This window comes from Curtobacterium sp. MEB011 (assembly GCF_030209655.1).
Taxonomy (GTDB): Bacteria; Actinomycetota; Actinomycetes; order Actinomycetales; family Microbacteriaceae; genus Curtobacterium; species Curtobacterium poinsettiae.
This window is the reverse complement of record NZ_JARVRN010000012.1, coordinates 115,344-163,241: the sequence shown is the minus strand read 5'-3', so window position 1 is coordinate 163,241 and position 47,898 is coordinate 115,344. Positions and strand designations below refer to the sequence as shown.

General features: G+C 72.4%; 47 protein-coding genes and 5 tRNA genes. 22 read left to right on the top strand and 30 right to left on the bottom strand.

The window, feature by feature from the left end; all coding sequences use genetic code 11:
* Positions 1-344: 344 nt before the first annotated feature.
* From QRN30_RS15615 to QRN30_RS15600, 4 genes are all read right to left on the bottom strand, one after another.
* A complete protein-coding gene (locus tag QRN30_RS15615; RefSeq protein ID WP_262117539.1) occupies positions 345-3,713 on the bottom strand; it encodes an ATP-binding protein in 3,369 nt (1,122 codons plus the stop codon).
* Positions 3,710-4,498 (bottom strand): DUF4194 domain-containing protein, encoded by a 789-nt coding sequence (locus QRN30_RS15610; protein ID WP_284761341.1) that lies wholly within the window; start codon positions 4,496-4,498, stop codon positions 3,710-3,712. The genes QRN30_RS15615 and QRN30_RS15610 overlap by 4 nt, the downstream gene beginning before the upstream one ends.
* Positions 4,495-6,060: a DUF3375 family protein gene (locus QRN30_RS15605; protein ID WP_284761340.1), complete on the bottom strand. Its 1,566-nt coding sequence runs from the start codon at positions 6,058-6,060 to the stop codon at positions 4,495-4,497. The genes QRN30_RS15610 and QRN30_RS15605 overlap by 4 nt, the downstream gene beginning before the upstream one ends.
* Positions 6,061-6,175: 115 nt before the next feature.
* Positions 6,176-6,248, bottom strand: a tRNA-Val gene (locus QRN30_RS15600).
* A gap of 215 nt (positions 6,249-6,463) precedes the next feature.
* On the opposite strand from QRN30_RS15600, the gene QRN30_RS15595 reads away from it, so the two are divergent.
* From QRN30_RS15595 to QRN30_RS15575, 5 genes are all read left to right on the top strand, one after another.
* Positions 6,464-6,535 (top strand) — tRNA-Gly (locus tag QRN30_RS15595).
* An 82-nt stretch (positions 6,536-6,617) separates the two neighbouring features.
* A tRNA-Cys gene (locus QRN30_RS15590) sits at positions 6,618-6,691 on the top strand.
* Between the two features lie 47 nt (positions 6,692-6,738).
* Positions 6,739-6,813 (top strand) — tRNA-Val (locus QRN30_RS15585).
* Between the two features lie 407 nt (positions 6,814-7,220).
* A complete protein-coding gene (locus QRN30_RS15580; RefSeq protein ID WP_140448040.1) occupies positions 7,221-8,366 on the top strand; it encodes a DUF1963 domain-containing protein in 1,146 nt (381 codons plus the stop codon).
* Between the two features lie 146 nt (positions 8,367-8,512).
* Entirely contained in the window at positions 8,513-9,487 is a 975-nt protein-coding gene (locus QRN30_RS15575) for a DUF6891 domain-containing protein (protein WP_284761338.1), read from the top strand.
* On the opposite strand, the gene QRN30_RS15570 is transcribed toward QRN30_RS15575, so the two are convergent.
* Both QRN30_RS15570 and QRN30_RS15565 read right to left on the bottom strand, forming a co-directional pair.
* Positions 9,484-10,407: a hypothetical protein gene (locus QRN30_RS15570; protein ID WP_284761336.1), complete on the bottom strand. Its 924-nt coding sequence runs from the start codon at positions 10,405-10,407 to the stop codon at positions 9,484-9,486. The genes QRN30_RS15575 and QRN30_RS15570 overlap by 4 nt on opposite strands.
* A gap of 129 nt (positions 10,408-10,536) precedes the next feature.
* Positions 10,537-10,998, bottom strand: coding sequence for a hypothetical protein (locus tag QRN30_RS15565; RefSeq protein WP_152427273.1), 462 nt, complete (start codon positions 10,996-10,998; stop codon positions 10,537-10,539).
* Positions 10,999-11,224: 226 nt separating this feature from the next.
* Here QRN30_RS15565 and QRN30_RS15560 point away from each other — a divergent pair, with 226 nt between their 5' ends.
* Positions 11,225-12,409 (top strand): MFS transporter, encoded by a 1,185-nt coding sequence (locus QRN30_RS15560; protein WP_284761335.1) that lies wholly within the window; start codon positions 11,225-11,227, stop codon positions 12,407-12,409.
* 23 nt (positions 12,410-12,432) lie between these two features.
* Here QRN30_RS15560 and QRN30_RS15555 read toward each other — a convergent pair whose 3' ends face one another.
* The gene (locus tag QRN30_RS15555) at positions 12,433-12,828 is read right to left on the bottom strand and encodes a hypothetical protein (protein ID WP_056068582.1); all 396 of its coding nucleotides are present in this window, start codon (positions 12,826-12,828) and stop codon (positions 12,433-12,435) included.
* A 224-nt stretch (positions 12,829-13,052) separates the two neighbouring features.
* Here QRN30_RS15555 and QRN30_RS15550 point away from each other — a divergent pair, with 224 nt between their 5' ends.
* The 4 genes from QRN30_RS15550 to QRN30_RS15535 all read left to right on the top strand — a co-directional run bounded on the left by QRN30_RS15550 (position 13,053) and on the right by QRN30_RS15535 (position 15,338).
* Positions 13,053-13,199, top strand: coding sequence for a hypothetical protein (locus tag QRN30_RS15550; protein WP_284761334.1), 147 nt, complete (start codon positions 13,053-13,055; stop codon positions 13,197-13,199).
* A 33-nt stretch (positions 13,200-13,232) separates the two neighbouring features.
* Positions 13,233-13,496, top strand: coding sequence for a hypothetical protein (locus QRN30_RS15545; RefSeq protein ID WP_056068584.1), 264 nt, complete (start codon positions 13,233-13,235; stop codon positions 13,494-13,496).
* A gap of 39 nt (positions 13,497-13,535) precedes the next feature.
* The gene (locus QRN30_RS15540; RefSeq protein ID WP_259552510.1) at positions 13,536-14,030 is read left to right on the top strand and encodes a hypothetical protein; all 495 of its coding nucleotides are present in this window, start codon (positions 13,536-13,538) and stop codon (positions 14,028-14,030) included.
* 255 nt (positions 14,031-14,285) lie between these two features.
* A complete protein-coding gene (locus tag QRN30_RS15535; RefSeq protein WP_259552511.1) occupies positions 14,286-15,338 on the top strand; it encodes a BLUF domain-containing protein in 1,053 nt (350 codons plus the stop codon).
* Positions 15,339-15,341: 3 nt separating this feature from the next.
* On the opposite strand, the gene QRN30_RS15530 is transcribed toward QRN30_RS15535, so the two are convergent.
* The 5 genes from QRN30_RS15530 to QRN30_RS15510 are packed head-to-tail and all read right to left on the bottom strand — an operon-like array spanning position 15,342 to position 18,508.
* The gene (locus QRN30_RS15530) at positions 15,342-15,839 is read right to left on the bottom strand and encodes a GNAT family N-acetyltransferase (protein ID WP_284761332.1); all 498 of its coding nucleotides are present in this window, start codon (positions 15,837-15,839) and stop codon (positions 15,342-15,344) included.
* 16 nt (positions 15,840-15,855) lie between these two features.
* On the bottom strand, positions 15,856-16,158 hold the full coding sequence (locus QRN30_RS15525) for a DUF4190 domain-containing protein (RefSeq protein ID WP_017887409.1): 303 nt from the start codon (positions 16,156-16,158) through the stop codon (positions 15,856-15,858).
* 35 nt (positions 16,159-16,193) lie between these two features.
* Complete coding sequence (locus QRN30_RS15520) at positions 16,194-16,832, bottom strand: DUF1345 domain-containing protein (RefSeq protein ID WP_284761329.1); 639 nt, start codon at positions 16,830-16,832, stop codon at positions 16,194-16,196.
* Between the two features lie 51 nt (positions 16,833-16,883).
* A complete protein-coding gene (locus tag QRN30_RS15515; protein WP_284761328.1) occupies positions 16,884-18,059 on the bottom strand; it encodes a zinc-dependent alcohol dehydrogenase in 1,176 nt (391 codons plus the stop codon).
* Positions 18,056-18,508 carry a hypothetical protein gene (locus QRN30_RS15510; protein ID WP_156463747.1) on the bottom strand — a complete coding sequence of 151 codons (453 nt, stop codon included), beginning with the start codon at positions 18,506-18,508 and terminating at the stop codon, positions 18,056-18,058. Before QRN30_RS15510 ends, QRN30_RS15515 begins: the two co-directional genes overlap by 4 nt.
* A gap of 272 nt (positions 18,509-18,780) precedes the next feature.
* Here QRN30_RS15510 and QRN30_RS15505 point away from each other — a divergent pair, with 272 nt between their 5' ends.
* Positions 18,781-18,906 carry a hypothetical protein gene (locus tag QRN30_RS15505; RefSeq protein ID WP_017887405.1) on the top strand — a complete coding sequence of 42 codons (126 nt, stop codon included), beginning with the start codon at positions 18,781-18,783 and terminating at the stop codon, positions 18,904-18,906.
* A gap of 166 nt (positions 18,907-19,072) precedes the next feature.
* Here QRN30_RS15505 and QRN30_RS15500 read toward each other — a convergent pair whose 3' ends face one another.
* Positions 19,073-19,258: a hypothetical protein gene (locus QRN30_RS15500; protein ID WP_139179664.1), complete on the bottom strand. Its 186-nt coding sequence runs from the start codon at positions 19,256-19,258 to the stop codon at positions 19,073-19,075.
* A gap of 97 nt (positions 19,259-19,355) precedes the next feature.
* Here QRN30_RS15500 and QRN30_RS15495 point away from each other — a divergent pair, with 97 nt between their 5' ends.
* Positions 19,356-20,735, top strand: coding sequence for a hypothetical protein (locus tag QRN30_RS15495; RefSeq protein WP_259552514.1), 1,380 nt, complete (start codon positions 19,356-19,358; stop codon positions 20,733-20,735).
* A 45-nt stretch (positions 20,736-20,780) separates the two neighbouring features.
* Here the strand turns inward: QRN30_RS15495 and QRN30_RS15490 are convergent, their stop codons facing one another.
* Entirely contained in the window at positions 20,781-20,987 is a 207-nt protein-coding gene (locus QRN30_RS15490; RefSeq protein ID WP_017887403.1) for a hypothetical protein, read from the bottom strand.
* A gap of 132 nt (positions 20,988-21,119) precedes the next feature.
* Here QRN30_RS15490 and QRN30_RS15485 point away from each other — a divergent pair.
* Positions 21,120-21,191 (top strand) — tRNA-Gly (locus QRN30_RS15485).
* 283 nt (positions 21,192-21,474) lie between these two features.
* Here the strand turns inward: QRN30_RS15485 and QRN30_RS15480 are convergent.
* From QRN30_RS15480 to QRN30_RS15470, 3 genes are read right to left on the bottom strand one after another with little or no spacing between them, the layout of a single operon-like run.
* Entirely contained in the window at positions 21,475-21,744 is a 270-nt protein-coding gene (locus tag QRN30_RS15480; protein WP_259552515.1) for a DUF6510 family protein, read from the bottom strand.
* Positions 21,744-22,535, bottom strand: a complete 792-nt coding sequence (locus QRN30_RS15475) for a ferredoxin reductase (RefSeq protein WP_259552516.1) — start codon at positions 22,533-22,535, stop codon at positions 21,744-21,746. The genes QRN30_RS15480 and QRN30_RS15475 overlap by 1 nt, the downstream gene beginning before the upstream one ends.
* On the bottom strand, positions 22,532-23,125 hold the full coding sequence (locus QRN30_RS15470) for a molybdopterin-dependent oxidoreductase (protein ID WP_042537144.1): 594 nt from the start codon (positions 23,123-23,125) through the stop codon (positions 22,532-22,534). Before QRN30_RS15470 ends, QRN30_RS15475 begins: the two co-directional genes overlap by 4 nt.
* Positions 23,126-23,360: 235 nt before the next feature.
* On the opposite strand from QRN30_RS15470, the gene QRN30_RS15465 reads away from it, so the two are divergent.
* The 8 genes from QRN30_RS15465 to QRN30_RS15430 are packed head-to-tail and all read left to right on the top strand — an operon-like array spanning position 23,361 to position 32,424.
* Entirely contained in the window at positions 23,361-24,962 is a 1,602-nt protein-coding gene (locus tag QRN30_RS15465; protein WP_042537146.1) for an ABC transporter substrate-binding protein, read from the top strand.
* A complete protein-coding gene (locus QRN30_RS15460; protein WP_159556298.1) occupies positions 24,959-25,987 on the top strand; it encodes an ABC transporter permease in 1,029 nt (342 codons plus the stop codon). Before QRN30_RS15465 ends, QRN30_RS15460 begins: the two co-directional genes overlap by 4 nt.
* Positions 25,984-26,871 carry an ABC transporter permease gene (locus QRN30_RS15455; RefSeq protein WP_042537148.1) on the top strand — a complete coding sequence of 296 codons (888 nt, stop codon included), beginning with the start codon at positions 25,984-25,986 and terminating at the stop codon, positions 26,869-26,871. The genes QRN30_RS15460 and QRN30_RS15455 overlap by 4 nt, the downstream gene beginning before the upstream one ends.
* Positions 26,868-28,661 (top strand): dipeptide ABC transporter ATP-binding protein, encoded by a 1,794-nt coding sequence (locus tag QRN30_RS15450; RefSeq protein WP_259552519.1) that lies wholly within the window; start codon positions 26,868-26,870, stop codon positions 28,659-28,661. The genes QRN30_RS15455 and QRN30_RS15450 overlap by 4 nt, the downstream gene beginning before the upstream one ends.
* On the top strand, positions 28,658-30,748 hold the full coding sequence (locus tag QRN30_RS15445; RefSeq protein WP_284761327.1) for a CocE/NonD family hydrolase: 2,091 nt from the start codon (positions 28,658-28,660) through the stop codon (positions 30,746-30,748). Before QRN30_RS15450 ends, QRN30_RS15445 begins: the two co-directional genes overlap by 4 nt.
* On the top strand, positions 30,745-31,419 hold the full coding sequence (locus QRN30_RS15440; RefSeq protein ID WP_159556290.1) for a TetR/AcrR family transcriptional regulator: 675 nt from the start codon (positions 30,745-30,747) through the stop codon (positions 31,417-31,419). Before QRN30_RS15445 ends, QRN30_RS15440 begins: the two co-directional genes overlap by 4 nt.
* Before the next feature lie 29 nt (positions 31,420-31,448).
* On the top strand, positions 31,449-31,871 hold the full coding sequence (locus QRN30_RS15435) for an SIP domain-containing protein (protein WP_017887393.1): 423 nt from the start codon (positions 31,449-31,451) through the stop codon (positions 31,869-31,871).
* A 52-nt stretch (positions 31,872-31,923) separates the two neighbouring features.
* Positions 31,924-32,424, top strand: coding sequence for a Dps family protein (locus QRN30_RS15430; protein ID WP_056068605.1), 501 nt, complete (start codon positions 31,924-31,926; stop codon positions 32,422-32,424).
* Between the two features lie 86 nt (positions 32,425-32,510).
* On the opposite strand, the gene QRN30_RS15425 is transcribed toward QRN30_RS15430, so the two are convergent.
* The 6 genes from QRN30_RS15425 to QRN30_RS15400 all read right to left on the bottom strand — a co-directional run bounded on the left by QRN30_RS15425 (position 32,511) and on the right by QRN30_RS15400 (position 39,220).
* The gene (locus QRN30_RS15425; RefSeq protein WP_284761325.1) at positions 32,511-33,173 is read right to left on the bottom strand and encodes a response regulator; all 663 of its coding nucleotides are present in this window, start codon (positions 33,171-33,173) and stop codon (positions 32,511-32,513) included.
* Complete coding sequence (locus tag QRN30_RS15420) at positions 33,170-34,441, bottom strand: sensor histidine kinase (RefSeq protein ID WP_284761324.1); 1,272 nt, start codon at positions 34,439-34,441, stop codon at positions 33,170-33,172. The genes QRN30_RS15425 and QRN30_RS15420 overlap by 4 nt, the downstream gene beginning before the upstream one ends.
* Positions 34,438-35,199, bottom strand: a complete 762-nt coding sequence (locus QRN30_RS15415) for a DedA family protein (RefSeq protein WP_194590909.1) — start codon at positions 35,197-35,199, stop codon at positions 34,438-34,440. Before QRN30_RS15415 ends, QRN30_RS15420 begins: the two co-directional genes overlap by 4 nt.
* Before the next feature lie 93 nt (positions 35,200-35,292).
* Entirely contained in the window at positions 35,293-36,177 is an 885-nt protein-coding gene (locus QRN30_RS15410; protein ID WP_284761323.1) for a glycosyltransferase family 2 protein, read from the bottom strand.
* Positions 36,174-37,667 (bottom strand): D-glycero-beta-D-manno-heptose 1-phosphate adenylyltransferase, encoded by a 1,494-nt coding sequence (gene rfaE2, locus QRN30_RS15405; RefSeq protein WP_284761322.1) that lies wholly within the window; start codon positions 37,665-37,667, stop codon positions 36,174-36,176. The genes QRN30_RS15410 and rfaE2 overlap by 4 nt, the downstream gene beginning before the upstream one ends.
* Positions 37,664-39,220, bottom strand: coding sequence for an aldehyde dehydrogenase family protein (locus QRN30_RS15400; RefSeq protein ID WP_284761321.1), 1,557 nt, complete (start codon positions 39,218-39,220; stop codon positions 37,664-37,666). The genes rfaE2 and QRN30_RS15400 overlap by 4 nt, the downstream gene beginning before the upstream one ends.
* Positions 39,221-39,353: 133 nt before the next feature.
* Between QRN30_RS15400 and QRN30_RS15395 the strand changes: the two genes are divergently transcribed.
* Positions 39,354-40,448 (top strand): glycosyltransferase family 9 protein, encoded by a 1,095-nt coding sequence (locus QRN30_RS15395; protein WP_284761320.1) that lies wholly within the window; start codon positions 39,354-39,356, stop codon positions 40,446-40,448.
* 557 nt (positions 40,449-41,005) lie between these two features.
* Here the strand turns inward: QRN30_RS15395 and QRN30_RS15390 are convergent.
* The 7 genes from QRN30_RS15390 to QRN30_RS15360 form a co-directional block, all read right to left on the bottom strand.
* On the bottom strand, positions 41,006-41,710 hold the full coding sequence (locus QRN30_RS15390; RefSeq protein WP_263136327.1) for an SDR family oxidoreductase: 705 nt from the start codon (positions 41,708-41,710) through the stop codon (positions 41,006-41,008).
* A 62-nt stretch (positions 41,711-41,772) separates the two neighbouring features.
* On the bottom strand, positions 41,773-43,212 hold the full coding sequence (locus QRN30_RS15385) for a PfkB family carbohydrate kinase (RefSeq protein WP_284761319.1): 1,440 nt from the start codon (positions 43,210-43,212) through the stop codon (positions 41,773-41,775).
* The gene (locus QRN30_RS15380; RefSeq protein ID WP_259552536.1) at positions 43,209-43,832 is read right to left on the bottom strand and encodes a D-sedoheptulose-7-phosphate isomerase; all 624 of its coding nucleotides are present in this window, start codon (positions 43,830-43,832) and stop codon (positions 43,209-43,211) included. The genes QRN30_RS15385 and QRN30_RS15380 overlap by 4 nt, the downstream gene beginning before the upstream one ends.
* Positions 43,829-45,157, bottom strand: coding sequence for a glycosyltransferase (locus tag QRN30_RS15375; RefSeq protein WP_284761318.1), 1,329 nt, complete (start codon positions 45,155-45,157; stop codon positions 43,829-43,831). The genes QRN30_RS15380 and QRN30_RS15375 overlap by 4 nt, the downstream gene beginning before the upstream one ends.
* The gene (locus QRN30_RS15370) at positions 45,154-46,155 is read right to left on the bottom strand and encodes a glycosyltransferase (RefSeq protein WP_284761317.1); all 1,002 of its coding nucleotides are present in this window, start codon (positions 46,153-46,155) and stop codon (positions 45,154-45,156) included. The genes QRN30_RS15375 and QRN30_RS15370 overlap by 4 nt, the downstream gene beginning before the upstream one ends.
* 86 nt (positions 46,156-46,241) lie before the next feature.
* On the bottom strand, positions 46,242-47,321 hold the full coding sequence (locus QRN30_RS15365) for a glycosyltransferase family 9 protein (protein ID WP_020381112.1): 1,080 nt from the start codon (positions 47,319-47,321) through the stop codon (positions 46,242-46,244).
* Positions 47,318-47,875 carry a D-glycero-alpha-D-manno-heptose-1,7-bisphosphate 7-phosphatase gene (locus tag QRN30_RS15360; RefSeq protein ID WP_017887379.1) on the bottom strand — a complete coding sequence of 186 codons (558 nt, stop codon included), beginning with the start codon at positions 47,873-47,875 and terminating at the stop codon, positions 47,318-47,320. The genes QRN30_RS15365 and QRN30_RS15360 overlap by 4 nt, the downstream gene beginning before the upstream one ends.
* Positions 47,876-47,898 lie beyond the last annotated feature (23 nt).

Here is a 47,898-nt window from a genome sequence, read left to right as displayed (position 1 = left end):
CGGGTGGTCAGGACACCCCGTCGGCATCGCGGCGATTGGTCACCAACTGTCGGCGACGCGGCCTCCATCCGACGGTTTGTGACCAGCGCGCGAAGGTGAGCGGGGTGTTGTGACCTGCCCACCAGCGGCCGGGAGGTGCGTGGCGGGCCCGCGCCGCGCCTCCAGACCGTCATCGTGACCCCAGGACACCCCGCCGGGTGGTCAGGACACCCCGTCGGCATCGCGGCGATTGGTCACCAACTGTCGGCGGCGGCGCCGCCAGGCGTCACTTCGTGACCACTCGGCCAACCTGAGCGGGGTGTTGCGACCAGCCCGCGACCACCCCGCGACCACCCCCGCCCGCGTCAGACGGCTGCCGGCTCCACCCGGGCGATCTCGGTGACGGAGGAGTGGCCCGTCTCGGGGTGCTTCCGCATCGACAGCAGCCGCTCCATCGACGGTTCGAGCGCCGTGACCTTGTCGAGCGGCGCGCTCACGACGAGCTGGAACCCGAGCCGGAGCCACGCGGTGACGGCACGGCCGGCGAACTCCGAGTCCGCCTTGATGAACGCCTCGTCGAGGAACACCGGCGCGAACCGGGGCCGGGGACGGGTCTCGTCACCGAGCTGGTAGCGCAGCGCGGCGCCGACGATGAACGCCACGAGCTCCTGCGTCTCACCACCGGACTTGTCACCGAGCGACGAGTACACGCCGAGGTCGTTGCCGTCGGTGTCGTACCGGACCGCCGTGATCTCCATGTGCCGCCGGACGTCGAGCACCGCGTCGCGCTGGGTGGTGCGGCCACGGGCGGCGTCCGGGTCGGGCCGGATGACGGCCATGAAGCGCCGGAGCCGTCGGAACCGGGTCTCGAGCACGTCGTCGGTCAGCTCGGTGTCGACCGAGGCGGACAGGGCGCGGAGCTCGCGGCGGAACGCGGTGACGTCCTCGCGGGTGACCCGGCGGATCTGGATCTTCAGACGGTCCCGGTTCGCGCCGAACGGCAGCTCGCGCAGGATCTCGTTGACCGGTTCGAGACGTTCCTCGATCTCGACGACGGCGCGGTCGAAGGCGCCGGCGAGCGGGACGAGGTCCTCGCCGCTCCACTGCGACAGGCGTCGACGCCACTCGCTCCGACGGGCGTGCAGGCCGGTCGCCACGATCTGGTCGAGGATCGCGTGGTAATCGGGGTACGACGCGACGCCGGTGCCGAGGTTCGGGTCGGGCCAGGCATCCTGGTACCGCTGGAACGTCAGCGTCAACGAGGTCGAGGCCGCCGCGGCACCGTCGAGCGCCTGCGTGAGCCGCTCCTCGAGCCGGCGCTTCAGCCGTCGGGTGGCGTCGTCGAACCCGTCGACGCCGTCCGGCGCACCGATCTCCTCGAAGGTCTCCTCGAGCAGACGGGACTGCTGGTCGTCCGGCAGCGAACCGGGCGAGGACTCGAAGCGCTCCAGGATCTCGGCGGCGGCGTCCTGGCCGTCGACGAGCACCGCGTGGCGCTCCTCGAGCCGCTGCACGGACAGCCGTGCGGCGGAGCGGCGGTCGGCAGCCTCGTCCAGCGACTTGCGCAGCCGCGCGACCGAGGCCCGGAGCGTCCGGAGGCCGTCGTCGGCGGCGAGCAGTGCCTGCCGTTCCTCGTCGAGCCGGGCGAGGGAGGCGCCCAACCCGTCGACGTCGATCGCGGCCCACGTGGCGTCGACCACGTGCTGGTGGGCGGCGCGGAGCACGTCGAGCGCGGTGAGGTCCTGTGCGACGTCGGTGCGGCGTGCCTCGAGCGTCGCGAGGTCCTCGGCGATCGAGGCGAGCTCCTGCTCGACCGCGGCGACACGGGCCTCGTTCGTGAACCCGATGACGTTCGACTGCCGGCGGTCACCGTGCGCGCCACGACGGCCGTCGCGCAGCTGCCCGGACTCGGTGACCCGGCGGCCACCGCCGCCCAGGTCCGATGCCGAGGCCACACAGCGTGCATCGGTGCGGTCGGACTCGATCCGCTCGCGCACCCAGGTACTGAACGGCGACGGCTTGATGGCGAGCTTGCCGGACACCATGGCCGGGTCGCCGTCGAGGTCGAGGTGCGGGCCGGTCGGCACACCCTCGAACTGCACGCGAACGGGCAGGCGAAGTGCGTCGATCGCCTCGCTGAAGTCGCCGAGGCGGTCCTGGTCGACGAGCAGCGTGCGGGCGACGGGCGCCAGGACGGACTCGATGGCCGTGCGCCAGCGCTCCTCGCCGGGCAGCACGTCGAGCAGCTCCGCCACGAAGGGCAGCTCGGCCGGGTCGATGCCGGCGGCACGCGCCATCGCGAGCCGGGCCTCGTGCATCGGCAGCGGCATGGCGCCTTGCCGGTGCTCGAGCGACTGGCGCTCCTGCCGCAGGGACCGTTCGCGGTCGAGGAGCGGGTACTCCTCGCGGGTCAGGGCGTCGCGCCGCTCATCGAGCGCGGTGCGGGCGTCGGCGTACGACCCGAGGAACTCGTGCGAGCTGCGCTGCGCGGCAGTGAAGTCGGCCTCGGTCGCGACGGACGTGCCCAGCACGGCGGTCCGTTCGTCGAACGTCGCCCGGGTCCGGACGACCCCGTCGCGCTCCCGGGTGAGCCGCTCGATGCGGTCCTCGAGCTGGGCGAGCGCGTTGCCGCCCTGGTCGCGGAGTCGGGCCTCGGCGTCGCGCAGCTCGATCTCGACGGCGGCGTGCCGGGCTTCAGCCGCGGCCACCTCGGCGCGCGATGCCGTGCGCTCGCGGGCGTTGCGCGACACCTCGGCGTCGAGCAGGTCACGCTTCCGCGAGGCCGTCCAGTGCGCGAACGGCGACACCTCGGCACCGGTGGCGATGCCGTCCAGGGCCGCTGCGGCCTCGGTCGCGCGCGAGATCTCGTCGTGCAGGTCGGTGATGGGGGAGAGGATGCGGACCTTGCGCTCCTCGGTGTCCATCGCCTCGTACGCCTCGTCGAGGGCGGAGAAGTGCGCGAGCGCCCGGTCGGCCGCCTCGTACGTGCCGGGGGTCTCGAGCACGAGCGACTTGTACAGCGCGTCGACCGTCGGCAGGTGCTGGCCGGCCTGGATCCGCGCGAGCAGGCGCATCGCCCGGTTGCCGCCACCGGAGTCACCGATGCCGAGCCGCGTCTGCAGCGTGTACGCGAGCTCCTGGTAGGTGTCGCGGATGACGAGCCCCGGCACGCGGCCGGTCAGCTCGAGGTGGTGGAACCGCGACGGCACGAACTCCTCGAGCCGGCGCAGGTCGAAGGTGTCGTCGACCGTCGCCATGGTCATCTGGATGTCGCCGACCCCGCGGGCGCGCTTCGGCACGATGTACGCACGCAGCACCGTGAAGCGTCGCTCGTCGTCGTTCCGGAACGTGACCGCCGCCGCACCCCACGTGGTCTGGTCGTCGCCGCGCAGGTTCACGTCGCGCAGGCTGCCGGTCTCCGGGTCGCGCCGGGTGTCGACCTTGCCGCGCAGGTACGTGAGCAGGTTGCGCTGGTCAGCGCTGCGGGCGCGGCCGGTGGTGGCGTCGTTCGAGGCGCCGTTGAACGGCACGTCGGACGGCATCATCACGGCCAGGTAGGCGTCCATCAGCGTGGACTTGCCGGTGCCCGAGGCACCGGAGATGAGCGTCGCCGTGCCGGACAGTTCGACCTGCCGGTGGCCGTGGAACCCACCCCAGTTGACGACCTGCATCGACTCGGCGCGCCACTGCGCGACCGTGTCGAAGAGCGCCGGGATCTCGAACGTGTCGGTCACGCTTCCGTCTCGCCTTCGTCGTCGGTGTCGGTCTCGGCTTCGCCGTCTGCCGGGAGGCCCGGGTCGTCCCCGTCGGTCGGCTCGCCGCCCGGGGCGGTCGCCTCGTCCTGTGTGGTGGTGGTCCGCAACCAGGCGTCCAGTTCGAGCAAGCGCTCCAGGGGGAGCAGCACCTCGACGACGCTCGCCACCCGGAAGCGGTCCGGGTCTGACGTGCGGATCAGGATGCGCGCCGTCACGAGGCGCTCGATCGCCTTCGCGACCCGGCCCTCGTCGCGGGTGCGGTCCGTCGCGGTCGCCGGACGGAAGCCCGCCACGTGCCCGAGGATCTCGGAGCGGTCGACGACGACCTGGTCCGGGCCCGGTCGGGCGTCGGCGCGCAGACGCATCCGCAGGTAGACGAGGACGATCGTCTCCTCGCGGGTGTACGGCAGGTCGCGGAGCAGGGTCGGGAACGTACGGCGCTGGCTCTCCGACCGGGCCTGGCGCTTCCAGGCGACCTCGCGGTCACGGTCGACGTGCAGCTCGAGGAACAGGTCGTTCAGGCGCGACCGCAGCTGGTACTCGGCGTCGAGCACGGCACGCCACTCGTCGGGGTGCGTGCGGGAGCTGACGTACGAGTGCCGGAGCAGCGCCACCAGGGCGCGCCGCTGGTGCTCGTCGAGCCGGCCCTCGTCGCCCTCGAAGAGGGCGAAGCTGGACTCGTCACGCTCGTCGTCCTGCATCACGGATGCGGGGTCGTCGTAGGGGACCGTGTCGTCGACCGGTGCCGGCGTCGTGTCGCTCACCGTGCCTCCTGTGCGTTCTCGTCGTGTGCGTCGCCGACCGGAGTGCGCTCGTCGTCGAGCGCAGCGGTGGGCATCTGGAAGGTGATCGCGGTGCCGTCGGGACGCACCGTCCGGTGCTCGGCGACGTGGGCGGCCGACTCGAAGTCCTCGTGCCCCGTCAGCAGGTGCGCGAGGCCGAACAGCTCGACCGGCCGGCGCTGCTCGGGTGGCAGCCCGTGGAACGCATCGACGCTGGAGTCGGCCTCGGCGAAGCGCAGCGCCGCGCGCAGCTCGGTCAGCAGCGGCCCGCCGTGCTTGCGGAGCATCTCGACGTCGAGGTCCTCGAAGACGTCGTCGTCGGGCTCCTCGATGGGCGGCGGTACGGACTCGGCGTCCGGATCGTAGAAGCGCTCGCGCAGCGTGCCGACCTCGGCGGCAGCCGGCAGGAGCGGCAGCGGGATCCGGTCACGCGCGCCGCCCTGGTCCATCAGGGCGGCGAGGCCGCGGTTGATCGAGCGGAGCACGGCGTCGAGCTCGCGGTCGCGCACCACGTCGTGGGCGACGATCTGGTCGCGGAGCGTGGCGGTGAGCTGACGGCGCTGGGCGAGCACGTCCTCGATGCCCTGGCGCAGGATCGTCACGGTGTTGCGGAAGGCTCGACGCTCGCCGGCGCCGAGGCCCTGCGCGAACGGGTGCGCCAGGATCGTCGCGATGTCATCGCGGAGCCGCAGGAGCAGTGCGTCGTCGCGCAGCAGTTCGAAGGCGCCCTCGAAGGCACGGCCCTCGGGCGTCGCTTCCATCAGGTTGTCGGTGCGCGCCAGGTAGTCGTCGAGGATCTCGCCGATGGGGCGGACCTCTTGCCGGAAGTCCTCGACGATCGAGCGGTGCATCGTCGCGACCGCCTCTTCCACGCGCTTGAAGTCGCTCGGGAGCTGCCGGATCAGGTCGGAGATGTTGGTGTACCCGTCGCGCATCCGGTCGTCGTCCACCGCCACGACGTCGTCACCGTGCTCCAGGCGTGCACGCTCGGACTGCAGCTCGGCGATCTGGGCGTCGATCCGGCGGATCTGCACGTCGGGGTCGGGTTCGGCCCGGGCCGCCCACCGGTGCACCGCGTCGACGATCATCGCCAGCCGGCTCTCGCTGATCAGGGCGCGGTCGGCCGACAGGGCGTCGACGAGGCTCAGCGCTTCGAGCGCGTGGCTCGTCAGGGAGTACTGCTCGTCGCCGTCGGGGGAGTTCGAGCGGACGAGCCACTGGGCGCCGACCCACTCGCGGCACAGGGCGCGGCCGTTCGGGCGGGCCTCCTGCTCACCGTCGGACTGTTCGGTGTCGGCTTGTCTACTGGCCGTCGGCACCGCCTGGTCGCTGGCGGGCACGCGGGCACCCGCTGCCTGCAGGCGCGCGACGTGCTCCTCGACCTGCAGGTGCATGCGGTCGGCGGGGACGTACTGCACGTCGCGGTCGAAGACCGTGCGGAACACGGCGAGGACCGTGGCGCTGGTCGGCCGGGACATGAGCCGCAGGGTCGGACGGTCGAGGACCGCTCGGACCCGGGCGAACTCGAGGTCGACGTCGGTCATGCGCCCCTTCGTCCGATCGTGCTGGTGGTCTGGCCCGCGTGCTGCGGCCTGATGAGATGACAAGAGCCCGACGCTGCTGCGTCGGGCTCTTGTCAGTGGTGTTCGTGTTGCTGTGTGGGCGATACCAGACTCGAACTGATGACCTCTTCGGTGTGAACGAAGCGCGCTACCAACTGCGCCAATCGCCCCCTGCACTGTTCGTGCGGATCGATACTAGCGGAAGTCCGGCGACGCATCGAACACATCGCGCGGCCCGGGTGTGGCGCGCTGTCCGCAGGGGGTGCCGAACCGCCCCGATCCGCATGAACTCGGGGGACACGCCCGGTGAACGGGAAGGATTTTGGTGGAAGTGCCCCGGTGCGTATAGAGTTTACGTCGTCGCCGCGACAGCGGAACGACAAGTGCGGATGTGGCGCAGTGGTAGCGCATCACCTTGCCAAGGTGAGGGTCGCGAGTTCGAATCTCGTCATCCGCTCGAGTGTGGGTCTTCTCGAAGGCCCGCGACTCACCAGAGGGTATCCCACCGTTCGGGTACTCACGGAGACGTGAACCTCGATGGTGGGGTGGCCGAGAGGCTAGGCAGCGGCCTGCAAAGCCGTCCACGCGGGTTCGAATCCCGTCCCCACCTCCAGATCCACCCTCCAAGACCTTGATGGACTCCGGTCCACGCAGGGACTTGGGCGATTGGCGCAGCGGTAGCGCGCTTCCCTGACACGGAAGAGGTCACTGGTTCGATCCCAGTATCGCCCACCACCACGAAGCCCCCGGCAGGACCACCAGGTCCGGTCGGGGGCTTTCTTCGTTCCGGAGGTGGCCGGACGGACCGGTCCGCGGACCCGGCACGGATCCGGCGACGGCGACCCCGTCGGCGGTCTTCGCTGCATCGGTCCGACTCGAGCCGTTGTGCTCGTGTCGGCCCGTTCCTCCCCGACATCTGACCAGCGACTGCGTGGGTGAACCGCTCGAGTGGGGTGGGCAGGCGACCACCGGCATGGCGGTAGCGTGGAGGGACAGCACTCTCGGGGGAGCAGCATGAGCACGTACCGTCCACACCGACACCGTCCGTCCGCGGGTGTCCTCACCGGTGCACACGCCGCCGCATCGTTCGTCGGCGTGGCAGTCTCCGCCGTCGTCTCGCGTCACACGCTCGGTCCCCGCCGTTGACAGCGGATCTGCCGCCGGACGTCATCATCGACACCAGCGCTGCTGCTGCGGTGCGCACCCCGCCGGGCCTGCGGGTGTTCGGCGCCGTGTACACACTCGTGTACACCTTCGGCGTCATCGCCTACATCGCCCTCTCCGTGTACTACGACGCGTTCGACTACCGCAGTCAGAGCGAGTCGTCCCTCCTCGCGGCCGTGTGGGTGCTCCCGTTCCCCATCGTCGCGCACCTGCTCCATTTCGTCCTGTACCGGAGCGGCCGCCAGCGCCGGCAGGCGATCGCTCGGCGAACCGCAACCCGGATCGTCTCCGAGGCAACTGGCGCCGGGTACCCACTCCTGGACGCCTGGCAGGTCGAGCGGATGCTCCTGGCGGAGGACAACGGCCCTGCCCCGTACACCGGGACAGGGAAGGAGCCCTACCAGTCCCTCCTGCGATGGGACCTCCCCACCGACGACCCGTCCTTCGTCGTCGCCGCCATCCGCAGCGGCACGCCGGAGAGCATCCGCCTCAGCGCCGCGTCGTCGTCGACCCGGAGTCACGACGCTGTCGCAGTACGTCGAACCCGAGCCGGTGTTCGGCTCCTCGGCGCGTACCGGTCGGACCTCACCGCACCGTTGGTGTCCTCACGACTCGGCGGGCAGCCCAGCGTTCCCGACGGCTTCGACTGGCCGACGTGCGCTGAACACCACGAGCCGATGCAGTTCACCGCGCAGCTCGAGCACGACGGCAGCCTCATCCTCGTCTTCATCTGCCAGGCAGACCCGGGCTCCTGCCCGTCCTGGGACCCGGACGCCGGGTGCAACGCTGCCATCGTCGTCGGTGGACGCGACCTGCACCCGGCCGGACGGCCGGCATCATCGTCCGGCACCGCCGTGATGGCCGGTGCACCGTGGCTCCTCGGCGTGCACCAGGCAGCCGCGGACGACTACTCCGACGCGTTGGCCGAGGCGCGCGCCGACGGTGTCACCGTCGCCGGCCAGTGGGGCGGGAGACCGGCGTGGATCCAGAACGACGAGACTCCGGACGGATACCGGTTCGTCGCGATGCTCGACGAGGACCCCCTCGGCGTGAACTTCGGCGGCGGATCCGCGTACGTCTTCGCCGACGGCCACGGTCACGCGAAGGTCCTCACGCAGACGTAGACCGCGAACCGCAAGATTCCGCTCCGGTCGACCGTCTCGAGCCAGCGTCACCGGCCTGCCGGTGCAGGACCTCGAGCTGCTGCACCAGACTCCCGGACCGGTCCGCGTCCCGGCGGCGCGACACCGGCGCCGCATAGGATCCGTCCGTGGGGATCTTCGACAAGTGGCGGCGGCGGAAGCCGGACGACAGCATCGACCAGACCGACTACGACATCCTCGACGAGGTCGAACCCGACGAGCAGATGATCGACGAAACGGTCACCGAGCAGATGCTGCCCGGGTTCCGCCGCTTCGACGACGTCGTCGAGACAGTCGTCGAATGGTACGAGGACGACGTACCGGACGTTGACGAGTTCCGCCGCACCGTCCTCGCGCGCACCCGGCTCATCTGGGATGCACGCCGGCAGGAGGAGGCAACCTGGGACTGGCGCAGCAGCCAGTACGACCGTCTCCAGTTCGCCTTCGCGGAGCTCGCCCGTGACGGCTTCGTCACCGGGATGAACCTCGGCGTCGACCAGAGCGACGGGTTCCTGGAAGCGCGTGACCGGCGAACACCGGACCAGACAGCGCCCGACGGACAGCGAGAGTGGGCGTACGTGTTCTTCCATGAGCAGGACACGGACGGGCTCGCCCTGGAACGGTGCGTTCTGCGCCTCGCGTACGGGTCGTTCCACCCAGCGCCTGACATCGACCCCGACCTGGTCGCGAAGTCGATGCTCTCCACCCGCGGTGAAGCAGCCGTCAACGAACGCTCCCAGCTCACCGCAGGGGAACGGGTCGCCAGCGTCCTCTCCGACCGAGGACTCGACATCGACTGGGACGGCACCCCCAGCAAGCGCATCGGCGTCGTCATCGACCATTGGCGGAAACCGCTGCCGTTCACCGACCTGGACGAAGCCCGCGCGGTGGTCGCCGACGAACGCCTGCGGGTCCTCTGGCCCGGCGAGCGGGGAACCGCCGACGCGACAGCGCTTGACGAAGAGGGTGACCGCTGGCACGTCTGGGCAACCGACGAGAAAGCCGGCGCCTGGTCCGACGGCTCCTGGCACGACGACGTCGGCGACGCACTCGACCGGTTCATCAGCACCGCCCGGTCGACCCAGCGACGTCCGCTGCGCTAGCTTCGGCGAGCTCGACCAGCAGCACGCCCCCACATCGCAGCAACGCTGACGAGGACGACTGCGAACGTCACCGCGATCGCCACCATCCAGTGCCACGGCCACACGTTCGCCTGCGCTCGGGCCTTCCGAGCTGCGGCCGAGGCCGCGACCTGCCAGAGGTCCTCACCATGGATCCCGTAGCGGCCGGCCCACTGCCGCTCGTTGATCCACGAAGGTCTCGGCACCCGAGGCGTCTCCGCCTGACGGTCGACGCGTGCATCGTGCGGCGCGGATGGTGCCGCCCGGCTCGGAGCCGGCAACGGCACCGGTTCGTCACGCGGCAACGAAGACCCGCCGTACATCCATTCACCACCGAGCAGGAACGACCGGCCTGGCTCGTCTGCTGTCGCTGCCCGGTGGAAGTCGGACACCCGACCCTCAGCGGTCCGTCGAGGGTCGTCCCATTGGTCCGCGTCAGCGAGGACGTCGGCGACGTACCGGCTGAGTTCCGTTTCATCGCCCCACGACGCCGTGACCAGCTCGTCGAGTTGCAGTCGGATGACGGGGTTCGTTGTCCGCTCCGCCACCGAGGTGACATCCGAGAGGAACCGGTTCGCGGGCTCAGCGAACTCCGGCCACACGGCGACCACCGCTGGCAGCCGCGTTCGGAACGCCTCAGCAGCGGTGGGCCAGGGCACGACGACATCGGTGAGGCCCGGGCTCTCGTCTTCACCAGCTGCAAGCGCTGCGAGGAGCCGGTCAGCGTGCGCTGCAAACCAGGGTTCGGGAACGAGCCCCATCCACAGGAACGGCAGGAGCCACTGCACTTCCCACTCACCGGTGACCGCGTCCAGGTCGACCTCGCCGGCGCGGACAGCCGGGTCGTCTCCCGCCGTCGTCGACGGAGCGGCCAGCACGTTCAGCGTCACGGAGTTCCCCACGAACCGACCCTATCGACCGGTCGGACGTGGCCGTCGCCACCTCAGACGAACTCGAGTACATCCCCCGGCACCGGCGCCGACACCCCTCTTTCCCGTTGACAGTCCCGACGGGCGCTGGTCGTGGTCCGGCTAGGCCCCGGCGTCGTCGACGACGTCCGCTGCTGTCGGCTCTGCCGTCGTCCTGGTGCGGTCGAGCCGCCACCGTGCGATCGCCGCGGCGATGCCGGCGGCTACGGACGCGATGAGCGGCCACGTCGAGAGGTCGTCCCCATCGTTCATGACGAGGAAGAGCGCGAGGCAGGCTGCCGCGAGCGCGCCGGCGAGCAGGGAGTGTGCGATGGCATGGACGAGGCGGCTCCGGACTCGCATCAGGGCTCGGCCGAGTCCGTGGGAGAAGGGGATGGAGGCGATGCCGCCGATGGCTGCTCCGATGCCGGTGAAGATGAGCGAGGCCGGCACGAAGAGGGAGAGGGCGATGGGGTTCCACCACGCGACGGCGATGACGGTGGCGACCGGCGCGGTGAGGAGCGTCATCCACAACCAGCTCTTGACGATGAGCTCGGTGGTCTCTGCGGAAGTCCACTGTTTCATGCCACCCATCATGCGTCGCGGTCGCTGACGATTCGTCAACGTCATGTCGATCGAGGCCGAACAGTGAGGGTTTCGACACGCTTGATCCGAGGCTGCGCCACCCCGTGGACACCGCAGACACACCGGCGAAGGGATGGCCGATCGTGGACGAGGCAGAGCGTCACGCAGTCACGAGGAATGATCGTGAGCGTTGGCGGTCCGGCCCGTGGTCGGCCAAGGTGAGCACGTGACCGCCCCGTCGACGACCACTGCCCCTCGGCTCGCGCCGCTGTACGCCGCAGGGTTCGTGACCGCCTTCGGGGCAAACAGCATCGCCGCAGCGGTCGGCGGCGAGCACCTCGAACTCGGCCTGACGCTCGCGTGGCTCGGGCTCTTCCTGGCGCTCTACGACGTCGCCGAACTCGTCCTCAAGCCGGTCTTCGGCGCACTGTCCGACCGCATCGGGCCGCGACCGGTGATCGTCGGCGGACTCGTCGTGTTCGCAGCGGCCTCACTCATCGGCGTCTTCGGGACCGGACCGTTCTGGCTCGGCCTCGCGCGTCTGCTGCAGGGTGCCGGCGCCTCCGCGTTCTCGCCGGCATCGTCCGCCGCGGTCGCCCGTCTCGTGCCGGCGAACCGTCGGGGGACGTACTTCGGTCGGTACGGCTCGTGGAAGGGTCTCGGCTACGCCGGGGGACCGGTCATCGGTGCACTCGTGGTGCAGTTCGGCAGCACGCAGTGGCTCTTCGGGATCCTCGTCGTGATGGCCCTGGTGACCGCGGTGGCGGTGTTCGTCGCCGTCGAGCCGATCGTGCCCCTGCCCCGGCAGCGGGCCACGCTCGCCGTGATGGTCCGAGCGGCCACGGACCGCCAGTTCCTGATCCCGGTCGTCGTGCTGGCCGTCGGCAGCGCTGCGATCGGCGCGCTGACCGGGATGCTCCCGGCGCTCGGCACCGAGGCCGGCATCCCGCTCCTGGTTTCGACGCTCGCGGTCGCCGTCCTCGCCGTGACGTCGTCGCTCGTGCAGCCCGTCGCCGGTCGACTGCACGACGCCGGGCGCCTCGGTACCGGGGTCGCGGGTGTGGCCGGGACGGCCGCGGTTGCCGCGGCCTTCCTGGTGGTCGCCGTGGCACCCTCGGTGGTGGCCGTCTTCATTGCGGCCCTGCTCGCCGGGGCCGGTGTCGCCACGCTGACGCCCGTTGCGTTCGCGCACCTCGCCGGGACGACTCCGCCGGATCGGTTCGGTCGCACCATGGGCTCCGCGGAGCTCGGGCGCGAGACCGGGGACGCCGTCGGACCGCTCGTCGTCGGTGGTGTCGGCAGCGCGATCGGGCTGCCGTTCGGGTTCGCGGCCTTCGCGGTGGTGGCGCTGGTCGGGACGCTCGTGGCATCGCGGTTGCCGTCGAAGACCGGCTCGGCACAGGACGCGTAGGGATCGACGAACCCCATCGGGAGCTACGCGTAGGGGTCAGCGGACACCGTCCCGTACGCATTCGTCCGACGTCGACGATCGCGGTGGGCAGCGACCCAGCGAGCCACTGCGAGCGCGAGCAGCGCGGCGGACACCCCGGCGAGCAGCCACAACCACGCGTCGTCGTCCTCGATGAGCAGCCGCAGGGCCAGCACCCCGAGCGGTGCCGCGACCAGGATCCGTCGGAGCTCGCGCCAGGACGGCTTCCACAGCGTGGTGAGACCCTTCTTCCACCGACCGACCACGACGTACGCGATCACACATCCCGGGATGCAGAGGCCGAGCCAGTTCACGATCGCCTCGACCCCGTCGTCGTAGAACGGATGCGCCACTTCGCGGAGGACGCCGCCAGCAGCAGCAGCGACGAGCAGCACCCACATGCGCGCTTCCCAGCGGCGAGGGTGCCACCAGGGCGTGCGCCACAACGGCACTCGCTCGCGGACCACCGGCATCGCGGCTCCTCCCCGGTCGGGCGTCCAGCCTATGCGCGACGACGATCGACGACGGGCCCGAGAGTCTGCCGTCCCTGGCGGGGGCACGGCCTTCCGCGTACGGTGTGACGGGAAGAGTCCGACACCGCAGGTCGGTCCGACGAGGGGGCACCATGAAGATCTTGAGCGCCGCGGCACGGGGGCTGGGCTGGTTGCTGACGACGGTCGCCAAGACGCTGGGTGGGATGCGGGGCGCAAAGCCGTTCACCGACTCACACGCGGCGCAGGTCCCACCACGTCGGGAGGACTACCGCCCCTAGGGGCTCGCACCAGGCCACTGGTTGGATGGTCGCATGACCAACGCCCCCGGGACGGCTCCGCACCGGGGCGCGGTCATCTTGCTCTCGGTGTTGGTGATCGCCTCGTGGACGGCCGCCGTCGTGGTGCCGTTGCTCACGCTTCGGCTGCTCCTGGGTGTCGGTGCGCCGCACGACCGGCTGGTGACGATCGGGTTCGCGTCGTTCCTGACCTTCGCCTTACTCGCAGCCGGACTGACCGTGGGACTGGTCATCCTCCGCCGATCGCGCATGGCCGGAGTGCGTCAGCCGTCACCGTAGGATCGTCGTGCCGGATCCGGCACGACGGGGGAGCACCTGATGGAACAGCGCACCGAACAGCGCACGCGACCGCGGGTCGTCACGGTCGCCGTGGCGCTCTGGTGGGTTTCCGTCGTCATCAGCCTCGCGGCCGCGGCGCCCGGCATCGTCGTGTCCATGCGCGAAGCCGGCGGCGCGATCATCGGGGCGTCGCTCGGGCTCCTCTTCGTCCTCGCCTGGTCGGCACTGTTCCTGTGGCTTGCGACGCTGATGGGACGAGGCTCCGGGAACGCGCGACTCTGGCTCGCGATCATCGCCGGGCTGACCGCCTGCAGCGCGGTGATCACCATCGCCACCGACGGCATGGACCGGAGCCTCGTCGACGCCGTCTGCATCGTCGTCGCGGCGGTGCTCAGCTACCTGCCGAGCGCACGACCGTTCTTCCCACGGGATGCACGGCATCCTCGAGCAGCCGAACCCCGCACGGTCGGATGGGACCCGACGACGGGTGACCGCATCGTCGAGACGCCTGGAACAGGCGACCGAGCGAGCTGACGTGCGCCACGTGCGCCACGAGCGACCGCCAGAGAACGAGCGTTCCCCGTAGTGGGGGTACCGCCGAGGACCGTCGGATGGTTCCATTCAGAGGTCGGCATCCTCCGGGTGCCGGACAGCCACGGACCGTCTTGCGTCGCAGTGAAGGTGGTCGCCGCTGGTTACGGTGACCACGAGGTGCCGTCGAGTCGATTCGGGTTCGACACGGCGGCGCCTCCCACTCACCGGGGGACCGTCCGACCAGGAAGCAGCACCATGCGATCGCTCGTCTACACCAGCACCCAGACCCGTCCGATCACGGATTCCGAACTCGCCCAGATCCTGGCGGTCGGCCGCGAGAAGAACACACGACTCGGTGTCACGGGCATGCTCGCGCACCGCGACGACAACTGCATCGGCATCATCGAGGGCGAGGACGACGTCGTCCGGCAGCGCTTCGACCAGGTCCAGGCCGACCCGCGGCACACGAACGTCCGGGTGCTGCTCGACGAGCCGATCGCCCGGCGCTCGTTCCCGGACTGGTCGATGGCGTTCCAGTCGCTCGACCCGCTGATGCAGGACGTTCCCGGGTTCAGCGACCTGTTCACCGCCGGTCGTCCGACCGACCCGGCGTTCGGGGCGTCCCGCGCACGTGCGCTGCTGGACTGGTTCCGGAAGCACCCGCTCGCACCGCTGACGAACCAGAACGCCGCGGACGAGGAAGTCCCGCGCACCCGGGCGATCAACGGCGCCATCGCCGTCCTGCACGACGGTGGACTCTCACGCTTCTCGCTCGAGGACGTCGCGTCCCGGTCGGGGATGCGGCAGGCGGAGATCCTCGAGCTCTTCCCGTCCGAGCCCGCGCTGCTCGCTGCCGCCGTGATGCGGTGGACCCGGGCAGTGTCGGCCCCGCTGCTCCCGCTCGCCGGCGAAAGGGGGACGGTGGCGTTCCTGCACGCGCTGCTCGCGGCCCACGCCGAGGATCCGGCCCTCATGCGCTTGATCGCCGCCACGCTGGCCGTCTCCACCGACCCGTCCACCGACGGTGCCGACTACTACCGGTCGGCCTACCTGCAGTTCCGCGAGACGGTCCGGACCGCGCTGCAGCGAGACGTCCACGCCGGCCGTGAGCCCGCGACCATGGACCCGATCCGCGGCGCGCAGCAGCTCGTCGCACTGTTCGACGGGCTCCGCCTGCAGGCGCTCCTGACGCCGGACACCGACGTCGTCGACGCCTTCGACCGCGCCGCCGCCCGGATGCGGCGCGGTTGGTCCGAGCAGTACAATGCCGACACCGTCTGGGACCTGTCGGCTCCCGTGGCGGACTGAGCCTCAGCGCACCAGCCGGACCGTCAGCGGGATCGGTACGAACGCCGATTCCGCGCCGTCGGGCGTGAAGCCGTTCCGCTGGTAGAAGGCGTGTGCCCGAGGATTGTCCGCGGCCACCCACAGCGACGCCGGACGATCGGCGAGCACGTCGTCGAGCAGCGCCTGGCCGGTGCCGGTTCCGTGCGCGCGGGCGAGGACGTACAGCATCGTCAGTTCCTCGGGTCGGGCGGCCTCGGGTCCGGGCGTCGGCTGCACGGCAGCGAAGCCGATGACGCCGGTGTCGTCCAGCGCAACACGCACGCCCCGGCACGTCGAGGGGCCGGCGAGCATCGACCGCCACATGTCGACCCGCCGATCCACGTCGAACCACGGGTTCGTGTCCGGATCGTCGACGAACCGGCCGTAGGTCTCACGCCACGAGGCCGCGTGCACGTGGGCGATCGCCCCGGCATCGTGGACCGTCGCCGATCGGATGGGCATCGCGCCGTCGTGGTTCCCCATGCCGGAAGGCTAGCGATCAGAGCCGCAGGTCCAGGTCGAGGATCCCCGCGCCGCCGAGGAACAGCGGCACGATGATCCCGAACAACGTCAGCGTCGCCCCGATCAGGATCGCCGCGAACGCGATGCCGTCACCCCGCTCACCGGTCAGCCGCACGTCGCGGCGCGCGATGAACCCGACGACGAGACCGCCGATCGGCGCGACGAACGCGAGGGCGATCGCCACCACCGCGAGCAGGCTGAGGGGCGGTAGCGGCACGGCTGCCGATGCGGGGAACCCTGCGGCGTTCGGCGCGGTCTGGTCAGGAGCGAGGTCGGTCACGTCGGTCAGCCTAGGGTCGACGAGGATCCCTCCGCTCACCCCTGACCGAGGTTCGTCACCAGGTTGATGGCCACCGCAATGAGCACCGTTCCGAAGAAGTACGACAGCAGCGCGTGCGGCAACGCCTTCCGCCGGGTCTCACTGTCGTCCGGCTCGACCTCTGGTGCCGCGTACGACATGCCGATCGTGAAGGCGAAGTAGGCAAAGTCGCTGGAGGTCGGTCGCCCGTCCTGCTTGACGTCGAACCCGCCGCCCCGGTGGTCGAGGAAGAAGGTCCGGGCGTACTTCAGGGCGTAGACCGTGTTGACCAACGCCCACGCGACCATCGTGCCGAGCACACCCAGGATGACCGCCGCGACCGAAGCCGGATCTCGCGCCTGGCTGGCTTCGCTCAGCGCCAGCACAACGGCGGCGAGACTCGCGAAACAGGCCACGATGATCGCGTTGTCACTGACCCGTGTCTCGGACTCCTCGCGGGGGAGACGCTCGGTGCCGTCGGCGTCCTGGCGCCAGCACTTGTGCCAGACCTGGACCAGCGCGATCAGGCCGGCCGTGCACCAGGCCGCGAGCGGCCCGAGGGACGGAGTCCCGGTGAGGGTCAACGCGACCCCGACCAGGACCCCGATCCCCACGGTGACGAGCGCCCGGCGCGTGGAGAGAATCCGATCGTTCATCGTCGTGCCCTCATGATCGTTCCTTCCTCCGCTCCGTTGCGTGGTCGGTCGTCACACGCCGGGGGTGAAGACGGCGCGGACGCAACCGTCGTCCTTGTTCTTGAACATCTCGTACCCGCGCGGCCCTTGCGACAATGGCATCACGTGCGTGGCGAGGTGCTCGGTGCTGAGCTCTCCCGCGGCGATGCGGTCGAGGATCATCGGGATGTAGCGGTGCCCGTGCTGCTGGGCGCCGCGGACCGTCATGCCCTTGTTCATGATCGCGCCGAACGGGAACTTGTCGACGAGCCCACCGAAGACCCCGAGCGAGAACAGGCTGCCGCCCTTCCGGCAGGCGTAGATGGCCTCGCGCAGGGCGGTCGGCCGGTCGGTCTGCAACCGCAGCTGCTGCTTGGCCTGGTCGTACAGGTACAGCGGTCCGGTACCGTGCGCTTCCATGCCGACGGCCTCGATGCAGACGTCGGGACCCCGACCGCCGGTGCGTTCCTTGAGTTCCGGGAGCACGGCGTCGCTCGTGTAGTCGAGCATCTCGGCACCGATGTGCTCGCGCACCTGTCGCAGCCGTTCGGGCAGGCGGTCGATCACGATCACCTGCTCGGCGCTGAGGAGCATCGCCGCACGAGCGGCCATCTGGCCCACACCTCCGGCGCCCCACACTGCGACGGTGTCACCCGGGGTGATCCCGGCCAGGTCGGCTCCGGTCCACCCGGTGGGTGCGGCATCGGAGGCGAACAGGGCGGCCGTGTCGGAGACGCCGTCGGGGACCGTGAACGCCCCCTGATCGGCGTAGGGCACGCGGACGTACTCGGCGTGGCTGCCCGCGAACCCGCCGAGCGCGTGGCTGTAGGCGAAGCATCCGCCGATCGACGATCCCCACATCGCCTCGGTCAAGCCCGGGTTCGGGTTGCCGTCGTCGCAGAGTGAGAACTGCCCGTGGGTGCAGTACCAGCACTGCCCGCAGGCGATGAACGAGCAGACGACGACCCGGTCGCCCACCTTGTGCTTCGTGACGGCCGATCCCGTCTCGACGACCTCGCCCATGAACTCGTGCCCCAGGACGTCACCGGATCGCATGGTCGGGATGTACCCGCCGAGCAGGTGCAGGTCCGACCCGCAGGTGGTGCTCAGACGCACCTTCAGGATCACGTCGTGATCGTTGAGGATCTTCGGGTCCTCCACCGTCTCCACCGCGGTCTCGTTGACCCCGGTCCAACAGAGCGCCTTCACAGCACACCCTCCTCGTTGCTCCGTCTCGTTGCCACGTCCACCAACGCGCCGGTGGGTGTGGCCTTCCGTCGGCCGTGGGGGACCGGATCCACCCGGAGCACCTCGCCGACCTCGATGAGTTGCTTCGCCTCGCGCAGCGCGGCCCGCAACCGGCCTCGTGCATCCGGGGCGCCGCCTCGGAACCGGGCACGGAGCTCGGTGCCGCGATCGCCGGGCGCGGGACGGGCCTCCACCTCGACGTCCTGCCCGAACGCCGTGAGCGGCGCGGGGACTCGTCCGCCTGGCAGCACCGCGTCCCGCCCGCGGTTCACCGTGACCGCGTGCCAGCCGGAACGCGGTTCGGCCAGCACCTTCCGTGCGGGCCCGGGTGCGCCGCGTCGGCGGCGCGAGACCACGATGCCGACAGCAGCCGTCACCATCGCAGCGGCGGCGAGGTTCCGGGCCCTCATCGTGGTGTCCCAGCGAAGAGTCGGTCAGCAGCGGGCGCGTTCGCGCCCCACCGCCGGGGGTTCGTGTGTTCCATCGCGGCCTCCTTGAGTCGCATCGGTGCGGATCACGGGACGGGAGCGACGACCGCGCGATCGTGCCGGTCGGGACCACGGAGTCGCTCCTGTCGATCCACCATGAGCGTGGCTGCCCTGACGCCGTCCCGGGATTGTCCGTGATGCGCTGACCGTTCAACGGCGGGGATGTCGGTCGCCGGTGAAGGCCGCGGCTCCCGGTGATCGACGCGCCCGTCGCGGTGGCCGACGAGGTCGCGGTGTTCGTCGCGAAGCGCGCCGAACGCGCCGAGCGCGCCGAGCGCTCCGGGCTGACGACCGACCGATCGGAGTGCTGTGGCAGGTGACGGCAGCGAGACGGACGGGAGGCCCGGTTCCAGCCGGCACCGGGCCTCCCGTCCGTCCCGGGGTCGCGTCGCAGAGCCGCACCGTCAGTGCCCGACGCTGCCCGCGCTCGCTCAGGGTCCTCGGACGCTTCAGTCGTGCCGGTACTCGTACGTCGGGTCGGGGCGTTCACGATCCCCGACCCGGAAGCCGAGGCTCCTGCCGCCGCAGGACGATGGTGCTGCCCCCGTCCGGCGTCAGGGTCCAGGTCCCGACCGGGTCGGCCATCGGCTCGAAGAACGACGACGAACAGCCCGTCGCCGTGAGCAGCGTCGCCGCAGCGAGCACTGCGGCCGTCGGCAACGTGGTGCGCATCGCACCCCCTCGCTTGCCCCCGACGTCGAGCCCACGGGTCGATGCCGCTGGTCGCCGGCCGCGTGGCGCTGCCGATCGCACCGGTACCGTTGCATCCGTGAACGACGACCCCGATGCCGCCATCGCCCAGCACGTCCACGACGCCTGGGACGGTTCCCTGCGCCTGGTGCACATCACGATCTCGGACGAGGACGGTGACGCCTACCCCGGGCAGGACGTCGACCGGTGGGTGATCGACGTCCGCGTCCCGATCACCGACGACGAGACCGAGGCGGTCTCCGTCGCCGAGGTCACCGCGTTCACGAGCCGGGCGCCGGAGTCGCTCGAGGCGCTGGTGCTCGGCTACCAGGTCTCCGACGTCGCCGGGGCGTTCGCCTCCGCCGTCGCTGCGCAGGACGCGACCGGCGAGACGTTCTTCTCGCTGCAGACCCACGCAGCCGAGATGCTCGGCAAGCTCGACCTGCTCGCCGTCGACCGACTCACGGTCCGCCCGGCGTACCGGCAGCTGCCCGGACTGGTGCCGGCGATCGTCGACGCCGTCCGCCACGGACCGGCCGGCCGCACCGCATCGTGGGTGCTCACCGACCCGACGGCGTGGGACGTGCCGTTCGGCGAGGACGACCGGTCGGCCGGTGCGTTCGTCCAGTGGGCGGACACCGTGGTGTTCACGTCGATGAACGCGGCGCCGGACGACCTCGAACACCTGTCGCTCGTGCCGCCGGCCGGTGGCATCGTGATGGGGTCCCGGGCGGACGAGGTGCACCTCGGCGACGCCATCGACCACGCGATGACGCAACCCGCGATCGCGGTCCCGTTCGACTTGCCGCCGAAGCTCCCCGCCAGCATCTGGGCCGCCGCGCCCGAGGACGTCCACGGCGTTCACCCCGACGAGACCACGGGGTCGATCACGGTCGAGACGCACGACGAACAGCTCGAGGTCGTCGGTTCGCCGGGCACCGCACCGCAGCTCGTGGGGATCTCGGCCTCGGCCGACGCCGCGACCCAGGAGTGGCTCCGCACCGTGCACCAGCGCTGGTGGCAGTACGAGCCGGACCTGCACGCCCGCATCCACGACGTCGTCGACGAGTACCTGTCCACCGGACACATCGAGTCGGCGTCGGACGAGCTCGCCGGGCACCTGCACGCCCCCGACCTGCCGCCGTACCGGACGGAGTGGCCGGGCACCGGCACCGTCCTGCTCGAGGAACTCGGCGAGGACACCGAACCCATCGTCTTCGACGCCGTGCTCGAGGACGGCACTCGGCACGAGCACATCGGCGTGGTCGTCGTGCACGAGTCCGGACACGTCCGCGCGTTCCTGCACGACGAGTGGGAGCCCGGGTTCCCGGCGGCGGAGGCCGCGGTCGCGCACCTCATCAGCCTGGGTGCCGGCGAGTTCTTCGCGGACGCCCTGCACGACGAGCTGTCAGCGGGTGTCGAGCACGCGATCCTGACGGGCGACGTCCGCGGTCACTGACGGGCCGGCGCACCCGGATCGGTCAGCCCAGCCGGACCCGCGGGTTCAGACCGGGCGGTAGATCGCGATCGGCGGGGTGTCGTCGGTGCCGGCGTCGTGGGCGTCACCCGTGGCGAGCCAGGTGCGGCCCTCGTGCTCGATCGTGGTCGGCAGGTCGCCGTGCACCAGGATCCGGATGGCGGGGGCGTCGCCGTCGACCAGGTCGACGCCGTGGGCCTCGGTCCCGCCCGGGTTGTCGTGCACGTAGCTCATGGTCCGATCGAACTCCGTCGACCTGACGGACCGCCCGCGCCGCGCCGGACACGCCGGGAACCAGGGTGGAACCGGTGATGCCGCCCGTCATCGGGTAGAGTCATCTCCGCACGGCCAGCACGGCGTGTGAATGCGGATGTGGCGCAGTGGTAGCGCATCACCTTGCCAAGGTGAGGGTCGCGAGTTCGAATCTCGTCATCCGCTCAGAACAGGAAGACCGGAACCCCCGTTGCTCGGAAGAGCGGCGGGGGTTCTGTCGTTGCGGGGCGTCGCAGCGCCGAAGGCGTGGGGGCCCGGCGGGCGCAGGCTTCGGGTACCCGCGCCCACCGGGCGCGGAGGCGACCCTGCCCCCACTGGCACGCACCGGGTGGGTGGCCTGGCGCAGTTCCGAGGATGTATCCGGAGCCGACCCCCGTTCGGGTGGGGAGCATCTCGAGCGTTGCGGAAACCCGCACACATCCCGCACACGTGCCTGTCGCCCCTTGTGCTACTCGATGCCGTCCACTGCCGAAGCGGACATCGTCCGTGCGCCGGGCAGTCCGACCCAGCGGTGACTGTCGGACTCGACGACCGTGACGAGCACCGTGTCACACCCACGGCAGCGCGCCACCGCCCCCATCGCGGTGCGGTGGACGGTGGTCTGCCCGAGCACCCCGAGCGAACCGCACCCGGCGCAGCGCAGGGCGACCACGGTCGGCTCGGGCCCCAGACTGTCGGCCAGCGTCCCCGCCAGTGCGTTGCCGTCCACGACGACCATCAGCTGCCCCCGAACCGTTCGGCGCGGACGTCGCTCGTGTCGTGCCCGAGCTCGGTGAGCCAGCGCAGCACCTGCTCGACGAACGGCGTCGACCCGCACACGTAGACCAGGGCACCCGCGTCCGGCGGGAACACCGCCGCAGCGAGCGCGTCCCGCGTCAGCCGCCCGGCCGGCACGGACGAGCCTGGAGGCGCGGTGCGGCTGTACACGTGGGTCACCTCGAGCGGTGCCCGGCTCGCGAGCGCCTGGTCGAGTTCCGCACGGAAGAACACGTCGTCCGGCGTGCGGACGGCTGCGAGGAGCCGGAAGGGCGCCGGGTCGTCCGCCTCGGCGTGGGCGGTCACCATCGCGACGAGCGGCACGATGCCGGAGCCGCCGGCGATGAGCTGCACGGGCCTGGTGGACTCGCCCGGCCGCCAGACGAACCAGCCGCCCAGGGGTCCGTGGACATCGAGCGCGTCGCCGACCTCGACAGCGTCGACGAGGAACGGGGAGACCTCGCCGCCGTCCACGCGGTCGACCGCGAGCACGACATCGGTCGTGGGGCCGGCCGACGCGATGGAGTACGAGCGCTGGGCCTGGTAGCCGTCCTCGGCGGTCAGCCGCAGGTCCAGGTGCTGCCCGGGGTCGTTGCCCGGCCAGGTGGGGACGTCGAGGACGATCCGGCGCGCGTTCGTCGTCTCGCGGACGACGGACGCGACGGTGGCGGCGTGCCAGGCCGGCCGCCTGCGTGCGGCGGGTCGCGTGGCGGGGGTGATCCGTGCCTCCAGGCCGGTGTCGGGGAGCGTCACCAGTACCGCTCTTCCTTCCACGGGTCGCCGTGCAGGTTGTAGCCCGCGTTCTCCCAGAAGCCGGGCTCGTCGTCTGACTGCATGACGATGCCGCGTACCCACTTGGCGCTCTTCCAGAAGTACAGGTGGGGGACCAGCAGGCGGGCCGGCCCGCCGTGCTCGGGCGTCAGGGGCGCACCGTCGGCCTCGAACGCGATCCAGGACTTGCCGTCGAGCAGCTCGTCGAGCGGCACGTTGGTCGTGTAGCCGCCGTGGCTGTGCACCATGCAGTAGTCGAGTTCGGTCTCGACGTCCTCGAACAGGCGGTCGAGCGGGACGCCCCGCCACGGCATGTCGAGCTTGGTCCAGTGCGTGACGCAGTGGATGTCGACGGTGACGTCCTCGACGCCGAGCGCGTGCACCTCGTCCCAGGTCCACTGGTGCAGGCCGGACTCGGTGCGGATCGAGAAGGCCCAGTCGGTCGGCTCGATGTCGGGCGTCGCGCCGGCGGACAGGACGGGCCAGTCACGGACCAGGGTCTGCCCGGGCGGGATGCGGGTGTCGTCGCGGTCGGCACGGCGACCGCCGAACCCGCGGGTGAACGTGGCCATGGTCCTCCTCGGGAACGTCGGTGCGTTCCCGATCATGCCGCGTGCCGGAGCGCGCCGTGTAACGGGTTGGTAAACGTTCCACCCGTGCACGGAACGGTCGTCCTCGGGGGCGGATCCGCACCGGTCCGCCGTTCCCGGCGCCCCTGGTCCCGCGTCGACCGCCGGGAGCGGGCTTGGGGGATCGGCCGGGGACCTCTATCGTTCACCGGAACGATTACAGGAGGGGTCACCCCGAATGCAGCCCATCGTCCCCGAACCCCGAGGCGCCCACGGTCCGAGCCGTCGGGCGCTCATCACCGGCGCCGCCGGTCTGGCCGGCCTCGGCCTGCTCACGCTCGCCGGGTGCAGCTCCGGCGCGTCCGCTGGCACCCCCACGATCCCCGAAACCGCAGCCACCGGCGTCGCCCGTCGCGGCGGACGCCTGCGCATCGCCCGGCCGGCGGCCTCGGCCGCCGAGACCCTCGACTCCGCCAGCTCGCTGTCGGCCTACGAGTATCTCGGTGCGCTGTACAACCGGCTCGTCAAGCTCGACCAGCAGGGCACCCCGGTGCCGGACCTGGCCGAGGAGTGGTCCGCGAACGCCGACGGCACCGAGTGGACCTTCGCGCTCCGCCGTGGCGTGACCTTCCACGACGGCTCCCGCTTCACCGCCGACGACGCCATCGCGAGCATCCGGCACATCCTCGACGAGAAGACCGGCAGCCCGCAGGCCGGCGTGCTCGGCGAGGTCATGGACGCCGACTCGATGCGCGCCGTCGACCCGTACACGCTCCGCTTCTCGCTGACGAAGCCGAACGCCGAGTTCCCCTCGCTGCTCACCGCGTACCAGTGCTACATCGTGCCGGCAGACGCCGTCGCCGACATCGGCCGCACCGGGATCGGGACGGGGCCGTTCCGGCTGTCGTCCTTCACCCCGGCCGGCGCGGGCAGCGTCGAGGCCTACGCGGACCACTTCGCCGGCCGGCCAGCACTCGACGGCATCGACTTCTACTCGATCCAGGACACCACGGCGCGGGTGAACGCCCTGCTCGCCGGGCAGATCGACCTCATCTCGCAGACGAACCTGGACTTCGCGACCGCCCGGGTGGTGTCGGCGTCCGGCCGGGCCACCGTCGCCCGGTCGAAGAACGCCCAGTGGTACACGATCCCGATGCTCGCCACGAGCGACGAGTTCAGCGACCCACGGGTGCGCCAGGCGATGAAGCTCGCCTACGACCCCCGGAAGATCGTCGACACGGCGCTGCAGGGGACCGGTTCGGCGGGCTGGGACAACCCCGTGCCGCCGCAGCTCGCCGCGTTCGTCGACGACCACCGCGAGTACGACCCGGACAAGGCCCGGGCGCTGCTCAAGCAGGCCGGGCGTGCGGACTTCCGCGCCGAGATCTACACGTCGAGCTACGAGTCGGTGTTCACCCCGATGGCCGTGGCCTACCGGGACGCCGTCGCCGACGCGGGCATCCGCCTGACCGTCCGCAACGCGAGCTCCGACTCGTACTACACGCAGATCTGGATGCAGAAGCCGCTCATGGTGAGCTACTGGTTCACGGGGCGGCCGATCGACCAGCTGCTCAACCAGATCTTCCGCTCGGGCTCGTCGTACAACGAGAGCGCGTGGTCGAACGAGACCTTCGACGGGCTGCTCGACGACGCCCGAGCCGAGATGGACGACGCCAAGCGGCTCACCCTGTACCAGGACGCCCAGCGGCTCGTCGTCGAGCAGGGAGCGGACATGACGCCGATGTTCGGCGACCGGCTCGTGGGGTTGTCCCGCGACGTCGTGAACTACTCGGAGTACGGCTTCGAGTTCGACTACCTGCGGATCGGACTGCGCCGATGACGACCACGAACACACCGTCGGACGTCCTCGTCCCCGTCCTCCGCCGCGTCGGCATCGCCCTGCTGACCGTGGTGCTCGCCTCGCTCTTCGTGTTCCTGGCGGTGCAGGCGCTCCCCGGTGACGTCGCCCAGCAGCTGCTCGGCCAGAACGCCACCCCCGACGCCGTCAAGCAACTCCGCGAGACGCTCGGCCTCGACCAGAACGTCTGGCTCCGCTACCTGCAGTGGCTCGGCGGCGCCGTGCACGGCGACTTCGGCACCTCGCTCGTCAGCGGCGAACCGGTCGCCCCGACCCTGTTCACGGCGTTCCGGAACAGCATGCTCATCGCCGTGCCCGCGATGCTCGTCGGCGTCACGGTGTCCCTGACGCTCGGTGTCGTCGCCGGTGTCCGCCGCGGCCGTCCGAGCGACAGGGTCATCTCGATCGTCAGCCTGGTCGTGATGAGCGTGCCGGAGTTCATGGTCGCCACCGTCCTGGTGCTGCTGTTCGCGATCGGCCTGCCGGTCTTCCCCGCCGTCGTGCTGCGGGGGAGCGACGCCACCGTCGCCGAGCTGCTGCCCACGATCTGGCTGCCGATCATCGTGCTGACCCTCGCGATGGCCGCCTACATCGTGCGGACGGCCCGCTCGTCGACCATCGACGTGATGGCGTCGGAGTTCGTCACGACGGCCGAGCTCAAGGGCCTGACCATGCGCCGGGTGGTCTGGAAGCACGCGGTGCCGAGCGCCCTGCTGCCGACGCTCAACGTCGTCGCGCTCAACGTCGCGTGGCTGCTCGGCGGTGTCGTGGTGGTCGAGAACGTCTTCAACTACCCGGGCATGGGCAAGCTCATGCTCGAGTCCGTGTTCAACCGCGACCTGCCCACGATCGAGGCGATCGCCCTGCTGAGCGCCCTGATCTACGTCGTGTGCAACCTGGCCGCCGACCTCGTCGCGCTCGCACTCGACCCGAAGCTGCGGACCCGCCAGCGGCGCCCGCGCACGCGCACCCGCAGCGCCCGCAGCACCAGGAAGGCCGCCGCATGACCGCCACCGCACCCCGCCGCCGCACCGGACGCGACGTCCTCGCCGGCGCGCTCGCACCCCTGCGCGGGTCGACGGCGCTGAGCATCGGGCTCGGCCTCATCGCCCTGCACGTCGTCCTCGCCCTGCTCGCACCGGTCATCGCCGGACACGACCCGGTCGCCACGAACGCCGGCGACGTGCTCGCCGGTCCGACGTGGACGCACTGGCTCGGCACCGACCAGTACGGGCGCGACGTGCTCTCCCGCACCCTGAACGGCGGCCGGTACGCGCTGTCGGTGACGTTCCTCGCCACCACGATCGCCGTCGCGGTCGGCACCGTGCTCGGCTGCGTCACGGCGTACGCCGACAACTGGTTCGACGAGGTCGTCATGCGCGTCGTCGACGCCCTGCTCAGCGTGCCGTCGATCCTGGCGCTCCTGGTCGTCGTCACGGTGTTCGACGCCGGTCTGTGGGTCATCGTCCTCGCCGTCACCGTCGTCTACGCCCCCGCGGTGACCCGGGTCGTCCGCGGCGCCGCCCGCACCGTGATCACCCAGGACTACGTCACCGCTGCCCGCGCCCGGGGCGAGCGGCCGCTGTCGATCGTGTTCCGCGAGATCCTGCCGAACGTGCTCGACGTCGTGCTCGTCGAGTACGCGATGCGGGCCTCGTGGATCGTCCTGCTCGTCGCGTCGCTGTCCTTCCTGGGCTTCGGCGCGAACCCCCCGACCCCGGACTGGGGCCTGATGGTGCAGGAGAACCGCACCGCGCTCACCGTGGTGCCGCTCGGCACCCTCGCCCCGATCGTGGCACTCGCCACGCTGGTGATCGGACTGAACCTCGCGGCCGACGGCCTGAGCAAGTCGCTCGGCGTCGACCGCGCCAAGCAGGGAGTCAGCGCATGACCCGCACCGACACCGGCACGACGTCCGCAGCGACAGCGACAGCGACCGTGCCCGACGCGATCGTCCGCGTGGACGACCTGTCCATCTCGTACGCCGCCGGCAAGCGACGCGTCCCCGTCGTCCGGGGAGTCTCGTTCGCGATCGAGGCCGGTCGCACCCTGGGCCTGGTCGGCGAGTCCGGCAGCGGCAAGTCCACCGTCGCGCGGACGCTGCTCGCGCACCTGCGGGCCGGGTCGGCGATCGACGGCGGGACGGTCCGCGTCGACGGCGCCGACGTCTTCGCCCTGTCGCCGTCCGGTCGCCGGGAACTCCGCGGCGGCACCGCCTCGGTCGTCGCCCAGAACGCCGGCCAGGCGCTCACCCCGTCGATGCGCGTCGGGGAGCAGATCCGCGAGGCCCTCCGCGCGCACGGCGAGCCCGACGGCCCGGAGCGCGTCGCCGAGCTGGTCCGGCTGGTCCGGCTGCCGGACCCCGACGCGATCGTCCGCCGGTACCCGCACCAGCTGTCCGGTGGGCAGCAGCAGCGCATCGCCATCGCGATGGCCGTCGCCGCCCGGCCGCGCGTGCTCGTCCTCGACGAACCGACCACCGCCCTCGACGTCGTCACGCAGGCTGCGGTCCTCGACCTGGTCGCCGACCTCGGCGAGCAGCTCGGCATGGCCGTCCTGCTCGTCAGCCACGACCTCGGGGTCGTGTCCGCCATGGCGGACGAGATCGCCGTGATGCGCGACGGCGAGGTCGTCGAGCACGCCGCCACGGCGGCGCTCTTCGCCGCGCCGCAGCACGAGTACACGCGCGCCCTGCTGGCCGCAGTGCCGGACGGGCGACGGCCGGGAGGATCGGGGCACGTGCCCGAGACGGCGACCGTCTCGTCGACGGTCGCCTCCATGGCCGGCCGAACCGTTCCTCCCGAACCGCTCGCCCGCCCTGTGGTGACCGCCGAGGACCTGGTGATCCGCTACGGCCGCGGCCTGCCGGCCGCCGTCGACGGCGTCTCGTTCACGATCGCCGCACACGAGACGCTCGCCGTCGTCGGCGAGTCCGGCAGCGGCAAGTCGACGCTGGCGACGGCGCTGGCCGGGCTGGTGCCCGCCGAGTCGGGGACCTTCACCTACGACGACGGCACGACCCACGGCGACCTGCGCGTGCCGATCGCCGGTCGTGCGGCCGACCTGCGGCGCGCGGTGCAGCTCGTGTTCCAGAACGCGGACACGTCGCTCAACCCGCGGCGCACCGTGGGCGCCGCGATCGCACGGCCACTCCGGTTGTTCAGCGGCTCGTCCTCTCGAGAGCGGGTCGGGACGCTCCTGACGCAGGTCGGGCTCGGGCCGGAGTTCGCCGACCGACTGCCCGCGCAGCTGTCCGGCGGGCAGCGGCAGCGCGTCGGGATCGCGCGCGCACTGGCAGCGGAGCCGTCGCTCGTGATCGCCGACGAGATCACCACCGCGCTCGACGTGCAGGTGCAGGCGGGGATCCTCGCGCTGCTGGCCGACCTGCAGCGCGAGCGGGGCCTCGCCTGCCTGTTCATCAGCCACGACCTCGCCGTGGTGCGGGGCGTGGCCGACCGGGTCGCGGTGATGACCGGCGGCCGGATCGTCGAGATCGGACCGACCGAACGCGTGTTCACCGGCCCGAACCACCCGTACACGTCGACGCTGCTCGCGGCGACGCTCGAACCCGGCAGCACGACCCTGCCCGACGTCGGTGACGGCGTGCCGCGCTGGCGGCACGCCGACGGCTGGACCGACCACGGCGACGGACACCGCACCCGCAACTGGGAGGACGCATGACCACCGACGACGGCACCCACCACGGCACCGCCGCCGCCAGCTTCACCGCCATCGGCGACCCCGGCTCGCTGCCCGCGGGCGTGACGGTCCGCGACGAGTGGATCCCGATGCCCGACGGCGTGCGGCTGCACGCTCGGATCTGGGCCCCGGCGCAGTCGCAGCCCGGGGCGCCGAGCGACCCGACCCCGGTGCTGCTCGAGTACCTGCCGTACCGGCTCGACGACTGGACCGCGCCGCGCGACTCGGAGCGGCACCCCTGGTACGCCCAGCACGGGTACGCCTCGGTCCGCGTGGACATCCGCGGGACCGGCTCGTCCGACGGGTTCTTCGACGACGAGTACAGCGAGCAGGAGCTGCTCGACGGCGAGTCCGTGATCGCGTGGCTCGCCGAGCAACCGTGGTCGACCGGTGCGGTCGGCATGTTCGGCATCTCGTGGGGCGGCTTCAACGCGCTGCAGCTCGCGGCCCGGGCACCCGCCGCGCTCAAGGCCATCGTGACCGTCTGCTCGACCGACGACCGGTACGACAACGACGTGCACTACGTCGGCGGCGCCGTGCTCGGCATCGACATGGCGGCCTGGGGTGCGACGATGTTCGCCTTCAACTCCCGGCCGCCCCGGCCCGAGGTCGTCGGCTCCGGCTGGGTCGACCGCTGGCGGGAACGGCTCGAGGCGAACCGACCGATGACGCCGGTGTGGCTGGCGCACCAGGAGCGCGACGACTACTGGCGGCACGGCAGCGCGGCCGAGGACTACGACGGCATCCGCGCCGCGGTGCTCGCCGTCGGTGGCTGGGCGGACCCCTACCGGGACGCCGTGCTCCGGCTCGTCGACCACGTCAGCGCCCCGGTGAAGGGCATCGTCGGCCCGTGGTCGCACCAGTACCCGGACCGTGGGCTGGCGCCGGGTCCGTCGATCGGGTTCCTGCAGGAGACCCTGCGCTGGTGGGACCGCTGGCTGCTCGGGGTGGACACCGGTGTCGAGGACGACCCCGCACTGCGGGCCTGGATCAACGAGGGCGAGGCCCCAGCGCCGTACTACGCCGGTCGCCGCGGTCGCTGGATCGGTGCCGAGGCATGGCCCTCCGCCGCGACCCACGAACGTGTCCTGCCCCTCGCCGCACTCCGGGGCGGGGACCTCGGGCCCGTCGTCGTGCGGTCCCCGCAGCACACCGGGATGGACGCAGGCCGGTTCTTCCCGTTCGGCAACGCCACCGACCTGCCGCCGGACCAGCGCGCCGAGGACGGCCGGTCGGTCACCTTCGACCTGCCCGTCGGCAAGGCATTCGACCTGCTCGGCAACGTGCTCGTGCGGTTGTCCGTCACGAGCGACCAGCCCCGGGCCACCCTGACCGTCCGGCTCTGCGACGTCGCCCCGGACGGCTCGTCGACGCTCGTCACCCGCGGGGTGCTGAACGCCGCGAAACGCGACGGCATGGACCGCGACGACGTGCTCGTGCCCGGGACGCCGGCCGAGCTGCCCGTGCGCCTGGTCTCGACCGGCCACCGGTTCGCCGCCGGACACCGGCTGCGCATCGCCGTCTCGTCGTCCTACTGGCCGTGGGTGTGGCCGCACGGCGTCGAGGCCACGGTGACGATCGACCCGACCGCCTCGAGCGTGACCCTGCCCACCTGGACCCGGACGACCGACGACGGCGTGGCCTTCGCCGAGCCCGAACGGTCCGAGCCCCTGGTGATCGAGCGCGTCGCCCCCGCCGATCCGCTGCCGCAGCGCACGGTGACGCACGACGTGGAGACGGGGGAGTGGACGCTCGACGTCGACCCCGGGTACGGCGGCGGGCGGGTCTACCCGGACGGCCTGGTGTTCACTGAGGACGCCCGTGAGACCTACCGGATCCGCTCCGACGACCCGACCAGCGCACGGGCGAGTTCCCGCTGGGCGATCGGGCTGACGAAGCCCGCGTGGGCCGCGCGCCTCGAGACCACGTCCGAGGTCACCGCCGACGCCGACGCCTTCCACGTCGTCAACACCGTGAGCGCCTGGGCCCGCGACGGCGGACCCGACGAACCCGAGGTGCTCGTCACCGAGCGCACCTTCGTCGACGACGTGCCGAGGACCTCGGCGTGACCGCGGCAGCACGGGTGCGGCAGCGGCCGGAGGTCCGACGCGCGATGATCGTCGAGGCCGCCCGCGCGGTGATCGTCCGGAACGGCGTCGGTGCCACGGGACTCCGGGACATCGCGGCCGAGGCAGGGGTCTCCGTCGGCACCGTGACGTACCACTTCGGCAGCGTCGCGGAGATCCTCAACGAGGTCGTGGTGCTCGAGACGGAGCGCTTCTACGGCGCGATCGTCACGGCCGTCGACGCCGAACCCGACGTGCTGGTGGGACTCCGGATGCTCGTGGCGCCGCTGTTCGGCGACACCGAGCAGGTCCGGCAGCACTGGCGGATCTGGTCCGACTACTGGACCGCGGTGGTGCGTCGGCCCGAGGTCGCCGCCGAGTACGCCGAACGGATCCGCGTCTGGGAGGCTTGCCTGGTGCGGGTCATCCGGCGCGGGGTGGACGCCGGCGTGTTCGGGGGCGCACGCGACAGCACGGGGAGCACCGACCCGGTCGACGCCGACACCGTCGCCCTGCAGCTCGCCGCGTACAGCGACGGCGTCGCGACGCAGATCGCCCAGGGCGTGCCTGGCCTCACCAACACGGTCGCCCTGTCGTGGATGTGGCGGTTCCTGTCGCACGAACTCAGTGTGCCCGCTGTGGACATCGCCGGAACCGGCCGTTCCCCCTTGTGATGAGGTAAGGCTTCCCTTACCGTGGGCACATGGCACGGACCCGGCGACAGCCCAGCGAACGCATCCTCATCGCGGGCGGTGCCGAAGACCTGGTCGAGATCCACCGCCAGCTCGCGGAACTCCCCGAGAACGCGTACGGACAGGTCTTCGTCGAGGTCGCCCTCGCCGAGCAGATCCGCCTGCTGCCGGCCCCGCCGCGCGTCACCGTGACGTGGCTGGTCCGGAGCGCCCGCAGCTCGGCCGTCGCCCCGCTGGTCTTCGCCGACCACGGTGAAGCGCTGGCACACGCCCTGACCGGGTGGGCCGCCGAGTGGTGCGTGACGGACTGCGAGCCCCGCACCTCGGTCTGGATCGGGTGCGCCGACAGCCCGTGGATCGAGCGCGCACGGTCCATGGTGCAGCTCGAACTCACCGACGCCGGCCAGCAGGTCCAGGTCGAGTACGGCGGGTAAGGGCAGCCTGCTCTTCCTTGCGGTGTGCAAAAGACGGGGGCATGGTTGTCCCATGACCACGCAGAGCACGACCACCACGAGCACCACGTCCCCGTTCTCGACCACGCCGGAGCTCGCTGCCGGGGTCGCCCAGTTCCTCGCCCCCGTCGTCATCGACCTCGAGGCACTCGTCGTCAACGGCAAGCAGGCGCACTGGCACGTCCGTGGCCGCAACTTCGTCGGCGTGCACGAGCTCCTCGACGAGATCGTCGAGCACGCGCAGGACTACGCGGACAAGGCTGCGGAGCGCATCGTCGCCCTCGGCCTGCCGGTCGACTCGCGCATCGCGACCGTCGCAGCGAACACCACCCTGCCGCCGCTGTCGCAGGGCTTCCAGAACTCCGACGTCACCGTCACCGAGGTGATCGCCCAGATCGACGCGGCACTGCTGCAGGTCCGCCGTGCCGTCGACGGCCTCGACGAGGTCGACCTCAACAGCCAGGACGTCGCGATCGAGATCGAGCGCGCACTGACCAAGGACCGCTGGTTCCTGCAGGCGCACCTCGCCGCCTGAGTCGCGACCACAGCGCTGACGGGAGGCCCGGTGCCAGCTGGCACCGGGCCTCCCGTCCGTCTGCGGTCGCGTCCCGCGCCCGCACATCACGCCGACGGCGTGACCAACCCGCTCTCGTAGGCCAGCACGACGGCGTGCACCCGGTCCCGCAGCTGCAGCTTCGCCAGGACCCGGCCGACGTGGGTCTTCACGGTCTGCTCGGCGATGAACAGCTCCGCCGCGATCTCGCCGTTCGACCGCCCCTGCGCCATCAGCAGGAACACGTCCCGCTCACGGTCGGTCAGCACGTCGAGCACCTCGGTCTTCGGTGCCGCTGGCTGCGGACCGGCGACGAACGCCTCCACCAGGTGCCGGGTCACCCGCGGAGCGAGCATGGAGTCGCCGGCTGCGACTGTCCGGACGGCCTGCACGAGCTCCTCGGCGCTGGCGTCCTTGAGCAGGAACCCGCTCGCCCCGGCACGGAGCGCGTCGAACACGTAGTCGTCGATGTCGAACGTCGTGAGCATCACCACGCGGACCGGCGACGCCGTGGGCGCCGCGGTGATCCGGCGGGTCGCCTCGATGCCGTCGAGTTCCGGCATCCGCACGTCCATCAGGATCACGTCGGGCCGCAGCACGGTCACCATCGCGACCGCTTCGGCGCCGTTCGCTGCCTCGCCGACGACGTCGACGTCGTCCTGGGCCTGGAGGATCGCCCGCAGTCCGACACGGAACATCTGCTGGTCGTCCACCACCATCACCCGCGTCATCGCGATCCTCCTTCGGCCGTCGGCTGCGACGTGGTCGCGGTGGGCTGGGCGGGCAGGCTGACCGCGACGCGGAAGCCGCCGTCCGGGTCGGGTCCGTGGTCGATGGTGCCGCCCAGCGCGGCGACCCGCTCGCGCATGCCCGCCAGACCGAAGCCGCCGTCGTCCGGCGGCGCACCGGCCATGCTGCCGGCCGGGGGTGCGGTGTTGGCGACCTCGACCGTGAGGGCCGACCCGTGCCTGTCGACCGTCACGACGGTTGCCGCACCGGGCGCGTGCCGGGCCACGTTGCCGAGCGCCTCCTGCACGACCCGGTACACGGTGAGCTGCGCGAGCCGCCCGACGTGGTCGATGTCGTCGTCGTCGGCGAGGCTGAGGTCGTCGCCGAGCAGGAGCTCGACGGGGATGCCGGCCGCGCGGGTGGCCTGCACCAGTGCCGGCAGGTCGGCGAGCCGCGGCTGCGGCGCACGCTCGGCGTCGGCGTCGGCGCGCAGGGTGCCGAGCAGCTGCCGCATCTCCCGCAGGGCCGTGCGCGACGTCTCGGCGATCGCCGCGAACTCCGCTCGGGCCGCGGGCGGCAGGTCGGCCACGCGGTACGGGGCGGACTCGGCCTGCATGTGCACGACGGACATGCTGTGTGCGACGACGTCGTGCAGTTCACGGGCGATCCGGGAGCGTTCCTCGACCGTCCGGCGCCGCGCCTGCTCGAGCTCGGTGTCGCGGCGGGCCGCTGCGAGTTCCTCGCGCACGGACCGGCGCTGCCCGATGACGACCGCCGCGGCGGCCAGGACGAGGGTGTCGCCGGCGCTCACCACGAAGCTCGTCGCCCAGACGTCGACCTGACCCCACCGGCCGGGCGTCACACCGATGAGCACCAGGGGGAGCAGCGTCGCCGCGACCCAGACCACGGCGGTCAGCCGCCAGGTGGTGCGGACGCCCAGCACCACGAGCAACAGGCTGAGTCCGATGATGCTCGTCACCGAGATCGGCCAGGGTCCGACGGACCCGTCCGCCGTCAGGACCCCGAGGCCGGCGAGGGCGGCGAGGTGCACGACCGACGCGGTCCGGGGGAAGAGGGGCGCGAGGCCGATGCTCGCCGACAGCACGGCGGTGACGAGCAGGGCGAGCGGCACCGGGACGCCGTCGTGCACGGCGGTGACCGGGGCCGCGACGGCGAACAGGGAGACCGCGACGAGCACGAACCCGATCCGGAGCGCCAGGGTGCCCCGGGTCGGTCGGTCGGGCCGGGGTGGATCGGGGACGATGGTCACGGGCGGGCGATCTCTCCGGTTCGGGCGAGGCGAGGTGCGGGGGAGGGGGACGACGACTGCACGGCCTTCGTGACGGCCTTCGTCGAAGCCATCGTGGCAGGCTTCGTCGCCGTCGGGGTGCTCGGGGTGCTCGGGGCTGCTGCTCGGGCTTCGGCACGTGCGTCGCGCCTGCGGCTGATGCTCCCGAGCAACCGGTCGACGACGACCCCGAGCCCGGCGGCGACCACCATCGACACCAGGGCCGCGACGATGGGTTCGTGCAGCACGCTCGATGCGGCCAGCGCGATCCCGATCGACACCGCCGACCACGCGAGCCCCGCGATCGCGCTGATCGCGAGGAACCGGCGGTAGGGCAGGCCGGTGGCACCGGCCGTCATGTTGACCGCGACCCGGCCGACGGGGATGAAACGACCGGTCAGGATGAGGCTGGCGGACCGGCGCTGCATCTGCCGTTCCGCGAAGGCGAACGCCGCCGCGATCCGTGGTCGCTTCGACCGGGCCAACCGGGCGAACCCGATCCGGCGGCCGATCCAGTACGCGATCGAGTCCCCGGCGATCGCACCGAGGGCGGCGGCGACGAGCACCACCGCGAGCACGGGCTGCCCCGACGTCGCGGCGATCGCGGCGACCGCGACCAGGGCGGACTCGCTCGGCACCGGCGGGAAGAAGCCGTCGAGCAGGCACAGGGCGAACAGGATGACGTAGACGAGCGGACTCGCGGCCAACTCGACGACGAGCGGGGTGATCTGGTCGAACACGGGGTGTTCCCTCCCGCCGACGGCGTTCGTCGACGAGGACGACGCTACGGAGCCGCGGCGCCGCTGCCATCCCGCTGCGGTCTCGACCACCCCCTACCGCGGTATGACTCCACCGTGGTCGAACAGCACGTCGGGCGCGTCCACCCGACGGTCGACGACGGTGGTCGGTGCCTCCAGGTGCACCGCGCCGGAGGGCAGGATGCCGGCGCCGCCGAACCGCTCCATCACCCGCCACTGGGCGACGACGTCCTCGCCGGCGTGCTCGGGCGGCAGGGCGTCCCAGAACCGGAAACCGCCGACCTCCTCGAGCGCACGGCGGTCGTACAGGGCGCACGCGCCGACCCAGGCGATCCGGTAGGGCACCCACTCGCCGGGGTGCAGGTCGAGCTCCGCGGCGACGTGCGTCGGGTTCGCGGCGTTGTGGAGCGACCACCGGTCGAACCCCGGGGTCCCTCGGCGCACCACCTCGGGCACCACGGGGCCGTCCCACCGCTCGAACACGGCGGTCTCGTGCGGGCGACGGTCCTGCAGGTACGACAGCCCCTGCACGGCGCTGCCGACGAACCCGCAACCCAGGGTCCGCAGCGCGTCGAGCATCCGCGCGACCGAGCCCGGTTCGAGCCAGACGTCGTCGTCGAGGAACAGCACCGCGGCTGCCTCGGCGTGGTCGAGCAGGAACTGCCGGTGCTCGGCCAGGCCACGCCGTTCCGGGTGGGTGAGGAGCGTGACGGGCCGGCCCTGGGCCTCCAGGACGCGGAGCATCGCGGCGACCGCCGGCGCGCTGGCGGCGTCCCCGTCCGCGGACTGGTCGCTCAGCACGACGCGCATGTCCACGTCGGTCTGGGCGGCGAGGCCGGCGAGCGTCGTGGCGAGCTCGGCCGGCCGGCCGACGGTCGGGATGAGCACGTCGATGTCGACCGTGCTCGTGTCCGCTGGATCGGGGGCCTTCGCCCAGGACCCGGACCAGCGGGCGGTCACGGTGCGGGGTCCGGTTCGGGCCGCGCGGCGGCTTCGCGGATCCGGCGCACCACGGCGCTGGTGGAGTGCTCGGGAACGTAGTCGACCATGACGACCTCGCCGCCGTAGCCGCGGACGACCTCGGTCTCGGACAGCATCTCGGGGGAGTAGTCGCCACCCTTGACGTAGACCTCGGGGCGCAGCCGTTCGATGAGCGGGATCGGGGTGTCCGTCGCGAACACCGTGACCAGGTCGACGCAGGCGAGTGCGGCGAGCACGCCGGCGCGGTCCTCGGCCGGGTTGATCGGCCGCTCCGGGCCCTTCAAGCGTCGCACCGAGTCGTCGTCGTTCAGCGCGACGACGAGCAGGTCGCCCAGGTCCCGGGCCTGCCGCAGGTAGGTGGTGTGGCCGCGGTGCACGACGTCGAAGCAGCCGTTCGTGAAGACCACCCGACGCCCGGCCTGCCGTGCAGCCTCGACCGCGGTGGCGAGTTCGTCGTGGTCCACCACGGTCGCCGCCGGTGCGGTCACCGAGTCCAGCAGGGCGGCGGCGGTGCAGACCGATGTGCCGGCCTCGCGGACGACGACGTCGGCGGCGGCCTGCGCGACCGCCACGGCATCGCGCAGGGGCGCCTGCACGGCGAGGGCGACCGTCGCGGCGGCGCAGAAGGTGTCTCCGGCGCCGGAGGCCTGCTGCTCCGAGGCGGGCGTCGCACGCGTGCGGAAGCCCTGGTCGGAGCCGGGCTCGAGCAGCACGGTGCCGTCACGGTCGAGCGTCACCACGGCGGCGCGCGCACCGCTGCGGGCGAGCACGTCGGCGCGCGCGGCGACGACGGTGCCGACCCGGTCGGCACCGGTGCCGAGGTCCGTGCCGAGCAGCGCGGCCGTCTCGCCGGCGTTCGGTGTGACGAGGTCCGGGTGCAGTGCGGCCCACCGTGTCAGGTCGTGCGCGTCCACCACGACGGCACCGGGGCGGTCGCAGTCGAGCATCGGCACGACGTCCTCGGCGCGGACGCCCAGACCGTAGTCGCAGACCACGGCGGCGTCGGCGCACCGGACGGCTCGGGCGACCGAGCGGGCGAGGCGTTCGCCGTGTTCGGCGGTCGGGGTCGCAGCCAGTTCGTCGACCCGGACCACGACGCGGTCACCGCCGACGACGCGCGACTTCGTCGTGGTGCGGGCGCCGGGGATCTCGACCAGGAACGACGTGTCGACGCCTGCTGCCTCGAGCCGCTGGCGCAGGACGTCGCCGGCCTCGTCGTCGCCGATGAGCCCGACCATGCGGACCCGGGCGCCGAGGGCGCGGGCGTTCACGGCGGTGTTCGCAGCACCACCGGGCACCGCGATGGTCTCGGTCACGCGGACGACGGGGGCCGGGGCCTCGCGGGAGACCCGCTCGGCCTCACCGACGGTCCAGCGGTCCAGGATGCAGTCGCCGATGACGACGACCAGGGGTTCGCGGTCGTCGACGGTGGCGACGAGGTCGCGCACCAGGCGGACGTCGGCGGTCATCGGGTGCCTCCCACGGTGTCGGCGCTGCCGGCGGTGGCGCCGGCAGCGGCTGCGGGGCCGGTGGCACCTGCGGCGGCGCCGGTGTCGGCGGTGGTGCTGCTGGTGGCTGCGGTGTTGCCGGCTGCTGCGGTGCTGCCGGCTGCTGCGGTCGCCGGCTCGACGGTGCGCCGCGGCGGGGCTGCCTCCAGGTGCACGACCGTCGTGGTCGTCATCTCGTCGAGCAGGTGCGGGCCGTAGCCGAACCCGGCACCCGAGGCACCGCGGGGCTGGGCGCTGCCGCCCGGAGCACCACCGAACACCGCGTTCACCTTCACGGTGCCGACGGGCAGCTCGGCCGCGGCACGGAGCGCGTGCGCGGTGTCGTTCGTCAGGACGGTGGCGGCGAGCCCGTAGCGGTCGGTCGCGGCGAGCCGGAGCCCCTCCGCGAAGTCCGACACGATGCGCACCGGGGCGATCGGGCCGAAGGTCTCCTCGGTCAGCACGAGCATGTCGTCCGTGCAGCCGGTCAGGACGGTCGCCGGGTAGAACGAGCCGAGCCCGCCGGGCGTGACACCGCCCGTTCGTGCGGAGGCACCGCGGGCGATCGCGTCGTCCACGTGGGTCTGGACGAGCTCGCGCAGCCGGTCGTCCACGAGCGGCCCGAACTCGGTGGCGGGTGCTGCGGTGCGGCGCTCCGCCTCGGCGACGAGCGCTGCGACGAAGGGCTCGGCGACGTCCTGGTGCACGTACACCCGCTCGACGCTGGTGCAGATCTGGCCGGTGTTCGCGAAGGCGCCGAGGGCGACCTGTGCGGCGGCCCACTCCGGGTCGACGTCGGCGTCGACGATCACCGGGTCGTTGCCGCCGTTCTCACGGATGACGTGGGCGCGGGTGGTCGCGGCCACCTCGCTCAGGCGGTCACCGGTCGCGGTCGAGCCGACGTGCGCGTAGACGTCGATGCCCTGCTGCGCCAGGAGCAGCTCGCCGGTGGTCGCGTCGCCGTCGACCCCGATGAGCACGCCGTCCGGCAGGACCTCGGCGAACAGGGCGTTCAGGCGGGCGAAGGTCGCCGGGCACCGCTCGCTGCCCTTGTGCACGACGGTGTTGCCGGTCACGATCGCCGCACCGAGCATCCCGCACGCCACGGCGACCGGGTCGTTCCACGGCGTCAGCGCGAGCACCACGCCGCGCGGGTGCGGCACCGACCAGTCGGCAGCACCGAACTGCCCGCGCAGCGCTTCGCCGCGGTGCACCGGCCCGAGCTCGGCGTACTGCACGAGCGTCCCGATGCCGGCCTCGACCCCGCCGATCGCGTCGCCGGGCACCTTGCCGGTCTCGCGGGTGTTCAGGTCCGCCAGCTCCTGCGCGTGGGCACGGAGGTGCTCGGCCGCAGCGTGCAGCAGGGCGCCACGCTCGGCCGGTGCCGTCCGGGCCCACGTGCCGGCAGCGGCTCGGGCGCGAGCGACGGCGTTGCGGACGTCGTCCTCGGTCGAGCGGCGCACGGTGGACGCGATCGACCCGTTGACGGGGTCGGTCACCACGAGGTCGTCGGCGGCGGGGGGTGCGATCGTCATGGGGTCCTTCCGGAGCGGGCGGGGCCTCACACGGTGCTCGGGCTCCGCTGTGTGCGGTCACGGCATCGCGCTTCTCGTCCATCCGGGGTCGCTGCTGGACGTCCGACCGGGTCCGACCGGTAGACGTGGAGCCGTGCAACAGATCGGTGTGGGCGGAGAACGGTTCGACGGTGTCGGCGAGATCGCGGTGCTCCGCGGCGGGGGACTGGGCGACCTGATGTTCGCCCTGCCGGCGGTCGAGGCCCTCGCCGCCGCCTACCCCGGGGCCCGGATCACGCTGCTCGGGGCACCGTCGGCGCGCCCGGTGCTCGAGGGACGCACCGACGCGGTCCACGCCTTCGAGGAGCTCCCCGTCGTGCCCGGTGTCCGGGACTCGGGCCGCGGAGCGCCGACCGAGCAGGACTTCTTCGACCGAATGCACGGGCGCTTCGACCTCGCGGTGCAGCTGCACGGCGGCGGTCGGAACTCGAACCCGTTCCTGCTCCGGCTCGGTGCCCGTCACACCGTGGGCACCGCCACCGAGGACGCACGGGTGCTGGAGCGCTGGGTCCGCTACGTGTACTACCAGCACGAGGTCGTCCGGGCGCTCGAGGTGGCCTCGCTCGCGGGCGCCGAGCCGGTCACCCTCGACCCGCGCTTGCACGTCTCCGATGCCGCACGTGCCGAGGTCAGGCAGCGCCTCGGTGTCGGGAGCGGGGCACGACTCGTCGCGATCCACCCGGGCGCCACCGACCTGCGTCGCCGCTGGAGCCCCTCGCGGTTCGCCGAGGTCGCCCGTGCCCGGTTGTCGTCCGGCGACCACGTCGTGCTCGTCGGTGACGAGACCGATGTGCCGGCGTCGTCCGCCATCGTCGCGTCGCTGCCGCCCGAGCTGCGGGAGCGTCTGCACGACCGCACCGGGTCACTGCCGCTGCGGGAGCTCCCCGACGTCCTGGCCGCCGCCGACGTCATGGTCGGCGACGACTCCGGTCCGCGCCACCTCGCCGTGGCCGTCGGCACGCCGACCGTCGGGGTGTTCTGGTTCGGCAACGTCATCAACGCCGGCCCCTTCGACCGCGGTCGGCACCGGGTGCACCTGTCCTTCGTGACGCGGTGCCCGGTGTGCGGCATCGACGTCACGCAGGTCGGCTGGACCGCCGAACGGTGCGAGCACGACCCGTCCTACGTCGACCAGGTCGAGCCGGAGGCCGTCCTCGCCGACGTGGAGGACCTGCTCCGCACGACCTGACGAGCCTCGCACCGTGCGAGCTTCGGTCCCGTGCGCACGCCGTCGCCCCGTGCGCGGTTGCCCGCTGCGTGCGGCGCTGGAAGCGCGCACCCAGCCGTCAACGCTGCACCAGGCGACGCACCGCGCACCGTGCACCGTGCACGGAACGCAACCGGACGCCGGACGGGAGGCCCGCTGCCAGCCCGCAACGCGCCTCCCGGCCGCACCGTGCGCACCGTGCGCACGCCGTCGCCCCGTGCGCGGTTCACCGCTGCGTGCGGCGCTGGAAGCGCGCACCCAGCCGTCAACGCTGCACCAGGCGACGCACCGCGCACCGTGCACCGTGCACGGAACGCGACCGGACGCCGGACGGGAGGCCCGCTGCCAGCCCGCAACGCGCCTCCCGGCCGCACCGGCCGCACCGTGCGCACGCCGTCGCCCCGTGCGCGGTTCACCGCTGCGTGCGGCGCTGCAAGCGTGCACCCAGCCGTCAACGCTGCACCAGGCGACGCACCGCGCACCGCGCTCGGGACACGCGACCGCCGGCACCGCGCCTCCCGCCCGTCAGCGGCAAGCGGCTACGGCCAGCTCGGCTCCGTCGCCGGCATGATCGACAGCTCGCGGATCTCGCAGCCGGCCGGCTGCGACAGCGCGAAGACGATCGAGTTCGCGACGTACTCCGGCTCGATGAGCTGCGCGTCCGGACCGGGCTTGTACTGCTCGGTGCGGTCGGCGAAGAAGTTCGTGCGCATCCCGGCGGGGATGATGTTGGTGACGCCGATGCGACCGGCGGTCTCGGCGGCCAGCGCCTGCGAGAACCCGCGGACGCCGAACTTCGACGCCGAGTACGCGGTGCCGTCGCCGACGCCGCGCAGGGCGAGCGACGACGAGATGGTGACGACGCGGCCGTGCGTAACCTCGAGCGCGGGCAGGGCGGCGCGCACGGTCGAGGCGGTGCCGATCAGGTTGACGCCGACGATCTGCTCCCACTTGCCGGAGGAGATCGCGTCGATCGGGGCGGGGGTGTCGATGCCCGCGGCGGTGACGACGGCGTCGAGGCCACCGTGGCGCTCGGCGGCGTCACGGACCGCCTGCTCGACGGCGTCGGTGTCCGAGACGTCCACGGCGACGGCGTCGACGCCCTCGGGCACCGCGTCGATCCGCAGGTCGAGGACGATCGGGGTGCCGCCGGCCTCGGTGACGGCGGCCACGACGGCGGCGCCGAGTCCGGAGGCGCCGCCGGTGACGAGGACGCGGCCGATGGGGGTGGTGGGGACGGGCATGGATGTCCTTTGCGTAGTGGAGCGGGAAGTGGTCGAGCAGGTGCGGGAAGGCGAGCGGACGCTCAGCCGACGCGTTCGATCGCGGCGGCGAGTCGGGTGGTCGACCGGCCCGGGTGGAACGGCACGGTGACGACGCGGCCACCCCACTCGGCGAGGGTCGCCGTCTCGGGCAGTTCGCTCGCGGTGTAGTCGCCGCCCTTCGCCCAGACGTCCGGGCGGAAGCGGCGCAGTGCCTCGTCGGGGGTCGACTCGTCGAACACGACGACGGCATCGACGCAGTCGAGCGCCAGGAGCAGCTCGACCCGGTCGTCCTGGGTCATGATCGGCCGGTCGGGGCCCTTCAGACCGCGGACCGACGAGTCCGAGTTGAGGCACACGACCAGGCAGTCGCCGAGTGCACGGGCGGCCGACAGGGTGCGGGCGTGCCCGGCGTGCAGCAGGTCGAAGCAGCCTCCGGTCGCGACGACGGTGCCACCGGCGCTCCGGACGTCGTGCACCAGACGCATGGCGTCCCGGTCGGCCCCGGGCACGGCGAGCGGCGCGGGGCCGTCGTCGGCGAAGAGCGCGGTGACGCCACCGGCTGCCAGGTACTCGGACGCGGCGACCACACCGGCGGCGACCGCTTCGGGGACGTCCGCCCCCGAAGCCAGTGCGACGGCGACGCCAGCGGCGAGCCGGTCGCCGGCTCCGCAGGGGTCCCCTGCACTGACGGACGGCGCGGGCACGAAGCGGCTGTCGCCCTGGGCGTCGGCGAGGAGCGCACCGCGGTCACCCATCGTCACGGCGACGGCACCGGCCTGCCACTGTTCGACGAGCCGGGCGGCGGCGACGGTCGCGAAGGGCACACCGTGTCCCTCGACGTCGGTGAAGCGTCGCGCCTCGGCCGCGTTGGGGGTGGCGACGGTGGTGCCGGGGACGGGGGCTGCGCCCTTGGGGTGCGGGTCCCAGACCACCGGCAGGTGCTCGGCCGCACGGGTGAGCGCATCGCGGAGGGCCGGCGCGGCGGCGACCCCGCGGCCGTAGTCGGCGACGACGATCGCGTCGACACCGTCGAGCGCGGCGGTCATCGTCTCGGTGGCCCCGGGGACGGGCGGGGTCGCGCAGCCCTCGTCGATGCGCACGAGGGCATGGTCGACGACGCGCACGCGGGTCTTCACGGGGGTGGGGACACCCGACGGCCCGGCGACGATCGTGACGTCGGGCAGCAGGTCGCGGATCTCCTGGGCACGACCGTCGTCGCTCAGGACGGTGACCAGGGTGACGTCGTGGCCGTCGCGGGCGAGCATCGTCGCGACGAGTCCTGCGCCACCGGCGCGGCGGTCGTCGGTGGCGACGTCCACGACGGGCACGGGCGCGTCCGGGCTCAGCCGCTCGCTCGTGCCGGACACGTCGACGTCGAGCAGGGTGTCCCCGACGACGGCGATGCGGAACCGCTGAGCGGCGGCACGGCCAGCGGCACCGCCGGCACCCCGACCGCCGACGGCTGGAGCGGCCCCGCTCATCGACGACCCCCGCGACGCAGCGCCGGCTCCATCGCCTTGCACAGCGCGTGCACCAGAACGAGCTGCGCCTCCTGCACGTTGGCGGACGGCCCCTCGATGCAGATCGCGTCGTCGACCAGGTCGGCGAGCGGGTTCGGCCCGGATCCGGTCAGTGCGAGTGACCGCGCGCCGACGGCCCGTGCGGCCTCGGCGGCGCGGAGCAGGTTCGGGCTCTTGCCGCTCGTCGACAGCAGGACGAGGACGTCACCGGCCCGGGCGTGCGCTGACACCTGGCGTGCGAAGACCTGATCGTAGCCGTAGTCGTTCCCGATCGCCGTCACGGCCGAGGTCTCGGCGTGCAGCGAGATGGCCGAGTACGCGGGCCGGTCGCCCTCGAACCGGCCGGTGAGCTCGGACGTCAGGTGCTGGGCCTCGGCAGCCGAGCCGCCGTTGCCCGCGGCGAGCAACCGTCGACCGGCGACGAGCCGCCCGGCGATGTCATCCGCCCAGGCGGCGACGTGGTCCTTGTGGTCGACGAGGGAGGCGATCACGGGGACCGACGCCGCGACGTGGTCGACGACGACGCGTGCGCTGTCGGTGACCGCGCGGTCCTCGACCCCGGTCTGCTGGTCGATGGTCATCGTGCGGTCCTCTCCGTCGGCTGCGCGGCACGGGTGACCCGGCCGGCGTGGGTGGTACGCGAGCGGGCGGCGGTGGGCACGGCGGTGCTGGCGGACGACGTCGCGCCGGCGAGCAGCCGCTCGTAGACGCGCTCGCTGTCGGCCGCGACCTTCTGCCACGTGTAGCGGGACTCGGCCCGCTGCCGTCCGGCGCGGCCGTACGCCTCACGGCGCTCGGGGTCGTCGAGCAGGGCACAGACGGCCTCGGCGACCGCGCGCTCGTCGCGCGGCGGCACGTGCAGACCGGTGGCGTCCTCGACGACGGTGTCGATGAGCCCACCGACGCTCGACGCGACCACGGGGCGGCCGCAGGCCATCGCCTCGAGCGGCACGATGCCGAACGGCTCGTACCAGGGGGCGCAGACGACGACGTCGGCGCTCCGGTAGACGGGCGGCATGTCCTGCTGCCCGAGCTGCCCGCGGAACGTGACGTGGTCGCGCACGCCGAGTGACCGGGCGAGCGCGTCGAGGCGCTGGTACTCGGGGTCGTCCACCAGGTCGGCACCGGCGACACCGGCCCCGCCGACGACGACCAGTTCGACGTCACGGCCCTGTTCGACCAGCGCTGCGAGTGCGGCGATCGTCGTCCCGACGCCCTTCCGCTGCACGAGTCGTGACGCGGTGAGCACCCGGAGCGGACGGTCGCGCTCCTCGACGGGGCCGTCCGGACGGAAGAGCGACACGTCGACCCCGCACGGCACGACGGAGATGCGGTGCAGCGGGACGCCGAGGGTCTTGAGTTCGAACGCCTCGTCCGAGCAGGTGGCGACGACCTGGTCGACGCTGCGCCCGACGGCGGGTTCGACCCATTCGCGCTCGGTCGGGCTGGTGTCCGCGGCGCCCTGGTGCCGGCGCTTCACGACGCCCAGGGCGTGGAAGGTCTGCACCACCGGGATCCGCACCCCGCCGGTCCGCGCCTGCACCTGGGTCACCGCGTCGAGCGCGGCGTGGCCCGACATCCAGAAGTGCGCGTGCACCACGTCGGGACGGTCGAGGAACCACTCGGCGGCGAGCACCGACGCGAACGTCCCCATGAACGGGAACAGCTCGTCCTTCGGGACGGCTCGGGCGGGCCCGGCGTCGACGTGCACGACGTCCACGCCGGGACGCAGGGGCACGCGGACCGGCTGCGACGGGTCGTCGCGCCGCGTGTAGACGGTCACGTGGTGGCCGCGGTCGGCCAACGCAGCGGACAGTTCGGCGACGTGGACGTTCTGTCCACCGGCGTCGACCCCGCCGAGCACGGCGAGTGGACTCGCGTGCTCGGACACCATGGCGATCTTCATCCGAGGCTCCCTTCGAGCGCGGCTGCCGCCGCACGGTCCCGTCGCGCACCGCGCGCGACGGCGTCGTCGAGCAGGTCGTCCCAGTCGGCCAGGAACCGACCGAGCGCGTGCCGTGCGAGCACGGCCTCCCGCGCCACGAGTCCCCGTCGACGCGCTTCGTCCGGGTCCTCCAGCAGCAGCCTGGAGGCCCGCACCAGCTCCTCGACGTCGGTCGCGATCGCCCCGGCCTCACCAGGGACCGTGCGGGCCGCGTCCGTCGTCGCCAGCACCAGGACCGGCATGGCCATGTGCATCGACTCGATGAGCGACAGGCCGAGCGAGGTCCAGCGGTTCGGGTGCACGTAGGCCCGCCGTTCGGCCAGGGCCGCGTGCATGGGGTCGGCCTGGACGTCGCCCCGCGCGACCACACGGTCACCGAAGCCGAGCTCCGGCAGCCGTTCGGTGCCGATGCCCCAGACGTCGACCGGGGCGACCTCGGCGAAGCGGGGGAGCAGGTCGGTGCCGACGACACGGTTGCGCCGGACGGGTTCGTTGATGACGACGCCGAGCCGTTCGAGCGATCCGGTGTACAGCGGGCCGGGGTCGACGACGCCGTGCTCGACGACGGTGGTCCGGGTGGTGCCGCAGTCCCACATCAGGGCGTTCCAGTGCGTCACGTGCGCGATCGTCAGGTCGTCGCGGTCGCGCATCGGGTGCAGGCTGTCCGGCACGTCGACCCGGGGCGCGTTGTGCTCCACGAAGACGATCGGGACGTCGCGGCCACCGAGCAGGCGGCGGGCTTCCTCGAGCTCCTCGGTGCGCTGCAGGACGACCACGTCGACCTCTGCCTCGGCGACCTCGACCGGGTCGATCTCGATCGCGGAGTCCGGCCAGGCGCGCCCGCCGCGGCCGAGTCCCCAGGCGTCGCGCGCCGGGGTGGTCGGGATGAGGTACTCGTGCTGGCCGCGGACGAAGGCGTCCATCCAGCCGCCGTGCACGTGCCACACGAGGATCCGCATGCGGGGCCTTCCGGTCGGGTCGAACAGGTCACTCCGGGCCGCTGCCGGAGCAGCAGCAGAAGGAGCAGGAGAAGCAGTGGCGCACGCTACGCAGCGCCTTCTGGGCCGCACCGCAGACTTCTCCGATCAGTCCGCGAAACGCGGTCGAGCAGCCGTTCGTGGGCCGCCAGGACGTCCTCGATGCGCACTCCGGACAGGCAGGGGTGGCCGGGGACGGGGCACTCCCGGGCACGGCTCAGTCGGCACGGTGCGGCCTGGTCGCCGAGCAGTTCGACGAGCGGTGCGTACGGCGCCCACTTGACGGCGGGGACGACGGGCGAGAACAGGCTGACGATGGGCGCCCCGACGGCGGCGGCGAGGTGTGCCGGGCCGGTGTTCCCGACCACGACGACCTCGGCTCCTGCCAGCACGGCGGCGAGTTCGGCCGGCGTGGTGCGTCCGCCGAGGTCGATGCCGGTGTCGCCCGCCACGGCTGCGGTGAGCGTGCCTTCGCCGGGGGAGCCGGTGACGACGACGGGGACGCCGCGCTCGGCGTAGGCGGCGACGAGCGCACGGTGGTGCGACTCCGGCCACGACCGTGCCGGGACGCTGGCTCCGGGGTGGACGACCACGTAGCGGTCGAGGCCGGCCACGGGCGGGGGCAGGACGGCGTCGTGGCGCACCGCGAGCCTCCCGTCGTCGTCCGGCGGCAGCCGGAACCCGGCCGCCTGGGCGATCCGCAGCGCGCGCTCGGGTTCGGGGAGGTCCTCGGGCAGGTCCTCGCCGGGGCGCAGCCGCACGTCGAGCAGGGAACCGGGGTGGTCGACCGAGGCCCCGGAGACCCGGGGGACCCCGGCCAGGCGCAGGAGCAGCGCGAGGGGCAGCGGCGACTGGTGGAAGGACGTCAGGACGACTGCCTCGTCGGGCTGTTCCTCGGCGATCAACGCGCGGAACCCGGCGAGCAGGGTGTCGTCGATCGGGCGTGCGGTCTCGGTCACCCACGGCGCCGCCCACACCCGCACCCGGTCGATGCCGGGCAGCAGGTCGGCGGCCGGGGCACCCTGCGGTCCGCACAGCATCGTCACGTGCGCGGCCCCGGCGGCGACCGCGCGGACCGCGGGCCCGGCGACCAGGACGTCGCCGAACGAGTCGAGCCGGGCGACGAGGACGCGTCGAGCGGCGCTCACGCCCGGTCCGCCACGCTGCCGACGTGTTCGAGCACCAGGGTGACGGCCTCGTCCAGGTCGGCGGCGACGGTCTCGGCGGCGTCCACTTCCTGGCGGCGGGTGCGCGGGGTGGGCACGAGGATGCCCTGCGCACCGGCGTTCCGGGCGGCCTGCACGTCGGCACCGATGTCGCCGACGACGACGATCGACTCCGGCGGGATGCCGAGCCGGTCGGCGGCGTCGAGGACCATCCCGGGCCGGGGCTTCCGGCAGGCGCAGTCGTCGCCGGCGTCGTGCGGGCAGACGCACCAGACGTCGAACGGGCCGACGAGCTCGTCGACCCGGGCGTTGGTGGCGTCGACCTGCTCGCGGGTGGCCATGCCCTTGGCGATCACCGACTGGTTCGTGACGACCCCGAGCAGCATCCCGGCGGCACGTGCCCGTTCGACGGCGCGACGGGCGCCGGGGACGGGGACGACCAGGTGCGGGTCGGCGTTGTACGGGACGTCCACCACGAGGGTGTCGTCGCGGTCGAGGAGCAGGCCGCGGATGACGCGGTCCGGTGCGAGGGGCATGCTCCGTGACTACCGGTCGACGG

Bases quoted from the DNA above. Each gene is read 5' to 3' on its own strand.
- QRN30_RS15385 (WP_284761319.1), bottom strand. From the start codon at position 43,212: ATGAGCGGGGCCGCTCCAGCCGTCGGCGGTCGGGGTGCCGGCGGTGCC.
- QRN30_RS15375 (WP_284761318.1), bottom strand. From the start codon at position 45,157: ATGAAGATCGCCATGGTGTCCGAGCACGCGAGTCCACTCGCCGTGCTC.
- QRN30_RS15455 (WP_042537148.1), top strand. From the start codon at position 25,984: ATGACCGCCACCGCACCCCGCCGCCGCACCGGACGCGACGTCCTCGCC.
- QRN30_RS15500 (WP_139179664.1), bottom strand. From the start codon at position 19,258: ATGCGCACCACGTTGCCGACGGCCGCAGTGCTCGCTGCGGCGACGCTG.
- QRN30_RS15430 (WP_056068605.1), top strand. From the start codon at position 31,924: ATGACCACGCAGAGCACGACCACCACGAGCACCACGTCCCCGTTCTCG.
- QRN30_RS15465 (WP_042537146.1), top strand. From the start codon at position 23,361: ATGCAGCCCATCGTCCCCGAACCCCGAGGCGCCCACGGTCCGAGCCGT.
- QRN30_RS15520 (WP_284761329.1), bottom strand. From the start codon at position 16,832: ATGAACGATCGGATTCTCTCCACGCGCCGGGCGCTCGTCACCGTGGGG.
- QRN30_RS15360 (WP_017887379.1), bottom strand. From the start codon at position 47,875: ATGCCCCTCGCACCGGACCGCGTCATCCGCGGCCTGCTCCTCGACCGC.
- QRN30_RS15545 (WP_056068584.1), top strand. From the start codon at position 13,233: ATGACCAACGCCCCCGGGACGGCTCCGCACCGGGGCGCGGTCATCTTG.
- QRN30_RS15480 (WP_259552515.1), bottom strand. From the start codon at position 21,744: ATGGTCGTCGTGGACGGCAACGCACTGGCGGGGACGCTGGCCGACAGT.
- QRN30_RS15460 (WP_159556298.1), top strand. From the start codon at position 24,959: ATGACGACCACGAACACACCGTCGGACGTCCTCGTCCCCGTCCTCCGC.
- QRN30_RS15435 (WP_017887393.1), top strand. From the start codon at position 31,449: ATGGCACGGACCCGGCGACAGCCCAGCGAACGCATCCTCATCGCGGGC.
- QRN30_RS15380 (WP_259552536.1), bottom strand. From the start codon at position 43,832: ATGACCATCGACCAGCAGACCGGGGTCGAGGACCGCGCGGTCACCGAC.
- QRN30_RS15400 (WP_284761321.1), bottom strand. From the start codon at position 39,220: ATGACGATCGCACCCCCCGCCGCCGACGACCTCGTGGTGACCGACCCC.
- QRN30_RS15470 (WP_042537144.1), bottom strand. From the start codon at position 23,125: ATGGCCACGTTCACCCGCGGGTTCGGCGGTCGCCGTGCCGACCGCGAC.
- QRN30_RS15540 (WP_259552510.1), top strand. From the start codon at position 13,536: ATGGAACAGCGCACCGAACAGCGCACGCGACCGCGGGTCGTCACGGTC.
- QRN30_RS15390 (WP_263136327.1), bottom strand. From the start codon at position 41,710: ATGCCCGTCCCCACCACCCCCATCGGCCGCGTCCTCGTCACCGGCGGC.
- QRN30_RS15490 (WP_017887403.1), bottom strand. From the start codon at position 20,987: ATGAGCTACGTGCACGACAACCCGGGCGGGACCGAGGCCCACGGCGTC.
- QRN30_RS15550 (WP_284761334.1), top strand. From the start codon at position 13,053: ATGAAGATCTTGAGCGCCGCGGCACGGGGGCTGGGCTGGTTGCTGACG.
- QRN30_RS15530 (WP_284761332.1), bottom strand. From the start codon at position 15,839: ATGGGGAACCACGACGGCGCGATGCCCATCCGATCGGCGACGGTCCAC.
- QRN30_RS15370 (WP_284761317.1), bottom strand. From the start codon at position 46,155: ATGCGGATCCTCGTGTGGCACGTGCACGGCGGCTGGATGGACGCCTTC.
- QRN30_RS15555 (WP_056068582.1), bottom strand. From the start codon at position 12,828: ATGTGGGTGCTGCTCGTCGCTGCTGCTGCTGGCGGCGTCCTCCGCGAA.
- QRN30_RS15425 (WP_284761325.1), bottom strand. From the start codon at position 33,173: ATGACGCGGGTGATGGTGGTGGACGACCAGCAGATGTTCCGTGTCGGA.
- QRN30_RS15605 (WP_284761340.1), bottom strand. From the start codon at position 6,060: ATGACCGACGTCGACCTCGAGTTCGCCCGGGTCCGAGCGGTCCTCGAC.
- rfaE2 (WP_284761322.1), bottom strand. From the start codon at position 37,667: ATGACCGCCGACGTCCGCCTGGTGCGCGACCTCGTCGCCACCGTCGAC.
- QRN30_RS15510 (WP_156463747.1), bottom strand. From the start codon at position 18,508: ATGAGGGCCCGGAACCTCGCCGCCGCTGCGATGGTGACGGCTGCTGTC.
- QRN30_RS15535 (WP_259552511.1), top strand. From the start codon at position 14,286: ATGCGATCGCTCGTCTACACCAGCACCCAGACCCGTCCGATCACGGAT.
- QRN30_RS15445 (WP_284761327.1), top strand. From the start codon at position 28,658: ATGACCACCGACGACGGCACCCACCACGGCACCGCCGCCGCCAGCTTC.
- QRN30_RS15565 (WP_152427273.1), bottom strand. From the start codon at position 10,998: ATGAAACAGTGGACTTCCGCAGAGACCACCGAGCTCATCGTCAAGAGC.
- QRN30_RS15450 (WP_259552519.1), top strand. From the start codon at position 26,868: ATGACCCGCACCGACACCGGCACGACGTCCGCAGCGACAGCGACAGCG.